This is a genomic window from Bradyrhizobium sp. CCBAU 21365 (assembly GCF_015291305.1).
Lineage (GTDB): Bacteria > Pseudomonadota > Alphaproteobacteria > Rhizobiales > Xanthobacteraceae > Bradyrhizobium > Bradyrhizobium elkanii.
Genome location: NZ_CP030036.1, coordinates 3,249,516 through 3,306,937, shown reverse-complemented (window position 1 = coordinate 3,306,937; position 57,422 = coordinate 3,249,516). Strand labels below are relative to the sequence as shown.

Genomic DNA, 57,422 nt, shown 5'->3' with positions numbered 1-57,422 from the left:
ACAAGCGGTATCGCCTGCAAGGATTCTGCCGTGAACCAGTCACTCTCCCCCGCCAAGGCCGCCGCCCTGTTCATCGTCGTGGTGCTGGCCTGGGGCATCAACTGGTCGGTCACGAAATCGCTGGTCGAGGCGGTGCCGCCGCTGTGGACCGCATCGATCCGCAGCTGGGTCGCGCTGGCCGCCCTGCTGGTGATCCTGCGCGCCAGCGGCAATTTGATCATTCCACGGATCGCCGATGTCCCGGTCGTGCTCAGCGTCGCCCTGCTGCACATGACGTTCTTCTCGACGCTGGTCGCCGCCGGCCTGCGCTATCTGCCGGCGAGCAAGGGCGTCGTGCTCGGCTACACCACGCCGCTCTGGGTCGCGCTCGCAGCGGGCGCCGCACGGACCGAACGGCTCGGAACGCTCAAGCTCGTCGGTGTCGCGTCGGGGCTCGCCGGCCTCTGCGTGATCCTCAACCCGGCATCGCTGGACTGGAGCAATCTGCATGTCATCGCCGGCGCCGGCATGATCATCATCGCGGCGATCTGCTGGGCCGCGAACATCATCTATATCCGCTCGCACCGCTGGATCGCGACGCCGCTGCAGCTGTTGCTGTGGCAGGTGCTGGTCGCGACGGTGGTGCTGACCATGACGGCGCTGGTCACAGAGGGCGTGCCCACGGTGACATGGTCGCCGCACCTCGTGCTGCTGTTCCTCTATTCCGGCTTCATCGGCACAGCGCTGGCCTATTGGGCGATGTCGATGGTCAACAAGAGCCTGCCGGCGCTGACGACCTCGCTCGGCACGACAGCGACGCCGATCGTCGGCATCGTGACTGCGGCATTGCTGCTCGGCGAGCCGATCGATCTGTCGCTGGCGATCGCCGCGGCGCTGATCGTCGGCGGCATCGCGTTGAGTTCGCTCGCGGACGCGCCGGCGCGGGCTTAGCCTAATTCTACTGTGTCATAACCGGTCTATCCCCTCATCCTGAGGAGCTTGCGCAGCAAGCGTCTCGAAGGACGAGGCCACTGGCCGGGCCTCATGGTTCGAGACGCGCTTCGCGCTCCTCACCATGAGGGATTCCTGACACAGTAGAACTAACTTCAAGCCGTGGCGAGCGGCCTGACCCGTAAGCTCCCGCGCAGGCCGGCGCCGGTGCCGAGCATGATGCCGGCGATCGCGATGAGCGACGACAGCGACAGCGTCGACAGTCCCGTCAGCCCCTGTCCGACCGAGCAGCCGAACGCCATCACGCCGCCCGCCCCCATCAGCGCGGCGCCGCTCGCCGAGCGCAGCATGTGCTGCGGCGACCGGTAGCCTTCGAGCTGGAAGCGCCCGGTGACAATGGCCGTGATCAGGCTGCCGGCGAACACGCCGAACACGGTGACGATGCCAAAATTCAGCGTCGAGCCGGTCGACAGCATCACATATTGCAGGGCATCGGCGATCGGCGCGATGAAAGTGAGCGAGGTCACCGGCACCGGATTGAAGTCATCCGCGCCGAGATAGCCGGTCGCGTACCAGCCGCCCGCCACCAGCAGGCCCACGATCAGGCCGGCCGCGATCTGTCCGAATGATTTCCGGAATGGCGCATGGGCGAAGGCGAAGATGATCAGGACGGCTGATAGCGCTGACGCCGCGACCATTCGCGCCGGCACCGCGCCGAGGCCGGTGCCCGCCAGCAGCGCCGGCACCGAACTGGCGGCAACCGTGGCCTGCGAGGCCTGCACCATCGCGATCCGCACCGGGGCGATCAGGCCCTTCAGCGTCATCTCGGCAAAAATGCCGAGCACGATCACGACCACGAAGGAGCGCAGATTGCCGCGCCCGAGCAGCACCAGCGCCCGCGAGCCGCAGCCGTTCGACAGCACCATGCCGTAGCCGAACAGCAGCCCGCCGAGGAACATCACCGGCGCCGAGAAGGACGGCTGCAGATAGATCGACTTGCCGAGATCGACGAGGCCTGCCGCCGCCAAAAGCTGCGAGGCCGCGATCGCGACGCCCATCGCCAGCGCATAGGTGCGCGCCAGGCGGCCGTCGCCCTCCGCCCACCAGCCGCGCAGGCCGCTCATCATGCAGAAGCCGCTGAGCAGCCCGACCGCGCCATAGATCAGGCCGATGATCAGGGCGGCGATGATGACGATCGTGGCGGGGTCCATAGTGGTCCTTCAATTACGTTCGTCATTGCGAGCCAACCGGTCGGCGCGAAGCGCCGCCGGATGACAGGCTCCGCGAAGCAATCCATACTATCACACTGGAGAGAATGGATTGCTTCGTCGCTTCGCTCCTCGCAATGACGGTGAACTAGGGTCGCAAAATCACGCGGTCGCGCGACGAGCCTGCCACGGCAACAAACGCCGCCTTGGCCTGTTCCAGCGGATAGATCGCGCTCGGCTTGATCGGGAATGGCTTCAGATGTCCGCCGGCAAAGCCCGGCGCAAGCTCGCGCAACACCTCGCCGGTCGCAACCGACGACAACGCAAGCGTGTCGATGCCGACATAGGTGTGCTGGCCGCGGTAGAATTCGAGGATGTTGAACTGCACGATACGGTCGACCGCCGCGATCAGGATCTGGCGGCCGCGCAGCGCCAGCGACTTGTGCGCGGCCTGGAAATAGGGATCGCCGACCGTGTTGTAGACGATGTCAGCGCCCTTGCCGCCGGTCAGCTCGCGCACGCGAGCGGCAACGTCGGTGGTCGAGGCGTCGATCACCTCGACCGGCGAATTGCTGTGGCCTTCATAGGGCTCGCTCTTGCGCACCACGCCGATCACGCGCGCACCGTGCCAGCTCGCGATCTGCACCGCGGCCTGCCCGACCTTGCCGTTGACGCCCATCACCAGCACGGTCTCCCGCGCCTTCGGCAGGCCGGCGCGGCGCAGCCCCTCCATCGCGGTGACGAAGGGCACGCCGATCCCGGCGGCTTCGTCCCAGGAGATGCCGGCGGGTTTCTCCACCACGGCACCGCGCTCGACCACCAGATGCGTGGCATGGGTGCCGTCGCGGCGGATGCCGAGATCGCCGGACGAGCCGAACACCTCACGCCCGATGAATTCAGCGGGACCATCGATTACGACACCGGCGTAGTCGCGGCCACTGGTGCGCGGGAACACGGCATAGGGCATCAGCCCGGTCGCGGCTTTTACGTCGGACGGATTGACCGCCGCAGCCTTCACCTCGATCAGGACGTCGTTGTCGCCGCGCGAAAGGGCATGAGTCTCGACCACCGGCGCCACCGCCGCAGCGTTCTCGGCCTTTGTCAGCAGGCGGACGCAGCGCGCGTCGACAGGATGACTGTCGGGTTTGGAAGCAGATTGCATCCATATCTCCGGCTGAGGGACGTGGTGCCGCGCGCTGAAGCCCTCACCGGCCGGCTCCACGGGACTTTCATCGTAACTAACGGACTCGTGGATTAGATCAAGAGGTAATATCCCAAGGAACGCCTCAGTCTACACCACCAGGCGGGGTTGAGGAGGGATACGGCGATCGACGCGCAGCGAGGTGTCGCAACGCGGCGAAGTCACCTCGCACAAAGGCCTCCTTTTTGGCGCGACTCCACTTCTTGAGCTTACGTTCGTTCTCGATGGCATCCGTGATGCGATCAAACCATTGGGAGAAAACCAGCGTGACGGGCCGGCGTGTCACCGTGTAGCCACCGAGTACGCCGGAGTTATGCTGAGCAATTCTGATTTCCAATGCTGTACGCGTTATTCCAATGTAAAAGCTGCCATCCGCGCACCGGAGAATATAGAGGAACGCTCCTTCGGCCATCTTTTCCACCACGTTTTCCGCTCTCACCCCTCATCCTGAGGAGCCGCGAAGCGGCGTCTCGAAGGATGCGGCCACAGACGGGCCTCATGGTTCGAGACGGCGCGGAGCGCCTCCTCACCATGAGGGATAAAGGCTGTTCTTTCGGCCGCTTGTCGTAAACACGTTTCGCCTTGCCGAGTGGCAGAGAAACGCGGCCTCGAACATTTCCGCTGCCCGATCATTCGCTCTCACTCCTCATCCCCGCGCAACGGCTTTGCCGTTGTCGCTCGAGGAGCCGCGAAGTGGCGTCTCGAAGGATGAGGCCACAGACGGGCCTCATGGTTCGAGACGGCGCTACGCGCCTCCTCACCATGAGGGGATAAAGCTATTGCTTCGGCCGCTTGTCGTAAACACGTTTCGCCTTGCCGAGCGAACGCTCCAGCGTCTCGGGCGCAACGACGCGGACGCGGGTCGAGATGCCGATCGTGTTCTTGATGAAGGCGGAGACCTTCTCGGCGTGAACAACCAGCCCTTCGCCGTCCCAGCTCTCGGGCCGGGCTTCGGCGAGCACCGTCATCTCGTCCATGCGGCCTTCGCGGGTCAGCTCGATGACAAAATGGCCGCCGCACCAGTCGGTCGCCAGCAGCGCTTCCTCGATCTGGGTCGGGAACACGTTGACGCCGCGCAGGATGATCATGTCGTCGGAGCGGCCGGTCACCTTCTCCATCCGCCGCATGCCGGGCCGCGCCGTACCGGGCAACAGCCGCGTCAGGTCGCGGGTGCGGTAGCGGATGATCGGAAAAGCTTCCTTGGTCAGCGAGGTGAACACCAGCTCGCCCTTCTCGCCGTCGGGCAGCACCTTGCCGGTCAGCGGATCGATCACCTCGGGGTAGAAGTGATCCTCCCAGATGTGCAGGCCGTCCTTGGTCTCCACGCATTCCTGCGCGACGCCGGGACCGATCACCTCCGACAAGCCATAGATGTCGGTGGCGTCCATGTCGAACGCCTGCTCGATCTCGACGCGCATCGCGTTGGTCCAGGGCTCGGCGCCGAAGATCCCGAACTTGAGCGACGATTTGCGCGGGTCGAGGCCCTGCCGCTTGAATTCGTCGAGGATCGCCAGCATGTAGCTCGGCGTCACCGTGATGATGTCGGGCCTGAAGTCGTTGATGAGCTGCACCTGCCGCTCGGTCATGCCGCCGGAGATCGGGATCACCGTGCAGCCCAGCCGCTCGGCGCCGTAATGCGCGCCGAGGCCGCCGGTGAACAGGCCGTAGCCATAGGCGTTGTGCATCAGCATGCCGGTGCGGCCGCCGGCGGCGCGGATCGAGCGCGCCATCACGTCCGCCCAGGTGTCGATGTCGGCCCTGGTGTAGCCGACCACGATCGGCTTGCCGGTCGTGCCCGAGGAGGCATGGACCCGCACCAGCTGCTCGCGCGGCACCGCGAACATGTCGAAGGGATAATTGTCGCGCAGATCGGTCTTCACCGTGAACGGGAATTTGGCGAGATCGGGCAGCTGCCTGAAATCGGACGGATGCACGCCCGCGGCATCGAACGCTTTCCTGTAATGCGCGACATTGTCATAGGCATGCTTGAGCGACCAGGCCAGCCGCCTGGTCTGCAGCGCCATGATCTCGTCGCGCGAGGCGCGTTCCGCCGCATCGAGCTCGGCGTGATAACCGCTGTCCTTGACCTTGAGCTTTGCCGTTGCCATCGACGTTTCCCCTGAAGCCTTTATCCCTTGATGTCCGTGTCGGGCAGCCAGGTGCCCGGTATCACGCGCGAATGCCCGCGGAATTCGGCGATCACGCTATCGCCGGAGGTCACGCTCACGTCGTAGATTCCCGAGCGGCCGCTGCGCGAGATCTCGCGCGCGGTCGCTACCAGACGATCCCCGAGCTTGCCGGGACGGATGAAAGTGACGTTGCCCTGCGCCGCCACCGCGCGATCGTTGCGGCTGTTGCACGCAAAGGCGAAGGCTGAATCGGCCAGCGTGAAGATGTAGCCGCCATGACAGATGCGCTGGCCGTTGACCATGTGCGGCTGCACCGTCATCGCCATCACCGCCTGCCCCGGCCTGATCTCGACGAGTTCCATGCCGAGGCCCTTGCTGGCGTCGTCTTCCTTCCACATCGCGTCGGCGCAGGCGCGGGCGATATCCTCGGGCGATAGCGTGGCCTTCACGTTCACATCGAACTCCCTGTGCGCGGGCCCGTTGCGGAGGGCCTCTTGGCGTTAAATCAGTGTTGGGCGCGACACCTTGGGTGTCAACGCGCGCGAGCAGAATTAGACGTGGTCGTAATCGACCACGACCTTCTCAGAGCACGGCTTGGCCTGGCAGGTGAGGATGAACCCCGCCTTCAGCTCCCACGGCTCCAGCGAATAGTTCAGATCCATCGGCGCCTCGCCTTCGACCAGCTTGGCGCGGCAGGTCGAGCACATGCCGCCCTTGCAGGCGAACGGCAGGTCCATGCCGGCGCGCAGCGCGGCGTCGAGGATCGACTCGCCGTCGGCCACCGGGACCTCGCGGCGCTTGCCGTCGATGATCAGCCCGGCGATCGCCTTCGGCGGCGCGCCGGCGGGAACGACGACCTTCGGCCGCGGCTTGCCGCCGAATTCCGAGACGAAGCGTTCGACATGGATGCGCTCGTCGGCGATGCCGATCTCGCGGCAGGTCGCCTCGATGGTCTCGCTCATCGCGGCCGGGCCGCAGACGAAGACGTGATCGACGGTTTCAGCCGGCACCAGCGAGCGCAGCAGCACCCGCACCTTCTCGCCGTCGAGCCGGCCGTGCAGGATCGGAATGTCCTGCTCCTCGCCCGAGATGACGTGGAATACCGAGAGCCGCTGCATGAAGCGGTCCTTCAGCTCCTCCAGCGCCTCGCGGAACATGACGCCCTCGGTCGAGCGATTGCCGTAGAACAGGAAGAAGCGGCTGTCCGGCTCGCGCGCCAGCACGCCCTTGATGATCGAGAGGATCGGCGTGATGCCGCTGCCGGCGGCGAAGCCGACATAGGTCCGCGCCTCACCCGGCGCGTGGGCGACGCCGAAACGCCCGGTCGGCGTCATCACGTCGAGCTCGTCGCCGGCCTTCAATTCCTCGGCGGCCCAGTTCGAGAATGCGCCGCCGTCGACCTTCTTCACCGCGATGCGCAGCTCGCCGTCGTCGGGACCGGAGCAGATCGAATAGGAACGGCGAACCTCCTCGCCGTCCATCGTGGTGCGCAGCGTCAAATACTGGCCGGGCGTGAAACGGTAGTCGCCTTGCAGATCGTCGGGGATCGCAAAGGTCATGGAGATCGCGTCCGACGCCTCGCGGCGCAGATCGCTGACGGACAGGCGGTGGAATCGGGGTGTCGACATGGTCAATGACACTTGAAGTAGTCGAAGGGTTCACGGCAGCTCTTGCAGCGCCACAGCGCCTTGCAGGAGGTCGAGCCGAATTCGGAGAGCAGCTCGGTCTCAACAGAGCCGCATTGCGGGCACGCGACCTGTTGCTCGCCGAACAGCGCGCGGCGCGAGGAACACGGCAGCGGCGGCGCGATGCCGTATTCCTTCAGCTTGCGGCGACCATCCTCGCTCATCCAGTCGGTGGTCCAGGCCGGCGACAGCACGGTGCGGACTTTCGGCCTATGAATGCCTTCCCGCTCCAGCGCGAGCTCGATCTCGAGCGCGATCATGTTCATGGCGGGACAGCCGGAATAGGTCGGCGTGATCGCGACCTCGACATGCCCGTCGTGGACCGCGACATCGCGCAGCACGCCGAGATCGGCGATGGTCAGCACCGGAATCTCGGGATCGACCACCTGCGCGGCCGCGCGCCAGGCGCGCCGGCGCAGGTCGGCATCGCTGAGCGCAACGGTCACCATGTGGCCCCCGGAAAGGTCCGCTGCATCGATTGCAGCTCGCTGAGGAGATGGCCGAGATGCTCGCTGTGGCTGCCGCTGCGGCCGCCCTGCTGCATCCAATCGCTCTTCGGCAGCGCCAGCGTCGCCTCGTTGATGATGCCGGTGACCGTCTTCAGCCAGCGCGGCTGCAGCGCCGCCGGGTCGATCGCAATGCCGGCGTCGATCAGGCCGCGCTCGCCGTCGTCGACCGCGAACATCTCGCCGGTGTAGGCCCAGAGATCGTCGATCGCGTTCTGCGCGCGGCGATGGCTCTCCTCGGTGCCGTCGCCGAGCCGGACGATCCATTCCGACGAATGCCTGACATGATAGGCGCTCTCCTTCTCCGACTTCGCCGCGATCGCGGCCAGCGTCGGATCGGACGAGGCCATCATCGCGCGCCAGCAGAGATCGGCGAATGCCGCATAGAAGAACTGCCGCACCATGGTGCGGGCAAAGTCGCCGTTCGGCTGCTCGACCAGCAGCAGATTGCGGTACTGCCTGACGTCGCGCAGATAGGCGAACTTGTCTTCGTCGTTGTCCTTGCCTTCGACCTTGGCAGCATAGGAGTAGAGCTCACGCGCCTGGCCGAGCAGGTCGAGGCCCATATTGGCGAGCGCCATGTCCTCTTCCAGGGCGGGCGCATGGCCGCACCATTCGGACAGCCGATGGCCGAGGATCAGCGCATCGTCGGCGCGGCGCAGCGCGTAGAGCACCAGCGGGGTTTCGGAGACTTCGATATTGGCGGTTGCCATGTTCTCTATTCCACCTGCATCCACTTGCTCGACGTCATCCTGAGGAGCCTGCGCAGCAGGCGTCTCGAAGGATGGCCGCGGTTACGATCGGGGCGTCATGGTTCGAGACGGCGCTGCGCGCTCCTCACCATGAGGGGAGCGAAATTCACATGTGCCCGACTTCGTCGGGGACGTCGTAGAAGGTCGGGTGGCGGTAGATCTTGGACTCCGCCGGCTCGAACATCATGCCCTTCTCGGACGGATCGGACGCGGTGATCGCGTTCGAGGGCACCACCCAGATCGACAACCCCTCGCCGCGGCGGGTGTAGATGTCGCGCGCGGCCTGCAGGGCGAGCGTCGCGTCGGCCGCATGCAGCGAGCCGACATGCTTGTGCGCGAGGCCATTGCGGCTGCGGATGAAGACTTCCCAGAGCGGAACGTTCGGCGTGGCCATCTCTAGCGCTCCCTTATTCTGCGGCTTGCGCGAGCTGGCGACGCTTGCGCTTCTCGGCATAGGCCATCGCGGCCTCGCGCACCCAGGCGCCCTCCTCATGCGCCTTGCGGCGCGCGGCGAGACGATCGCGGTTGCAGGGGCCGTTGCCGGCCAGCACCTGCTTGAATTCGTCCCAGTCGATCGGGCTGTGCTCCCAATTGCCGTTCGCGTTCCGCTTCATGCCGGGATCGGGGATCGTCAGGCCCAGGAATTCGGCCTGCGGCACGGTGGCGTCGATGAATTTCTGGCGCAGCTCGTCATTGGAGAAGCGCTTGATCTTCCATTTGGTCGAGGTGTCGCTGTGCTGGCTCACCTGGTCCGGCGGACCGAACATCATCAGCACCGGCCACCACCAGCGATCGAGCGCGTTCTGCGCCATCGCCTTCTGCTCCGCGGTGCCGCGGCACAGCGTCACCATGATCTCAAAGCCCTGGCGCTGGTGGAACGACTCTTCCTTGCAGACGCGGATCATCGCGCGCGCATAGGGGCCGTAGGAACAACGGCACAGCGGGATCTGGTTCATGATCGCCGCGCCGTCGACCAGCCAGCCGATGGTGCCGATGTCGGCCCAGGTCAGGGTCGGGTAATTGAAGATCGAGGAATATTTCGCCTTGCCCGACAGCATCGCGTCGACCAGCTCTTCGCGCGAGGTGCCGAGCGTCTCGGCGGCGGCGTAAAGATAGAGGCCGTGGCCGCATTCGTCCTGCACCTTGGCGAGCAGCGCAGCCTTGCGGCGCAGCGACGGCGCGCGGGTGATCCAGTTGCCCTCGGGGAGCATGCCGACGATTTCGGAATGGGCGTGCTGGGAAATCTGCCGGGTCAGCGTCTTGCGATAGGCGGCGGGCATCCAGTCGTTCGGCTCGATGCGCTCGTCGGCATCGATGCGGGCCTGGAACTGACTGGCACGGGCAACGTCCTCGACGCCGCGATCGTCGCCGTCGGATGAGTTGAGCGCCTGCGTGTACATGCCCGACCTCCCGGTGTGTTGTTTAGGCAGGTATATATAACATAAATTTCAACATGCAAGAAAGTTTTGTAATACGTTCAGATACCTTCGAAACGGCGCGCCACCGCCCCATTGGGCTTCGGCAGCGGCCCGTCCTCGTTGGTTGCGTGGTCGTCAAGCCATTGTTCCGACGGCGAAAGCAGCCCGCGATAGATCTCGCCGCAGAGTTTCCGCGCCGCCCTGCCCGGCCAATCCTTCGGAAGCAGAGGCGCCGGCAGCAGCGGATCGCGCAGCACGACGCGGCGGTAATGGTGGATCAAGAGAATGCGCGCGGTGAAGGCGTCGGCGTCGCTCAGCCGCTCGCCGCGGACGATTGCGCCGTGCAGCGGCTCGAACGTCTTCATGAACTTCAGATAGGCGTCCGCGGTGCGATCGAGCGGCCAGCTCTCGCTGAGCAACCGGCGTCCGCTGTCATCCTCCGCGGAGACTTCGAGCCGGATCGCGCGCGACGCCTCATCAGGGATCGGCACGCCCGACGGTGCGACCCACACGCCGGGCAGCGGGCTGCCGAAGCCGGCATTCTTCAATGCCTCGCGCGCGGCGTCGCGGTCCTCGGCATTGCCGATCAGCAGCAGCTCGAAGCGGCCGGTCCAGTCCGAGGGCGGCGGATCGTAGATGTGCCGCGTTGCAGTGTCGAAGGTCTGCCGGCCCCTGGCGTTCAGCCGATAGAAGCTGTTGCGGCCGACCTTGCTACGCTCGAGCCAGCCGTCGGCGGCGAGCCGCGACATCGCGGTGCGCACCACATTGCCGTCGATGTCGAGGGACTTGAAGAATTCCAGCAGCGTGCCGAGCCACACCGAGCCGCCGCGCGGCACGATGGAATCGCCGAATACGGTGATGACGATCGAGCCGGTGCGTGACGGCTCGCGCTTCAGCTGATCGACGATGCGGGCAAGCGGTTGTGGCATGCCCAACGCATAGCGCGTTTTGTCGATTCACGACAATGCGCGAGCCAGCAGCCGGGCTGCATCCTTCGAGACGCGGCCAAAAGGCCGCTCCTCAGGATGAGGTCTGGCTTTGGTCCTCATGGTGAGGAGCGCGGCAACGCCGCGCGTCTCGAGCCATGGACGTGGAGGCGATCTCAGCGATTGGGATCCGGATAAACGATGCTGCGCCAGCCGCTGCGATCGAACGGCGCCCACTCGCCTTCGTTCTGCGCGAGGCGATCGGCGACCGCGTAGACCACGGCCGGGTGATGACCCATGCCGCAATGGCTGCTCTCGACCTCGATGCTGTCGGTCATCGACGAGGACTGCTCGCGGCAGCCCTGCCAGGCGCAGACGCCGTCGGTGCGGCTGAAGATCGCGGTGGTCGGCACCGGCGGCGCGCTGGCGAGCGAGCCGCCGAAACGGGAATCCTCCTCGTCGGCGCGGCGGCCGCTGGCCATCTCATAGACGCGCCAGGCGTTGGTCGACTTCGGGCCGGCGGCAAACGGGCTGCCGAGCGTGATCACCTGGCGCACGCGCTCCGGCATCATCTTGGCGAGCTGGCGCGCGTAGAGGCCGCCGAGGCTCCAGCCGACCACCGAGACCTTGCGGCCGGTCGCTTCATTCATCTCCTGCAGCAGCTCGACCATCCCGTCCTGCACGCCGGCGCGAAGCCCGAGATTGCGGCCCTGGCGCCAGCCGCTGACGGCATAGCCCTTGCTCCTGAGAAAGTCGCGCAGCGGCCGGGTCGACATGTCGGAGGCAATCAGCCCCGGCAGCACCAGCACCGGATGCCCATCGCCGCGCGGCGCGAGGCTGAGCAGCGGCAACGCACCAAGAAAGGCGCCGAGCTCATGAATGGCGCGACCTTCCAGAAACATCAGCGTCCTGGACGGCGGGCGTAGCGTCTGCGCAGCAACGGACATTTCAGCTCCTCTTCCGGCAGGGCCGCCGGCAATGGGACCAACGGGATGGGTCAACGGAATTGACGCAAACCCGGCGGAATCGTTCCGCAAGCAACAATCTGTCCTGAAAAGCTAGGGAACCGGACACTTTCGTGCAAGCGGTCCAGGTCACACTTGCCACAACTAAAGTGACGTTCGTGCCCAATCGGTCACAGCAGCCGCAGCGCGTACTCCAGGGTGTAAAGCGCGAGGCCGGCAAGCCCGCCGATCAGCGCGCCGTTGAAGCGGATGTATTGCAGGTCCTTGCCGACATTGACCTCGATCAGGGAGATCAGCTGCTCCATGTCCCAGCTCTTCATCTGGTCGGCGATGAAGCCCGAGACGCCGCTCTTCTGCTCGGCGACGACGGTGCGCAGGATGGCCACCAGGCCCTGATTGATCTCGCCGCGCAGGTCGGCGTCGCCGTCGAGCGCGTCGCCGGCCTCGACCAGCATTCGCGCCAGCTGATGCTGCAGCACCTGCGACTCGCCCGAGGCGCTGCGTTCGATGAAGTCCTTGACGTTGGCCCAGACGGTGCGCCCGAGATTGGCGAGCTCCGGCCGTGCCATCAGATCGCGCTTGAGACCGTCGATGCGATCGGCGAATGCCTTGTCGCTGCCGAGCCGGTCGACAAAGGACAGCAGCATGCGGTCGAACTCGCCGCGGAACGGATGTTGCGGGTCGTTGCGCACTTCCTCGAAGAATTTCGTGGCGGACGCGATGATCCGGTTCACCACGAACTTGTCGGCGCGATAGAGCCTGAGCAGCGTCGGCATCTCGGCGCGGACCTTGTCGCGGATCACGGCCATGGTCTCCTGCTGCGTCAGCGTCTGGTGCAGCACGCGCAGGATGTCGTCGAGCAGGCCGCCATGCTTGCCCTCCTGCACGAAGCCGCGCAGCGCGCCGGCCGCTAGCGGCGCGAGGTCGATCGCGAGCACCTGCGTCGTCACGCGGCGGCTGATGAACTGCATCAACCCCGAGCTCTCGGTCGCCGCGAACGCCTCGGGCAGCATCCGCAGCACGAAGCGCGCGAGATCCTCCGAGCGTTTGCGGTCGCGCAGCCAGTCGGCGATGAACGAACCGAAATCGATCTCGCGCAGCTTGGCCTCGACCGGCCCCGACTCCAGGAAATTGTTCTCGATGAACTCGCCGAGCTTCTCGGCGATGCGCGCCTGATTGCTCTGGATGATCGCGGTGTGCGGAATCGGCAGGCCGAGCGGCCGCTTGAACAAAGCGACGACGGCATACCAGTCGGCGAGCCCGCCGATGGTCGCGGCCTCGGCAAATGCCGCGATGAAGCCGAACAGCGGATGCACCGGCAGCAGCGTCTTCGCTGCGATGAAGATGACGAAGGTTGCCGCCAGCACGCCGGTCGCCAGCCACTTGACGCGCCGCAGCTCGGCCGCGCGTTCGGCATCGACGGGCGTTGCGATGAGGGCGGCGGGAAGGGTCATGGGATTTCGAATGTACGCTAGTCTACCTGGACGCCACACACACCGGCGTCATCCTGAGGTGCGCGCACTTTGCGCGCCTCGAAGGATGGCCACAAGCACCGTCGCTCGCTCCCATCCTTCGAGGCTCGCTCCGCTCGCACCTCAGGATGACGTCCGACAAGGCAAAAAAGAAGGCCCGCAAAATGGCGGGCCTTCGAAAAGGGCAGTCGGTCAGTGCAAAACCCGATCAGGCGGTCTTGCCGTAGACCTTGGCGAAGTTGTCCTGCGCGGTCTTCGCACCGTCGGTGACGAGCTTGCCGAGATACTCGGTGGTGGCCTTCGCCCGCGAGACGAACAGCTCGCCACGCGCACGGGCCAGCTCCGACTGGATCTGGGCGGCTTCGCCCAGCGACTTGGCGGACGCGAGCTTGTCGATGCCGGCGAAGAACGCCTCGGCGTCCTGGTAGATCGCCTGCTGGATGTTGCGGCTGATCTTGGCGGCTTCGGTCACCGAACCGGCAACAGCGGACTCGATCACGTTGGTCACCTTCTCCGAGCCGGCATAGGCATCGGCAGCGCGGGTCTTGGCGGCCTCGGCCTGCTTCTTCACGAACTCACGGGCGGCTTCCGGAACTTCCAGGTTCTGAAGCTTGGTGAACGCCTCGGTGACGGGCGCGAAGGCTTCCTTGACGCTGTTCAGCACGGAATTGGTTTCGGTGGTCATTGGGGTCTCTCCATCCTCAGGTTTGAGCTATGGGCTCACCCCGTCCGGATTGGCCCGGGGCAATGGTGTTATGACACGCCTCATGGTGCATCGCAACATCGATGGTGCGATGCGATATCACAAATCTGTGAACAGCATGAATATCCGGCAGATTGCCTACTGAAGGGGCGGCAGAAGGTTTCTAATTACCTCCAACTGCCTCGGAGACCCCATACGCCTCCATTTGTGCCCGGACCTGCGCCACGTTGTGGCCCAGCACGACGATGTCGTGGGTCTTGCCCTCGACGTCGCGGACATGGTCGCGCAGCAGGGCCTCGGCCTTGAAGCCGAGGCTCTCGAACAACGCGATCGCCGCCCGCTGGTCGACTGTCATCTGCACCGAGAACTTCTCCAGCCCGGCACCGAGCGCGATGGCGAAGGTCTCCTGCGACAATGCCCGGCCGACGCCCTGCCCGCGCACGTCTGGTGACACCACCATCCGGATCTCGCCGACATGCGGCGACCAGGAATGCGGATCGCGCACCAGGGTGCCGCAGCCGACCACCTTGCCGTCCTTGATCGCGAGCAGGCTCGTGATGTCGCCGCGCTCGATCTCGTTGATCCAGGCCGACAGCACCTTCGGCTGGCTGATATTGCGCGGCAGGAACAAGAGATCATGCGTCGGCAACTTTTGCGCGAAGGCCAGCACCGCGGCCTCGTGGTCCCGAATCATCAGGCGAAACTCGATGTCGCCCGCTTCGGTCTTGATGCGGCGCGGATAGGAGCGTTGTTCGGTCATGTCGATCTCTCTCAAGTCGCCCTTCTCAGGTCGATCTCTTGCCCAGCCAGGAGTCCAGTTTCGGCCACAGCCGCTTGATTGCGTTGGCGCCGGCGACCAGCGAGACGTGACCGCCTTTCAGCATCACCTCCTCCTTGTCCGCGGAGCCGATCTTGGTGATCAGGTGCTTTGCCGCATCATACGGCACGATGTGGTCGTGCTCGGCGACCGCGTGCAGGATCGGCACCTTGATGTCGGCAAGCTTCGCCTCGCGGCCGCCGACGGTCATGGTGTCGTTGTAGAGCTTGTTGTCCCACATCAGGTCCTTGGTGATGGCGCGGAAATATTCGCCGGCGAGCGGCAGCGTGTCGGTCGCCCAGCGATCGAACATCCGGTACGACTTGACGAACTCGTCGTTCCAGATGTTGTCCCAGAGCTGGATCTGGCCGACGACACGCGCGGCCGGCCGCAACATGTCGAACGATTGCAGGATCAGTTCGGGCGGCATGTTGCCGGTGCTGTCGATCAGGCGGTCGACATCGAAATAGCGGCGGTCGGCAAAATTCGAGAACAGCTTCATCTCGCGGAAATCGATCGGCGTGGTGAAGCAGATCAGGTTCTTCATCGGCCCGTCGTTGAAGATCGAGCCATAGAGCAGCGACAACACGCCGCCGAAGCAATAGCCGATCACCGAGACGTCCTTTTCGCCGGAATCCTGCTGCACGCGGCGGACCGATTCCGGAATGAAGTCGAGGACGTAATCCTCCATGCGCAGCGATTTTTCCTCGGGCTTGGGCGCAGTCCAGTCCAGCATGTAGACGTCGAAGCCGCGCTTGAGCAGGAACTCGATGAAGCTCTGCCCCGGCACCAGGTCGAGGATGTAGCCGCGGTTGGTGGTCGCCATCACGATCAGCACCGGCACGCGATAGACTTCGTCGGCCATCGGCCGGTAGTGATAGAGGTTCATGGTGCCGCGCGAATACAGCACGTCCTTCGGCGTCGAGCCGAGCGACGGGCCGGAGCTCGAGAAATACTCGACGCCCTTGATGCTGCGCTGGATCGCACGCTGCACCTCGGATTGCACCCGCTCGGAGATCGAGGCGAAATCAAAGGGGGTGGGAGCATTCATTTGCTGCCTCCCTCCGCCGGCGGCTGCTTGGTGCGCGGTGGCCGTGGCGTTGCGCCGTGGCCGTCGTCCGGCGCCAGCGAATTGTGGTGCACCTGCTGCAGCAGCGTCTTGATCTCGTTGAGCTGGTTCTCCATCGACTGCAGGCGCTCGGCCATGCCGACGAGCTGGGCGCGGCTCGGCAGGTTCATCGCCAGCAGATATTTCTCCATCAGCTCGCCGAGCTGCTTCTGCGCGCCGGCCGCGACGCCGCCGGCCTGGTTCATCACCTTGGAAAATTCCGGCGAGCTCATGAGCTGGTTGCCGAAGGAGTTGAACCCCTTCTCCATCTCGCCAATCATCGTCTGCCAGATCACGGCAGGGTCGTTGCCCTTGTCGGCCATGCGGCGCTCCTCCACACCAATTTCGAGCGCTTGCCGCGCTTCGATTTGTTTCTGCCATACGACACTGTTGCTGCTGATCGGTCAACTGCGCGGCGCGACCAGCGACGCCGAGGCTCTTCTGCGCTGCGTCAATCCGTGGCATAGAGGTTCCTGACCGCGACACCAGCAGGGGACGCCCGTGACCACGCTCGCCCATCAGCCGCCGCAGATCATCCACGCCAATGGCATCGACATCTGCTACGAGATTTTTGGCGACGCGAATGCCGAGCCGCTGTTCCTGATCATGGGCCTCGGCGCCCAGATGATCCATTGGGACGACGAGTTCTGCCGCCAGCTCGCCGCACGCGGCTTTCGCGTCATCCGATTCGACAACAGGGATATCGGCAAATCCTCCCGCCTCAGCGGCAGCAAGCGGCTGACCGCGCTCGAACTGCTCAAGCTCCGCTTCCTGAAGATCCCGGTCGCAGCGCCCTACAAGCTGGCCGACATGGCGAGGGACACGATCGGGCTGATGGATGCGCTCGGCATCCGCACCCCGCATCTGGTCGGTGCCTCGATGGGTGGCATGATCGCGCAAGAGGTTGCGATCACCTTTCCCGAGCGCGTGCGCTCGCTGACCTCGATCATGTCGACCACGGGCAATCCAAAGATCCCGGGGCCGACCCGCGAGGCGACCGCGGTGCTGATGGCGCCACCGCCGAAGAGCAAGGAAGAGTATTTCGTCCGCTTCGGGCAGACCTGGAAAGTCCTGCGCAACGGCTCGTTCCCTGAAGACGAGGCGCTCGATCCCGAACGCGCGCGGCGCACCTTCGAGCGCGGCCTCAATCCGGAGGGCGTCGGCCGCCAGCTCCGCGCCATCCTCGCCTCCGGCAGCCGCAAGGAGCGCCTGCGCGGCGTCAAGGCGCCGACGCTGGTGATCCACGGCACCATCGATCCGCTGGTGCACCCCGAAGGCGGCAAGGACACCGCGGTCTCGATCCCGGGCGCGAAGCTCGTGATGATCGAAGGCATGGGCCACGCGCTGCCGATCCCGATGTGGCCGCAGATCATCGACGCCATCGACAAGCACGCGCATGGCGCGACGGCGAAGGCGGCGTGAGGCGAGAGCGTTTTCGAGCGAAGTGGATCCCGGTTCGCGTGAAGAAAACGCTCCAAAGCCAGATCGGGAGCCCCGTCCCGATTCGATCGGAACGGGGCTCTGGTATCTTCCGGTAACCATGTGAGCCAGGAGTGCGTTCTTCCGGGCGCGGCATGGACGCTGTAGAGAGCGCTATCCACCGCTCAGCCACCGGGAGCCACCAGATGAAAACCCTTCTCCGGCCACGGACAGCCGTCGCCGCTCTCCTCCTCGCGCTCGCGTCTTCATCGGCAATGGCGGCCGCCGGCGAGGCGCAGCAGGAGGCCAACCGCAAGGCGGTGCTGGCGTTCTACGAGAAGGGACTGAACCAGAAGGACGCCGACGCGGCGCTGGCCTATGTCGGCAACCGCTATGTGCAGCACAATCCCGGCGCGGCCGACGGCCCGGAAGGCTTCCGCAAGTTCATCGGCTTCCTGCGCGAAAAATTTCCGAACTCGCACAGCGAGATCAAGCGCTCATTCGTCGACGGCGACTACGTGATCCTGCACGTCCACGCCGTGCGCGAGCCCGGCACCCGCGGCAATGCGATCGTCGACATCTTCAAGCTCGAGGACGGCAAGATCGTCGAGCACTGGGACGTGGCGCAGCCAGTTCCGGAAAACCCGGCGAACGGCAACACGATGTTCTGAGACATCGTGACGGCTTGTGCTCGGCAGCTGGCATGATCAGGCTGGCGAGCGCGCCGGGACGCCGGCTAGTCCTTGACCGCGATCCAGATCACGTGGCGGACTCCGCGGCCTCGGCCGGTGGCGCGGACGGCAATTTCGTTGACCGCGAACCCGGCCCGGGTCAGCGATTTCGGAAACCTGGCATTCGGACCGGACGACCAGACCGCAAGCACGCCGCCGCGCCGCAATGCCGTGTGCGCGACCTTGAGCCCGGCGACATCATACAGCGCGTCATTGGCCTTGCGGGTCAGACCTTCAGGCCCGTTATCGACGTCGAGCAGGATGGCATCGAAGCTGAGCGGTTGGCGTTCGATCACGCCGGCAACATCCTCCTCCCGGATGCTCACGCGCGGATCGTTCAGGCTGTCGCCGAAGATCGCCGCCATCGGGCCTCGCGCCCAGGCAACGACCGCCGGCACCAGCTCGGCCACCGTGATCTGCGCCTCGGGCCCGAGTACGGCGAGTGCGGCCCGCAGCGTAAAGCCCATGCCGAGGCCGCCGATCAGAAAATGCGGCCGTGCGACCTTCTCGATCTTCTTCGCGGCAAGCGTCGCCAGCGCCTCTTCCGAGCCCGACAGGCGGCTGTTCATCAGCTCGTTGGTGCCGAGCATGATCGAGAATTCGCGGCCTCGCCGCATCAGACGCAATTCACCCTCGGTGCCGGGAATGCGCGCGGTATCGATCTTTTCCCATGGAATCATGCGGCGGCTTGTAACATGGCCGGCAGGGCGGGCGAAGCTAGCGCCCGGAGAATGCGAAATAGTGACTCACGAATGGCGCAACGAACTCAGTGTCGTCCCTGCCTAGTGCGCAATTGCGCACGGGAGCAGGGACCCATAACCACCGAAAGAGATAGTTGCGCGACGCTGGGGCCACAGCCCTCTTCAACGACTCAACCCTGTGGTTATGGGTTCCGGCTCCGTGCGCAATCGCGCACTCGGCCGGGACGACGACGGGGAAAGAAACTTGCACTCAACCACATCACCGTCGTCCCCAGCGCCGAGCCTACCCACCCGCCCAGACGTCGAGCACATAGCGGTTCCTGGTGCCCATTTCCTCGATCCAGCGCGCGGCGGCGTCAGCGTCGACACCGGTGCGCTCGCGATAGATCGACATCAAGGTCGCCTTGACGTCGGGCTCCATCCTGCCGCCGTCGCCGCAGACATAGACGATCGCACCCTTCTGGATCAGCTCCCAGACCCGGTCCTTCTGCGCGGCGACAAGGTGCTGCACATAGGTCTTCGGGCCGTCGGCACGCGAGAACGCGGTGTGGAGCTCACTGACGCCGTCGGCTGCGAACGCCTTCAGCTCATCCGCATAGATGAAGTCCTGCTCGGGGTGCCGACAGCCGAAAAACAGCATCGCCGGCCCCAGCGTCGCGCCCTGCGCCCTGCGCGCGGCGCGCTCCTGCAGGAAGCCGCGGAACGGTGCGAGCCCGGTGCCCGGCCCGATCATAATGATCGGCACGGCATTGTCGTCGGGCAGGCGGAAGCCTGCCTTGGTCTCCTTGATGGTGGCGTGGACGGTGTCGCCGGCGCGGCGGCGCGCCAGATAGTTCGAGCAGACGCCCTTGTAGATGCCGCGCCCGGAACTTGCCGGCGCCTCCACCACGCCCACGGTGACACTGCAGCGCTGCGCCTCGCCGGCCGGAGACGACGAGATCGAATAATAGCGCGGCGCCAGCAGCGACAGCATCTCGAGATAGAGGTGGAACGGCAGCTCGCAGGCCGGATATTCCTCGAGCAGGTCGAACACCGATTTACGCTTGGCCAGCACCTCGGTGCGATAGCGCGCGGCCGAGGCATCGTCGTCGCCGACATAGGCCATCAGCTTCGGCTTGGTCACCGGGCAGCGGGTGTGCTCGGCCATGATCTGGATCTGCTTGCGGGTCGCGACCTGCTGCAGCTCGACGAACTCGGTGAGCAGCCGCCCGACCGACACTGCGTTGCCGACCGGCAGTTGCGCGCGGCGGCCTTCGGAGACCTGCAGGCGGATCTGGTCGGCCGGCAGGAAGCCGAAGCGGCGCGCAACGGAATCGACCAATGTCGGATCGTTGCGCGGCACCACGCTGAGATGATCGCCGACACGGTATTTCAGACTGGCCGGCAGCTCGACCTCGATATGCCGGGTCGAACGCTCCGACGGGTGAGCGCCTGCCTTGGTCTGCAGCTCGCTGTTGGCGAGCACCTTCATCGGCACCGCGCCGCCCTGCGTCACGATGGTGTTGACCGCGCCCTGCGCCACCGGCTCGATCGCATAGAGCGGCTCGTCCTCGGCGGTGCGGGTGAAATTCCAGTCGATGCCGAATTCCTTGGTCGCGACCTTCGCGGCCTCCGGGAACCATTTCTGGAACTGGCCGTCGAGATCGCTGCGCGCATCGCCCTCGCCGCGCGGATAGACGGCGCGCGCGCCATGTTTGGTGAGCTGCTCGTCGATGAAGCGCGGCACCGACTGGTAGGTCGCTGCCCAATCGCTGTTGCCGCAACCGAACACCGCGTAGCGGACCTTGGCGAACGCATCCTTCGGCAGGTCGCTCTCGAGCCATTTGACGAACCGCGTCGCGTTGTCGGGCGCCGCGCCATTATAGGAGGCGCAGATGATCAGCACGCCGCCCTCCTCCGGCAGCTTGCCGACATAATCGTCCAGCGGACCCAGCCGCGTCGCGAAGCCGTTGATCTCCGACAGATCGGCCATGCGGGTTGCCAGCTCCTCGGCGGAGCCGAGATTGGAGCCGTACAGCACCAGCATCGGCGTGTTGTGGCCCGGGCGCGTGGCCGGCGCCCGCTGGGCCTTCGGCGCGGCTGCAACCGCGCCCGTGCTGCCGGCGAACGCGCCGCGGTCCTTGTCGTCGCGCGGCCGCACCTTGATCCTGAAACCATCCGGCTTGACGGTCAGCGTCTCCTTCAGATGCATCTGGTAGCGATGCACGTCGAGCAGCTTGAAGCGTTGCAGGATCATCCCGATCGCCAGCGCCGCCTCGTGCATGGCGAAGCCGCGGCCGATGCAGGCGCGCTGGCCGTTGCCGAACGGCTTCCAGGCATTGATCGGCCGCTTGGCCTCCGCCTCGCGGCTGAAATTCTCGGGATCGAACACGTCGGGGTTCGGGCCCCAGACGCTGGGATCGCGATGCAGCGCCATCACCAGGATGGTGATGAAGGTGTTCTTCTTCAGCTTGTACTTGCCGCCGATCGTCTCATCGGCCAAAGGCGCGATGCCGTAGGCCGGCGCCGGCGGCCACAGCCGCAGCGCCTCCTTCAGGCATTGCGTGATGTAGGTGAGCTGCGTCACCTGCTGATAGGTCGGCCGCGCATTGACGTCGGGCCCGAGGACGCGATCGACCTCCTCATACGCCTTCTTCAACACCTCCGGGTGCTTCAGCAGCGCGTAGATCGTGCACGACAACAGGCCGCTGGTGGTCTCGTGGCCGGCGATCAGGAAGGTGTTGATCTGGTAGCGGATGTTGACGTCGTCGAGCTGCTCGCCGGTGGCGCGGTCGACGCCGGTCATCATCGCCGCCAGCATGTCCTTCTTGTCGTCGGTCGCGGCGGTGTTGCCGCGCCGCTCGGCGATGATCTCGTCGACCATCTTGTTCATGAAGGCGACGTCGTCGGCCAGCGTCTTGCGCCGCTTCTGCATCCACAGACCCTCGAGCGGCAGGCCGCGGGTCATCATGATGGTTTCGAGCGAGCGCACCAGCGATTCCACGAACGGGTGGTAGTCGCGGCGGTAGAACGAATTGAAGCGGTAGTCGAAGCCGCAGAGGCCGATGGTGTCGAGGGTGAGCGCCGTCATGTCGTGGACGACCTCGATCTCCTCGTCGGCGTTGAGGCGCTCCCATTTCTTGACCAGCTGCTCGGCGATGTCGACCATGCTCGGGTGGTACGACTGCATGGCGCGGTTGCCGAACGGCTGCATCAGGATGTTGTGCGCCTTGCTCCAGTTCGGCTCCTTGGTGTCGGCGGTGAACAGGCCGTCGCCGCCGACCGCGCGCACCCGGCGCAGCGAGCCGCGCACCGCCTTGTCGAAGCGCTTCTCGTCGGAGAGCTCGTCGACGAGGTCGTGGCCGGACACGATCACCAGCGGCGCGCCCATCATGTCGAGCCAGAAGATCGGTCCGAGCTCCTTGGAGAGCTTGACGAGGTGCTGCACCGGCGCGGTCGAGTCCAGCGACAGCATGTTGCCGACCACCGGCTTCGTCGGCGGATGCGGAATCGGACTCAGTCTGTTGCCGGACGCCATTTTCGAAGTGCCCCCTTCGCTACGAGTCGTCATCCCTGCATAACGGCTTTGCCGTTATTGCCTGAGGAGCGCGCAACGCGCGCGTCTCGAAGGATGGCCGCTTGCTCCAGTCCCTCTCATCCTTCGAGGCGCGCCAAAGCTGGCGCGCACCTCAGGATGACGGCTATCCAAACCTTCGTTTACGCCATTCGATCAGCTTGGCGCTGACTTCGTCAGGCTTTTCCTGCTGCGTCCAATGGCCGCTGTCCTTGACCAGGTACTTCTCGAGATCCGGCACCAGCCGCTCCATGCCGTCGGCGGCCGAGGGCGGCAGCACCGCGTCGTTCTCGGCCATGATCATCAGCGACGGCACCCGGACGTGATGGTCCAGCCCGGCCGAGCGCTCCCAGTTGCGGGTGAAATTGCGATACCAGTTGATGCCGCCCGTAAAGCCGGTCTTGGTGAAGGTGTCGACGAACACCTTCTTCTCGTCCGCGGACAGGATCGGCGTGCGCGGATCATGCCTGGCGTCGTAATTCGCGATCATCTGCGGAAACGCCAGATTGAGCCGCGCCGAGGCGCCGACGCCGGCGATCGGCTGTTCGGGCGGCGCATCCGCCGGACGCGGCGCCGGCTTGCGCATGAAGGCGTCGAAGGTCTGCTCGACGCGGCTGCCGAAGATGCGGTCGGGCTCGCGTCCCGGATCCTGGAACTGGACGATGTACATGTGATCGCCGAAGCGCTGGCGGAACAGCGCGATCGGGTCCATCGGCGCACGGTCCCAATGCGGCGTGTTGACGCCGACGACGCCGGCGACCCGCGCAGGATGCCTGAGCGGCATCTGCCAGACGACAAAGCCGCCCCAGTCGTGACCGACGAAGATCGCCTTGTCGATCTTGAGATGGTCGAGCAGGCCGACGAGGTCGCCGGTCAGGTGCTCCATGTCGTAGGCCTCGACCGGCTCCGGCCGGTCGGTCGCGCCATAGCCGCGCTGATCCGGCGCAATCACCCGGATGCCGGCCTCGCCCAGCGCCTTGATCTGGTGGCGCCAGGAGAACGCCAGTTCAGGCCAGCCGTGGCACAGCACAACCGGCGGCGTGTCGGTCTTGGGGCCCGCTTCATAAAACCCCATGCGGATGCCGTTCGTCTCGGCGAACTGCAGCGGTGGCATCTCAATCATCGGCAGGGATCCTTATTCGGCTGCGCCCTTGATGTCCGCAGGCGGGGGAGCGAACGCCGCCTCGAGTACATCGAACTCGAGCGGCAGCATGTCGCACATCACCTGCACGTGGGGAATGATGTTGGCGCCCACGATGAAGCCGAAATCGAGCTGATCGCGGTAGCTCTGCACGGTGATATTGAGCGCCACGCCGTGGGTCGAGATCGAAACCGGGAAGATGTGCAGCAGCTCGGCACCCGCCGCATACAGCGTCTGCCGCGGCCCCGGCACATTCGAGACCGTGATGTTGGTGGCCGGCGGCAGCACGTTGGAGAGGTCGGAGCGGCTGTAGAGCAGCGCCAGGATCTGCACCAGGATCGGCGCGCCCAGCAGCGAGATGTTGGTCACCTGCGGCACCAAGGCGCGCAGCGGATGCGACATCTCCTTGGATTTGGTCGACTGCGCGATGATGGTTTCCAGCCGCTTCCTTGGGTCTTCGATGTCGGTCGCGATCGAGCAGATCATGCCGAACACCTGGTTGTTGGATTCGGCATTGCCCTCCTCGCGCAGCGAGATCGGCACGCCTGCGGTCAGCGACTTGTTCGGCAGCGCGCCCTGGCTGATCAGATAGCGCCGCACCACGCCGGAGGCGAGCGCCAGCACGACGTCGTTGAGCTTGCCGCCGGACGCCTTCGCCAGTGCCTTGGCACGCGACAGCGAGATCGAGGTGCCGGCGAAGCTGCGCTCGGACGAGATCGCCTTGTTGAGGATGGTCGGCGGCGAGGACATCGCCTGCAGGCTCTCGCGCGACCTCGGATCGGCGACCTTGGCGACGACGTCGGACAGGCTCTTCATGACCGTCGGCATCGAGCCGGCGAACTTCACCGCGCTCTCGATCTGGAACATGGCGTTGTCGAACAGGATCGAGCCAAGATCGCTCTTGCCGGAACGCGGCAGCTCCAGGCTCTTCTGCGCGGCGGCCGCCGCCTCGAACGGCTGGGTCCAGAGCTGCTGATAGGCATCGATCAGATTGGCCGCGATGTCGCGCGGTTCCTGCGCGACTTTCTTCGCGCTCGGCGGCTCGATCTCGCGCGGCACCGGCGTCAGGTCGTAGATCATGCTGGTCAGCGCCGCGCCGGCGCCGCCGTCGATGCAGGCATGGTGCATCTTGGAATACAGCCCGATCTCGTTGTCCTTCATGCCCTCGAAGACGTAGAACTCCCAGAGCGGGCGGGCGCGATTCAGAAGCTTGGCGTGCATCCAGCCGACGATGCGCTCCAGCGTCGCGCGATCGTGCGGTGCGGGCAGGCTGGCGCGGAAGATGTGACGGTCGATGTCGAACTGATCGTCCTCGACCCAGGACGGATGATCGATGTCGAGCGGCGCCTTCTGCAGCCGAGCCTTGAGGATCGGCGCGATGTGCAGCCGCGAGGCGATCATCGCCTTGAACTCCTCGAAGAAGTCGCCCTTGTAGCCGTCGGGCAGGCGGAAGATCGCCATGCTGCCGACATGCATCGGCATTTCCGGCGTTTCCAGATAGAGAAACGATGCGTCCAGCGAGGACAGCTTCTTGGCGTCGCTCATGATCTCCTCCCGAGAGCCTACTTACGCGGGCGCCTTGGGCGGCGCTTCTGGTCGTTTGGTCAGGATAGTGCCTGTTCTGCCGGCCCGTAGGCAATGGCAAAGGGGCCCGAGCGGTCAAAATGCCGGAATTCCCCTTCCGGCTGGGCCAGCCGGTCCGCAATCGCCCACAGCGCCGCGGGATTGACGCCGAGGCCGATATGGCTGGCGAAATGCACCTCGATGTTCTCGGCGGCGGCCGACGGCCGCACGCGCGAGGTCCGCCAGTTCACGATGCCATCGGTGCGGGAATAGATCGAGGTTGTCGGCACCGGCATGTCGCCGGCGATCGCGGCGCGGATTTCCGGGATGTCGTTCACAGCTTCGCCGGACAACAACTCATAGAGCCGCGTCGCATTGGTGGCGCGGATGTCGTCGGCGAACGGGCTGCCCAGCGTGATGATGGAGCGCACCAGCTCCGGCATCTGCGACGCCAGGTCGCGCGCATAGACGCCGCCGAGGCTCCAGCCGATGATCGAGACCTTGCGCCCCGACGCCTCATGGACCCGCTTCAGCAGGTCGCGCAGCGCAGCCCGCCTGCTGGAAATCCCGCCGAAATTGCGGCCCATGTTCCAGGCATAGGCATCATAGCCAAGCTCCTTCAGATAGCGCCGCATCGGCGCCATCGAAAGGTCGCTGGCGAGAAAGCCCGGCAACGCCAGCACCGGATGACCGTCGCCCCTCGGCGCCCGCATCAGCAAAGGCGACAGCAGCAGGCTCGAATTGAGCTCGAGCACGCCGCGCGCCTCCGCCAGCATCAGGAACAGGCTCGGCGGGCGCAACCGGCGTTCGGTCCCATCAACGCTCCTGTCCATGCCGATCACTATTTCTTCTTGGTCGCGCCGCCGAAGCCGGCCATGGCCACGAACATGTCCTGGAAGCGCTCGGCGAGCTTGGGATCGAAGGTGAACCAGCTCTGCATCAGCGATTCCGGCGAGATCTTCTCGATGTTCGACAGCATCTGCTGCTGCAGCTTGTCCATGACGGCGGTCTGCATTGGTGCCACATCCGGCAGGCCGAAGAATTGCCGCGCTTCGAGGGGCGTACAATCTATCTCGACGTTGACCTTCATATCCGCCTCCTCAAATGCGCCTTGGCCCGCCATAGTATCGCCGCGACGGGGCGAGTTGCGCAAGCGAGCCGTACCTGCCCCGGGGGGCAGTCGGCCTCAATCATCCGTTATGGTCAACCAAACCGTTTGGAGCGGTTGCTCCAAACCGTTTGGAGCGGCCGGCATGAACGCGGCGCGCCGGAGATCATTCCCGGGAGCGACGAGCGGCACTCCGAAAGTCGAATGTCACGCGTTCGCGCCAACAGCCTACTCTCTAATCCGGTTCATTGCGCTGCACCCGCGCGGACGGGTTAACCCTTTGGCAAATCGCGCTTGCGCGGCCGGTAAACTCTGGCAACATGGATCAATAATACCAGCCGGACACGGCAGCCGGCGGACAAAAACGGGGACGCGGGATCACATGTCGGTACGTTGGAGTTTTGCGGCGGCTGCCGTCGCATTCGTCGCCTTTGCTTTGCCGGCATCGGCCCAGACGCTGAAGTACGCCAACCAGGGCGAGCTGAAGTCGCTGGATCCCTACACGCTGAAGGAAACCACGACGATCGCGCACCACGCCCACGTCTACGAAGGCCTCACCGCGCGCGACAAGGACCTCAAGATCATTCCCGCCCTGGCGGAAAGCTGGGAGACGCTGAGCCCGACCAAATGGCGCTTCCATCTGCGCAAGGGCGTGAAATTCCACAATGGCGATCCCTTCACCGCCGACGACGTGCTGTTCTCGGCCGAGCGCGTCCGCGCCAAGGGCTCGAATTTCCTCAGCAACGTCCCGGCCGACGCCAAGTTCAGCAAGGTCGACGATTACACCGTCGACGTGACGCTGGACTCGCCCAATCCCATCCTGATCTCGCAGTGGGATAGCTGGTACATCATGGACAAGAAGTGGTGCGAGGAGAACAACTCGGTTGCACCGACGCCGGCCTCCGCGACCACGCCGAGCTACGCGGCGCTGCACGAGAACGGCACCGGCCCCTTCACGATCGAGAGCCACCAGCCCGGCGTGAAGACCGTGTTCAAGGCGTTTCCCGGCTATTGGCGCAAGCCCGAGCATAATCTCAAGGAGATCATCTTCACCCCGATCGGCTCCGACGCCACCCGCGTTGCCGCGCTGCTCTCGGGCGAAGTCGACGTGATCGAACCGGTTCCGCTCCAGGACATCCAGCGCGTCAATTCCAGTGGCGTCGCCACCGTCATGACCGCGCCGGAGATTCGCACCATCTTTATCGGCATGGATACGGCGCGCGACGAGCTGCTGTATTCCAACATCAAGGGCAAGAATCCGTTCAAGGACATCCGCGTCCGCGAAGCATTCTACAAGACCATCGACGTCGATCTGATCAAGACCCGCGTCATGCGCGGCATGTCGACCCCCTCGACGTTGATGATCGCCCCCGAGCTCTATCCGCTGTCGAAGGAATTCACCCGGCCGAAGCTCGATCCTGATGGTGCCAAGAAGCTGCTGGCCGACGCCGGCTATCCGAACGGCTTCGAAGTCACGATGGACTGCCCGAACGACCGCTATGTCAACGACGCCGCGATCTGCCAGGCGGTGGTCGGCATGCTGGCCCGCATCGGCGTCAAGGTGAACCTGCTGGCGCAGCCGAAGGCGCAGTATTTCGCCAAGGTGCTGAAGCCCGGCGGCTACCAGACCTCGTTCTTCATGCTGGGCTGGACGCCCGCGACCTCCGACTCGCACAACGTGCTGCACGACATCCTCGGCTGCCGCGACGATCCGAAGGATGCCACCCGGGGCGAGGCCAATCTCGGCGGCTATTGCAACAAGGAAGTCGACGCGCTCACCGACAAGGTCCTGATCGAGGGCGACACTGCCAAGCGCGACCAGTTGATCAAGCAGGCCTACGACATCGTCATCAAGGATTACGGCTACATTCCGCTGCATCAGCAACCGCTGGTGTGGGGCGTGTCGAAAAAGGTCAAATTGACCCAGCGCGCGGACAACCAGGTGCTGCTCTACTGGGCCACCAAACAGGGTGAATAGTGGCTTTGGCGAATTGGGTCCCGGAAGCGCAGGCTTCCGGGACCTCGCGTTTTCCGGCCGCGCAAGGCCGCGCGCCGAATGTCAAAAGCAGTGAAAGGTAGAGATGCTGGCTTTCACTCTTCGCCGCTTCCTGCAGGCGATCGGCGTGATGCTCGCCGTCGGCGTGATTGCGTTCGCGATGTTCCGCTTCGCCGGCGACCCGGTGAACCAGATCGTCTCGATCGACACCTCGGCCGCGCAGCGCGCTGAAATCCGGCAGTCGCTCGGCCTTGACGATCCCGTGCTGGTGCAGTTCGGCCGCTACTTCATCAATGCGCTGCAGTTCAAGTTCGGCGTATCCTACCAGTTCCGCCTGCCGGTCTCCTCGCTGCTGGCGGAGCGGCTGCCGGCGACATTGGAGCTTTCGATCTGCGCGACGCTGTTCGCGATGGTGGCCGGCATCCTGATGGGGGTCTATTCGGCGCTGCGCCGCGACACCGTGCTCGCCAAATTATTCCAGGCGGTATCGCTGATCGGCATTTCGCTGCCGACCTTCCTGATCGGCATCCTCCTGATCTATCTGTTCGCGGTGACGCTGGGCTGGCTGCCCTCGTTCGGCCGCGGCGAGGTGGTGAAGCTCGGCTGGTGGACCACCGGGCTGCTCACCGTCTCGGGCCTGAAGGCGCTGATCATGCCGGCGATCACGCTCGGGCTGTTCCAGATGACGCTGATCATGCGGCTGGTGCGCGCGGAAATGCTCGAAGTGTTGCGGACCGACTATATCCGCTTCGCCCGCGCCCGCGGGCTGACCACGCGCGCAATCCATTTCGGCCATGCGCTGAAGAACACCCTGGTTCCCGTGATCACGGTGGCCGGCCTGCAGTTTGGCTCGGTTATTGCTTTCTCGATCATCACCGAAACCGTGTTCCAATGGCCGGGCATGGGACTTCTGTTCGTGCAGGCCGTGCAAAATGTCGATATCCCGATCATGGCCGCATATCTGTTGATGGTCTCGCTGATCTTCGTCACCATCAATCTCGTGGTCGACATCCTCTACACCGTGGTCGATCCGCGCTTGCGGTCGACCGTCGGCCGCGCGGCGTGAGGGGCTGACCGATGTCCGATGCCGTCGTCTCCCATCGTTCCGAAGACCACCAGGCCCCTGCCGGCTGGTTCAGGCGCGCGCTCGACAGCGACATCTTCTATTCGTTCCGCCGCTCCAGGCTGACGATGGTCGCCGCCGTGATCACGCTGCTGTTCTTTCTGCTCGCAATCTTCGCGTCGTGGCTCGCGGTGCAGAACCCGTTCGACCCGGCACAGCTGCAGCTGATCAACTCGCGGATCGCGCCGCTGTGGACCGCCGACGGCCAAAGCCCGTTCCTGCTCGGCACCGACGAGCAGGGCCGCGACGTGCTCTCGGCGATCCTCTACGGCCTGCGCATCTCGCTTGCGGTCGGCCTGGCCGGCGTGGTCTTTGCCGGCGCGCTCGGCATCGCCCTCGGGCTGATCGCAGGCTATTTCGGCGGCGTGGTCGACACCGTGATCATGCGGATCGCCGACGTGCAGCTCACCTTCCCCGCGATCCTGATCGCACTGCTGGTCAACGGCGTTGCCAAATCGCTGCTCGGCAACCGGCTCGACGAGATAAGCACGCTCGGCGTCCTCATCATCGCGATCGGTCTCAGTTTCTGGGTGCAATATGCCCGCACCGTGCGCGGTTCGGTGATGGTCGAGAAGAACAAGGATTACGTCGCCGCGGCGCAGCTGATCGGCCTGCCGGCGCCGAAGATCATGCTGCGGCACGTGCTGCCCAACACGATGGGCCCGATCCTCGTCATCGCCACCATCAACCTCGCGCTCGCGATCATCACCGAGGCGACGCTGTCGTTCCTTGGCGCCGGCATGCCCGACACCATGCCCTCGCTCGGCACCCTGATCCGGATCGGCAACAACTATCTGTTCGCGGGCGAATGGTGGATCGTCGCCTTCCCCGGCATTGCGCTGGCCGGCCTGATCCTCTCCATCAACCTGCTCGGCGACTGGCTGCGCGACGCACTCAATCCGAAGCTCCGATGACCAAGCCTGTTCTTTCCGTGCGCAATCTCGAGGTGGAATTCGTCACCCGCCGTGCGACCTTGCGCGCCATCAACGGCGTGTCGTTCGACATCGCCAAGGGCGAGGTGCTCGGCGTGGTCGGCGAATCCGGCGCCGGCAAATCGGTCACGGGGCTCGCCGTGATCGGGCTGATCGATCCGCCCGGCCGCATCTCCGGCGGCGAGATCGAACTCTCGGGCACGCGGATCGACCATCTTCCGCCGGAAGAGATCCGCCGCATCAGGGGCAAGCGGATCGGCATGATCTTCCAGGATCCGCTGACCAGCCTCAATCCGCTCTACCGGATCGGCGACCAGATCATCGAGACCATTCGCACCCACAGCAATCTGAGCGAGAGCGCCGCGCGCAGGCGCGCCATCGATCTGTTGGCCGAGGTCGGCATTCCTGCGCCGGAAAAGCGCATCGACGGCTACCCGCACGAATTCTCCGGCGGCATGCGCCAGCGCGTCGTGATCGCGCTCGCGATCTGCGCCGAGCCCGAGCTGATCATCGCCGACGAGCCGACCACCGCGCTCGACGTGTCCGTGCAGGCGCAGATCATCGCGCTGATCAAGCGGCTCGGCCGCGACCACGGCACCGCCGTGATGCTGGTAACCCACGACATGGGCGTGATCGCCGAGACCTGTGACCGCGTGGCGGTGATGTATTCCGGCCGCATCGCCGAGATCGGCCCGGTGCAGGAGGTGGTGCGCAATCCGCTGCATCCCTACGCCAAGGGCCTGATGGGCGCGATCCCGACGCTCGCCGGCGAGGACAAGCGCCTGGTGCAGATCCCCGGCTCGATGCCGCGGCTGTCGGCGATCCCGCCGGGCTGCCCGTTCAATCCGCGCTGTGCATTCGTCTTTGACCGCTGCCGCGTCGAACGCCCCGAGCCGATCCGGCAGGGCACCCAATCCGTCGCCTGCCACCTGTTCGAGCCCGCGAAGGAGACGGCGACATGAGCGGGACATTGATCGAGGTCAGGAACCTGCGCCGCGTCTTCGACGTCTCCAAGCCGTGGCTCAACCGCGTGATCGAGGGCGGTCATCTCGAATTCCTGAAGGCAGTCGACGGCGTCTCTTTCGACATCAAGCGCGGCGAGACCTTCGCGCTGGTCGGCGAATCCGGCTCCGGCAAGACCACCGTCGCGCGCATGGTGGTCGGCCTGCTGCCGCCGAGCTCGGGCGAGGTCGTCATCGACGGGGTCTCGATGACCGATCCGCGGCAGGGCCAGGCGCGCCGCCGCCTGCGCCGGCGCATCCAGATGGTTTTTCAGGATCCCTATGCGAGCCTCAATCCGCGCTACCGGGTCGCCGCCATCGTCGCCGAGCCGATCCGCGCCTTCGACCTGATCCAGGGCGAGCGCGACATCAAGGCCCGGGTCGGCGAATTGCTCTCGCTGGTCGGCCTGCACCCCGACGACGGCCAAAAATTCCCGCATGAATTTTCCGGCGGCCAGCGCCAGCGCATCGCGATCGCCCGCGCGCTGGCGTCGGAAGCCGAGTTCATCGTCTGCGACGAGCCGACCTCGGCGCTCGACGTTTCCGTGCAGGCGCAGATCCTCAATCTGATGCGGGACCTGCAGGACAAGTTCGGCCTCACCTATCTCTTCATCAGCCACAATCTCGCGGTGGTCCGCCACATGGCGAGCCGGATCGGCGTGATGTATCTCGGCCGCATCGTCGAGATCGCCGAGGGCCGGGAATTGTTCGAGAACCCGCGGATGCCCTACACGAAGATGCTGCTCGGCGCGGTTCCGGACCTTGCGATGTCGGGCCGCCAGCGCATCCCGGTGAAGGGCGAGATTCCGAACCCGATCGATCCGCCGCAGGGCTGCTCGTTCAATCCGCGCTGTCCCCTCGCCTTCGATCTCTGCCGCCAGAAGACGCCGGAACTGATCGACGGCGTCGCCTGCCATGCCGTCAACAGTCCCGCCGCCGTTCCGGCATGATCACGCGGATGGGAGCGGCCATGTCCACCAAGCGGTTGGCATACCAGCCGGCCTGTGATCAAGTGCGCCCGCCGAGAAGGCCCAACAACAAACTGACGAACGGTCAATCGCCATGAGCAACATCAACCCCGATCCGTTCACAACCCGGCCCGAGATCGAAGGCACCTTCGGCGTCGTCACCTCGACGCACTGGATCGCCACCGCGGTCGGCATGGCAACGCTGGAGAAAGGCGGCAACGCCTTTGACGCCGGAGTGGCCACCGCCTTCACGCTGCAGGTGGTCGAGCCGCATCTGAACGGCCCTGGCGGCGACGTGCCGATCATCGTGCACGACGTCAAGCGCGGCAAAAGCGAGGTGATCTGCGGACAGGGCCCGGCGCCGGCGAAGGCAACCATCGCGCATTACCGCAGCGAGGGCCTCGAGATGGTGCCCGGCACCGGCCTGCTTGCCGCCTGCGTGCCCGGCACATTCGAATCCTGGATGCTGCTGCTGCGCGACTACGGCACCATGAAGCTGCGCGACGTGCTGGAGCCCGCGATCGCTTACGCCCGCGACGGCTATCCGCTGGTCGAGCGTGCATCGGCCACCATCAAGACCGTCGAGCAGCTGTTCCGGAAATACTGGACCACATCGGCGGACGTCTATTTGCCAAACGGCGAGGTGCCGAAGCCCGGCACCATCTTCACCAACAAGAAGCTCGCGGAGACCTACGCACGCATCCTGAGCGAGGCGGAGAGCGCAGGCCACGACCGCGTGGCGCAGATCGAGCGCGCGCGGCAGGCCTGGTCGAAGGGCTTCGTCGCCGAGGCGATCGACAAGTTCTGCCGCACCCAGGAGGTGATGGACGTCTCCGGCTCGCCGCATCGCGGCGTGTTGTCGGCCGACGACATGGCGCGCTGGCAGCCGACCATCGAGGCGCCGCTCACCTACGATTACGGCCGCTACACCGTGCAGAAGGCCGGGGTCTGGAGCCAGGGTCCGGTGATGCTGCAGCAGCTCGCGCTGCTGAAGGGTTTCGAGCTCGACGGGCTCGATCCCGCAGGCCCCGACTTCATCCATCTGCAGATCGAAGCCGCCAAGCTCGCCTATGCCGATCGCGAGACGTTCTACGGCGATCCCAAGTTCACCGACATCCCGATCGAGACGCTGCTGTCCGATGCCTATAACAACGAACGGCGCAAGCTGATCTCGAAAGACAAGGCTTCGCTCGACTTCCGCCCCGGCTCGGTCGAGGGTTTTGGCGGCGTCGTGAAGTTGCGACATGCCGAAGGGCATCGCGAAGCGGTCGGCGCCATGGGCGCGGGCGAGCCGACCGTCGGCCGGTTCGGCGAGGTGCGCGGCGACACCGTGCATTTCGACATCATCGACAAGGCCGGCAACATGATCTCGGCGACGCCGTCCGGCGGCTGGCTGCAGTCCTCGCCGGTGATTCCCGAGATCGGCTTCTGCCTCGGCAGCCGCGCCCAGATGTTCTGGCTCGAGCAGAACCACCCTGCCTCGCTCGCGCCGGGCAAGCGGCCGCGCACCACGCTCTCGCCGACCATGGCGCTGCGTGACGGCGAGCCGTATCTCTCCTGGGGCTCGCCGGGCGGCGACCAGCAGGATCAGTGGATCACGCAGTTCTTCCTGCGTCATGTCCACGCCAAGCTCAATCTGCAGGAGGCGATCGACGCGCCGGCCTGGCACTCCGAGCATTTCCCGATCTCGTTCTGGCCGCGCACCTCGCGGCCCGGCGTGCTGGTGCTGGAAAACCGCGTGCCGAAATCGACCATCGACGAATTGAAGCGCCGCGGCCATGTGGTTGAGATTGGTCCGGATTGGTCGGAAGGCCGCCTCACCGCGGCCTCGAAGGTCGGTGCCCGCCGCCGCGCCGCCGCCAATCCGCGCGGCATGCAGGGTTACGCCGCAGGCCGCTAAGCACGAAGGTTTGAGATGACCTGGTCGATCATCGCCCGCGACAGCGCCACCGGCCAGCTCGGCATCGCCGTCGCGACGCGGTTCTTCGCGGTCGGCGCGCTGGTGCCACACATCGCACCCGGCATCGGCGCGGTGGCGACGCAGGCGCTGGTCAATCCCTATTACGGCATCGACGGCATCGCGCTGCTGCGCAGCGGCAACAGCCCGCATGAGGTGATCGCAGCGCTGATTGCGCCCGACAGCGGCCGCGAAAGCCGGCAGCTCCATGTCATGGACGCCAGCGGCCGCATCGCGGCGCATTCCGGCAAGGACTGTATCGACTGGTTCGGCCATATCGCCGGCGACGGGTTCTCGATCGCCGGCAACATGCTGGCGGGACCCGCGGTGCTCGACGAGACCGCGCGCGTCTATGCCGCGAACGAGAAGCTGCCGTTCGCGGAGCGGCTGATCAAGGCGATGTTCGCCGGTGAAGCGGCCGGCGGCGACAAGCGCGGCAAGCAATCCGCCGCTCTCTTAATTCACGGCGCGGAGGAATGGCCATTGCTCGACCTGCGCGTCGACGACCACGCTGATCCCCTGCGCGAGCTTGAGCGGCTGGAAGCCGTCAGCCGCGAGCACTGGGTGCCGTTCCGGAGCTTCATGCCGACCCGCGGCAACCCGGCCGGAACCAGCGATCGCGCCACAATCGACGCCGGCATCGCAGCGGCAACAACGAGCCGCGAATGACGGCAGGCCCGCTGATCGAGATCGAAGGCCTGCGCGTCACCTTCCAGGGCGATGACGGCCGCAAGACGCATGCCGTCGACAGCGTCGATCTTTCCGTCGCCAACGGCGCCACGCTCGGCCTCGTCGGCGAGTCCGGCTGCGGCAAGAGCGTGACTTCGCTCGCGATCATGGGGCTGTTGCCGAAGCAATCCGCGGCGGTCTCCGGCGCGATCCGCTTCGATGGTTTCGACCTGCTCGATGTGCCGGATGCGACGCTGCGCGACCTGCGCGGCAATCGCCTCGCGATGATCTTCCAGGAGCCGATGACCTCGCTCAACCCGAGTTTCACCATCGGCGACCAGATCACGGAGACGATCTTGCGCCACCGCGGCGGCTCCCGGCGCGCGGCGCGCGAACGCGCCATCGAGCTGCTGCGCCGCGTCCACATTCCCTCGCCCGAGAAACGCATCGACGAGTTTCCGCACAAGCTGTCCGGCGGCATGCGCCAGCGCGTGATGATCGCGATGGCGCTGGCCTGCGATCCGCAGCTTCTGATTGCCGACGAGCCGACCACCGCGCTCGACGTCACCCTGCAGGCGCAGATCCTCGATCTGATGCGGGAGCTGAAGGCCGCGAGCGGCGCCGCGATCATCCTGATCACCCACGATCTCGGCGTCGTCGCCGAAGTCTGCGACGAGGTCGCAGTGATGTATGCCGGCGAAATCGTCGAGCGCGCGCCGGTCGACGAGCTGTTTGCCAATCCGCAGCATCCCTACACGGTCGGCCTGCTCGGCTCGATCCCGCGGCTCGACCGCCGCACCAGCCATCTCGCCACCATCGAGGGCATGGTGCCGAACATGGCCAACCCGCCCGCCGGCTGCCGCTTTGCCGCGCGCTGTCCGTTCGTGGAACTTGCCTGCACCCAATCGCCGCCGCCGCTCGCGATGCTGAGCGCGACCCACGCCTCGCGCTGTATCCGCGCGCCGCTGGAGCGGCTGGTGTCATGACCGCGCTGCTCGAGGTCGAAGGGCTGGTGAAGCATTTCGTCGCCGAACGCTCGCTGTTCGGCCGGCCGACCGCCCATGTGAAGGCGGTCGACGGCGTCAGCTTCACGGTGGAGGCCGGCAAGACGCTGGCGCTGGTCGGCGAATCCGGCTGCGGCAAATCCACCGTCAGCCGACTGGTGCTGCAGCTGATCGAGCCGGACGCCGGACGGATCCGCTTCGAGGGCCGCGACCTCGGCACGCTCAACGCCGCGCAGCTGCGCGCCTTCCGCCGCGACGCGCAGCTGATCTTCCAGGACCCCTACGCCTCGCTCAACCCGCGCATGACGGTGAGCCAGATCCTGACCGAGCCGCTGGCGCTGCATAATCTCGTCCCGGCCGCGGACCGCCGCGAACGGGTCGAGGAGCTGTTGCGCCTGGTCGGGCTCGAGCCGCGCTTTGCGCGGCGCTATCCGCACGAATTCTCCGGTGGCCAGCGCCAGCGCATCGCGATTGCCCGCGCGCTTGCGGTCGAACCGAAGCTGATCATCTGCGACGAGCCGGTGTCGGCGCTCGACGTCTCGATCCGTTCCCAGATCCTGAATTTGCTGCGCGACCTGCAGGACCGCCTGAAGCTTGCCTATATCTTCGTCTCGCACGATCTGGCCGTGGTGAAGCACATCGCCGACCGCGTCGCGGTGATGAATCTCGGCACCATCGTCGAGACCGCGGATGCACAGGCGCTGTTCGCGGCCCCGCGCCATCCCTATAGCCGCGCGCTGCTGTCGGCGATCCCGGTGCCGAAGCCGCGCGCCAGGCGCAGCCGCATCGTGCTGGAGGGCGAGCTGCCGAGCGCGCTCAATCCGCCGTCCGGCTGCCGCTTCCATACCCGCTGTCCCTATGTGATCGCGCGCTGCCGCAGCGAGGTTCCGCAATTGCGCGAAGATGGCACCGGATATGCAACGGCCTGTCACCGGACGGGCGAGCTGCCCGGCGCGGAGGCGATCGTGCCCTCCGATGGCGGGTTCTCGCCGACACTGGAAAAGCTGGTGGCGGCGTTCAATGCGACGGAAGCCCCGGGGCGGCCCGGGGTTATTTCACAGGGAACAAAGGCGTAGGGAATAAGGGGTTGGCGATGAGATTCTGGCGCTTGGCGGTCCTGATGGCGGCCCTCGTGACCTGGTGCGGAACGAGCGCGCGTGCCGAGACGACACTTCGCATCGGGCTCGCCGAGGACCCCGACATCCTCGATCCTTCAATCGGACGCACCTATGTCGGCCGCATCGTCTTTTCAGCCTTCTGCGACAAGCTGTTCGACATTGACGAGAAACTGAACATCGTTCCGCAGCTCGCGCTGTCCTACGAGAACTCGGCCGACGGCAAGGAGATGACGATCAAGCTCCGGCCGGGCGTCAAGTTCCACGACGGTGAGCCGTTCGACGCCGAAGCCGCCAAATTCTCGCTGGAGCGCCATCTGACGCTGCCGACCTCGTTTCGCAAACCGGAATTGGCTGCGCTCGACCACGTCGACGTCGTTGATCCCCTGACCATCAAGCTGGTGCTCAAGACGCCCTACTCGCCGCTGATCGCCCAGTTGACCGACCGCGCCGGCATGATGGTCTCACCGAAGGCGGTGAAGGAAGCGGGCGACAAATTCGGCCTGCATCCAGTCTGCGCCGGACCCTACAAGTTCGTCGAACGCGTGCAGCAGGACCGCATGGTGTTCGAGAAATTCGGGGATTACTGGAACAAGGACAACGTCTTCATCGATCGCATCGTGTTCCTTCCTATCGTCGATGCCACGGTGCGGCTCGCCAATCTGAAATCCGGCGGGCTCGACCTGATCGAGCGCGTGCTCGCCACCGATATCAAGGACGTCCGAGCGGACAAGCGGCTCGTGCTGTCGACCGCACCTGAACTCGGCTATCTCGGCCTCACCATCAACATCGGCAACGACAAGAGCAAGGGGCCGCTCAGCCAGTCGGAAAAGGTGCGCCAGGCGCTCGATCTGTCGATTGACCGCGAGGCGCTCAACCAGGTCGTCTTCAACGGCGAGTTCACGCCGGGCAATCAGTGGGTCAGCCCGACGCACCCTTACTATCAGAAGGCGTTTCCGGTTCGCGGACGCGACATTCCCAAGGCCAAGGCGCTGCTGAAGGAGGCGGGCGTCACGCTGCCCGTCGCCATCGACTACATGGTCCCCAAAGGCGCCGAGAACGAAGCCGTGGCCCAGGTCGTGCAGTCGATGGCGGCCGAAGCAGGCTTTGACATCAAGATCCGCGTGGTCGAATTTGCGACGACTTTCAAGCAGGCCCAGGCCGGCGAATTTCAGGTGTTTCAGATCAACTGGAGCGGCCGGATCGATCCTGACGGCAATTCCTATGTCTTCCTGCACACCAAGGCGCCGCAGAACGACGGCGGCTATTCCAACTCGGAAGCCGACAAGCTGATGGAAGATGCGCGGCTGATCAACGATCCCGTCCAGCGCAAGGCGATCTACGAGAAGATGACCAGAATCGTGCTCAATGACGAGCCGATCATCTACATCTATCACCGCACACTCCTGATCGCGCACTCCACCAAGGTCGAGGGTTACCGGCAGATGCCGGACGGATTGGTGCGCGTGGTCGGGCTGAAATTGAAATGATCGCCACAGCGCAGGACACGCGGGGCCGACAATGCTGAACTTCCTCGCCAAGCGGCTGGTTCAGCTGGTCCCGACGCTGTTCTTCGTCTCGCTCCTGATCTTCTCGCTGCAACATTTGCTGCCCGGCGATCCGGCACTCGTCATGGCCGGCGAGGAGCGGGACCCGGCCGTCATCGAACAGATCCGTCAGCAATACCATTTGGATCAGCCGATCCCGGTGCAATATGCCTATTGGGTCAAGGGCGTGCTCATGGGCGACCTCGGCGAGTCGCTGCGCAACAAGATGCCGGTTTCGAGCCTGATCGCGCAGAAGCTGCCGGTTACGATGCAAATCGCCGGCATGGCGATCGTGGTCGCCTTCCTGATCGGCATTCCCGCCGGCATCATCTCGGCGGTGAAGATCGGCACGGCGTGGGACTATGGCGCCAATTTGTTCGCGCTGTGGGGCATCTCGACGCCAAATTTCTGGCTCGGCATCATGCTGATCTTCCTGTTCTCCGTCGAACTTGGCTGGCTGCCGGCCTCCGGCTACGTGCCGCTCAGCGAAAACTGGCGCGCGAGCCTCGCCGCTTCCGTCATGCCCGCCTTCGTGCTCGGCAACGCGATCGCGGCGATCCTGATGCGGCATACGCGAAGCGCGATGCTGCAGGTGCTGGAGAGCGACTATGTCCGCACCGCGCGGGCGAAGGGCCTGTCCGAGCGCACGGTGATCCTCAAGCATGCGATGCGCAACGCGCTGACGCCGATCATCACGCTCGGCGCGCTCGAGCTCGGCACGCTGCTGTCGGGCGCGGTGCTCACCGAGCAGATCTTCTCGATCCCGGGCTTCGGCAAGCTGATCGTCGATGCCGTGTTCAACCGCGACTATGCCGTCGTGCAGGGCGTGGTGCTGACCACGGCGACGATCTACATCACGCTCAATCTGATCGCCGACATCGCCTACATCCTCGTCAACCCGCGGCTGAGGGGCTGATCGGATGACCGACGCTGCACTCGGCCCCCTCGCTCCGATTGCCGCCACTGAGGCGCTCGAGAGCCCCGCGCGGCGCGCCTGGCGGCGGCTGATCCGGCGCAAGGGTGCCGTGCTCGGGCTCACCGTGATCGCGCTCTTTATCCTGCTCGCCGGGTTCGCGCCGCTGATCGTGCCCTATGATCCGGTCGCGACGAGCTGGTCGCTGGTACGCAAGGCGCCGTCGGCGCAGCACTGGTTCGGCACCGACGAACTCGGCCGCGACGTGTTCGCCCGCGTCGTGTTCGGCGCCCGCGCCTCGCTGCTTGCCGGCGTCATCTCGGTCGGCATCGCGCTTGCGATCGGCGTGCCGCTCGGCCTCGTCGCCGGCTATCGCGGCGGCTTCATCGACGCGCTGATCAGCCGCATCACCGATGCCATGCTGGCCTGCCCGTTCCTGATCCTGGCGATCGCGCTCGCAGCGTTCCTCGGCCCGAGTCTCAGCAATGCCATGATCGCGATCGGTGTCTCGGCGACCCCGATCTTCATCCGCCTGACCCGCGGCCAGGTGATGAGCGTCAAGGTCGAGGATTATGTCGAGGCGGCGCGCGCCATGGGCAATCCGCGCTGGCGCGTTGCGCTGGTCCATATCCTGCCGAACATCCTGCCGGCGCTGCTGGTGCAGGCGACGCTGTCGATTGCGGCCGCGATCATCGCCGAGGCCGCGCTGTCGTTCCTCGGCCTCGGCCAGCAGCCGCCGGCGCCGTCCTGGGGCAGCATGCTCAACGCCGCGCAACGCTTCCTGACCAGCGCGCCCTGGATGGCGGTCTGGCCGGGACTTGCGATCTTCCTGGTCGTGCTGTCATTCAACCTGGTCGGCGACGGCCTGCGCGACGCACTGGATCCGAAGGCGCGGTAGAGGGTCATGCCACAGCGAGCGCCTGTCCTCTCCCCGTCACCCTGAGGAGCGCGGAACGCGCGTCTCGAAGGGTCGACGGCCACCGACCGGGCCGTTCATCCTTCGAGACGCGCTACGCGCTCCTCAGGATGACGGGATTAGCAGTGCGCGCCTCAGATTATCCGCTTAAATCACGACTTCCCTTAGCACCCTCCTGCAATCCATCTCGTATTCCAGATCGACCACCGGCGGGCGGCAGAAGTGCCAGGTCAGGCCGGAGCGGGTGGCGCCGCGGCGGACCAGCTCGTCGACGAGCACCGGATGGATGTCGTGCACGGTGTAGGCCTGCACCGCCGTCGTCTCCTGCCAGCCGAAGCTGAACTCCGCCAGACGGCGCTCCATCTCGCTGGCGGTGAAGCGGACCTTCTCCCGCCACGCGCCGGGACTGAGATCGCGATAGCAAACGATGCGGTCCGGATAGCTGGCGGTTCCGCCGCGTGCCTCGGCGCCGCCGGCGATCACGAAGGACGGCGACGTCGTCGTGCTCGGCCGCGTGAACGAGAACGCATGAACGACGGCTCGGCCGGCGGATCGATCTCGGGACAGACATTGCTGCGCGCCACCGGATTGATGCTGCCGTCGAACAGGCCCCATTCGGCGAGCGTCTTGACGTAGTGCTGGTTGAAGGCCCGGAAGCCGTCCTCGGTGAAGGCGGCCGGCGAACGCAATTCGCAGGCGCAGAACGCGGTCAGCGGCCGGCCGGCGTCCTTGATGTAGGCCGCGATCCGCGCAAAGCCTTCCGTAAGCGGCAGCAGGCGATCGAAGCGCACCCGCTCGATCTCATAGCCGGCGTTCGCCTGCGCGCCGCTTGAATATTGGAACACGGCCGGAATGAACCGGTAGTTGCCCGCCGCAAACTCGCTCGCCATGCCTGTTCCCTCCGGATTTCCTCAAGGCGAGTACTTTCTGCCCGCCGTCGGCAAAAGCCTATCACGAGACAAAGAAAAGGCGGCAGTGGCTTTCGCCAGTGCCGCCTTCTCTGCGAGCATGAGCTTGGAGGGCTCAGGTCGGTTTCAGCGCGCCGCCACGCTGGTCGAGCTCGTAGTCGGCGATCTGCTTGGCGCGGTCGGAACGGGCCGCGGCCTGGTGGTCGGTCGCGATCACCGTGTAGACCATCGGCAGCACGAACAGCGTGAACAGCGTGCCGATCGTCATGCCGGCCACGACCACAAGCCCGATCGAGAAGCGGCTGGCAGCGCCCGCGCCCGAGGCCGTGAGCAGCGGCAGCAGGCCGGTGACCATGGCCGCCGTCGTCATCAGGATCGGACGCAGGCGGATCCGGGCGGCCATCTCGATCGCCGCGCGGCGGTCCAGTCCCTCGTTGAGCTGCAACTCGTTGGCGAACTCCACCATCAGGATGCCGTGCTTGGTGATCAGTCCGACCAGCGTCAACAGGCCCACCTGGGTGTAGATGTTCATGGTGGCGACGCCGAAGAACAGCGGGATCAAGGCGCCGACGATCGCCATCGGCACCGAGATCATGATCACGAACGGATCGCGCAGGCTCTCGAACTGCGCCGCCAGCACCAGGAAGATGATGATGATGGCGAACGCGAAGGTGACCAGCAGCTGGTTGCCTTCGTGGACGTATTGCCGGGAGTCGGCCAGGAAGTCGTAGCTGAAGCCTGACGGCAGCTTCTTGGCTTCACCCTGCAGAAACTCGACCGCCTGGCCCATCGAGACGCCGGGCATCGGCACGGCCTGGAAGGTCGACGAGTTGAGCTGGTTGTAGTGGGTCAGCGCGTTGGGATCGACGCCGGTCTCGACCGAAACCACGGTCGACAGCCGCACCAGCTGCCCGGTCGCGGTGGGAACGTAGTAATCGTTGAATGCCTCGGGCGCGAGCCGGCTGGCGCGCGGCACCTGCGGGATCACCTGGTAGGAGCGTCCTTCCAGATTGAAGCGGTTGACATAGTTGCCGCCGAGCAGCGTCGCCAAGGCGCCACCGATCGACTGCATCGTGATGCCGAGATCGCTCGCCTTGGAGCGATCGACCTTCACCCGGACCACCGGCTGGTTGAAGTCGAGGTCGCTGTCGGTGACGATGAACAGGCCGCTCTTGCGCGCCGCATCCTTCAACTTGCTCATCTGGTCGAACACCTGCTGGAATCCGGCCGTCGAAGAGATCACCATCTGCACCGGCAGACCGCCGGGGCCGCCGGGCAGCGGCGGCAGGCTGAACGCGAACGCGCTGATGCCCTCGATCTTGGACAGCTCGGCCTGAACCAGCGGCTGCAGCGCCTGCGCGCTGCGCTTGCGCTCATCCCACGGCTTGAGCAGCATGCCGGCGAAGCCGCCCTGCGGACCGGTGATGCCGTTCAGGATGAACCGCAGGTCGGTCTCGGGAAACTTCTGGAACTCCTTGTCCATCTTGTCGCCGTAGAAATCGATGTAGTCGATGTTGGCGTATTTCGGCGCCTTGGTCACCGCGAACACGATGCCCTGGTCCTCCTGCGGCGCCAGCTCCTTCTGGATGTGCATATAGAGGAAGCCGACCAGACCGAGGATGGTCACGGCGAAGAGCGCCGTGATCGGGCGGTAGTCGAGCGAACGGTCGAGCTGACGGCCATAGGCGCGCGTCAACCCGCCGAACACGCGATTGACCAGCCTGGCGAAACGCCCCTCCTCCGCGCTCTTGAGGAACACCGAGCACATCATCGGCGACAGCGTCAGCGCGATCACGCCCGACACGATCACCGAGCCGGCCAGCGTGAAGGCGAATTCGCGGAACAGCGTGCCGGTCACGCCGCCGAGGAAGCCGATCGGCGCGTACACCGCCGCCAGCGTGATCGTCATCGAGACGACGGGACCGACGATCTCGCGGGCACCCTTCAGCGATGCCTGCACCGGTGGCAGGCCCTCCTCGAGATGTCGATGGATGTTCTCCACGACAACGATCGCGTCGTCGACCACGAGGCCGATCGCCAGCACCATCGCCAGCAGCGTCAGCAGGTTGAAGCTGAAGCCGGCGGCCAGCATCAGGATGCAGACGCCGATCAGCGACAGCGGGATGGTGACGACGGGAATGATCACCGACCGCAGCGAGGCCAGGAACAGGAAGATGACGACGACGACGATCAGGACCGCTTCGGTAAGCGTCTTCTCGACCTCGTCGATCGACGATTGAATGAACTTGGTGGAATCGTAGGCCACCTTCATCTTCATCGACGGCGGCAGGTTGCGCTCGAGGTCGGGGAACAGCGCGCGCACGCCCTTCACCAGGGTCAGCGGGTTGCCCTGCGGCGTCGCCTTGATGCCGATGAAGATCGCATGCTCGCCGTTGAAGGCGACGCTGGCGTCCGTGCTCTGCGCCGCGAGCTCCACCGCCGCGATGTCCTCGATGCGCACGAAGCCGCCGTCCTTCGCCTTCACGATCATCCGCTTGAACTGATCGATGTTCTGAAGGTCGGTATTGGCCGAGACGTTGGAGACGATGAAGAAACCCTTGGTCTGGCCGGCGGCCGCCTGGAAGTTGTTGGCGGCGATCGCGGCGGCGACGTCGTTCGGCGACACGCCGCGTCCGGCCATGCGGGTCGGATCGAGCCAGACGCGCATCGCAAAGGTCTGGCCGCCGAGGATGTCGGCCGACGCGACGCCATCGACCGTCGAGAGCACCGGCTGCACGACGCGGGTCAGGTAGTCGGAGATCGACGATCCGGTGAGCTCCTCGCTGGAGAAGCCGAGATACATCACGGCGATGGTGTCACCGGTCGCCTTGGTCACGACGGGATCGAACGCTTCCTTCGGGATCAGGTATTTGACCGAGTTGACCTTGGCGAGCACCTCGGTCAGCGCCTGGTTCGGATCGTGATTGAGCTTGACGTAAACCTGAATCGTCGAGGTGCCGAGCACCGAGTTCGACGTCATGTAGTCGACGCCTTCGGCCGACGCGACGGCCTGCTCGATCGGCGTGGTGATGAAGCCGTTGATCAGCTCGGGCGACGCACCGGGGTATGACGTGGTGATCGTCACGACGGTGTTCGAAAGATTCGGATATTGCCGGATTGGCAAAACCATCGCCGCGCGCAGGCCGATCAGCAGGATCAGCAGGCTGACGACGACCGACAGCACCGGGCGCTTGATGAAAATATCAGTGAAGGCCATCGCCAACTCGATTCGTGTTCTGCCGGCTTGCGGCAAGATGGGGCGGAGGGCCAATGGCCCTCCGAGTTCGATGAATGAAGATCAGTAGCGCGGCGGTTCGGCCGGAACCGGCGGCGGCGGATCGGTCGAGATCGCAACCGCCATGCCCGACTGCAGCTTGATCTGGCCGACGGCGACGACCTTGTCGCCCGCCTTCAGGCCCTTGAGAATCTCGACCCGGCCCTCGACGCGGTTGCCCGTCTTCACGAAGGTGCGGTCCGCGGTCAGGGTGGTCTTGCCGTCGTCGCCCTTCTTCTCGGTGATCAGGAACACCGAGTCGCCGTACAGCGTGTAGTCGACCGCGGTTTCGGGGATCGTCACAACCGGCGGCTTCCCGGGCAGCACGATCGTGGTGGTCGCGAACATGCCGGGCTTGAGGATGCTGTCCGGATTCTGGATCGTGGCCTGAACCCGGATGTTGCGGGTGTCGGTCGCGATCTGCGGCTCGATGGTCGTGATCTTGCCCTCGAAGGTGCGGCCCGGATAGGCGTCGACCGAGACACGTACGGCCTGGCCGACCTTGATCTGCGAGCTCTGCTTCTCGGTGACGGTCAGGTTGGCGTACAGCACCGACAGATCGGTCAGCGACACGATCTGGGTGCCGGCCGTCAGGTACTGGCCGACTTCGACCTGGCGCACGCCGAGATCGCCTTCGAACGGTGCGCGCACCAGCTTCTGCGAGATCAGCGCTTCGGTCTTGGCAATGCCCGCCTTGGCCTGGTCGTAGGCAGCCTGCGCGGTGTCGACGGTCGATTGCGGACCGAACTGACGCGACGCGAGCTGCTTGGCGCGGTCGAGCTGCAGCTCGCCGACGGTCGCCTGCGCCTTGTAGTTGGCGAGGTCGCCCTGCTCCGGTGCGTCGAACAACTGCACCAGCGGCGTGCCGGCCTTTACATGGCTGCCGGCGGTGAACAGGATCTCGGTGATGCGGCCCGGCACGTCGGTCGTGACGTTGACCTGGTGCACGGCGACGAGATCGCCGACGGCGGTCAGCAGGTTCGGAATCACCTCGGTCTTCGCCTCGACGGCCGACACGTTCGCCGGCGGCGGCTTATTGTTGGCAAAGAACTGCGCGATCATGTGGCTGCGGAAGGCATTGAAGCCGACCAGCGCACCGACGAGCAGGGCCAGCAACAGGCCTACGATGATGAACCAGCGCACCATGCGGACGGGACGCTTGGCTTGCTTCTCCTTGATCGGTTGCCCCGAGATGTGGCTTTCGGTCTGAATATTCATGTCATGCACTTTCTGCAGTTACCGACGGTCCTGCGATCGGCGACGGCTGGCGGCCCAAATGAGTTGAAATTGCGGCTTCGGTAAGTCCGATGCCGCGAAGGATGAATTGGCAAAGCTGCCGCTCGGCCGCGGCGGCATCACCGTAGGGGAGGCATGGTGTCGCAGGCAGCTGCGTCAGCGCACCCATCAGCACGGTATGGTGCGCAAACCAGAACAGGTTGAGCGGCTCGTCGCCGATCTTCGTGGCCTCGCCGGCGGCGATCGCCCGCTCGAGCGAGGCGGCGAAGGTCGGACCGATCAGCTTGCCGACCTTGTCGTAGAGCAGGCGCGCAAACTCGCCGTCGTCCAGATGGCTCGTCACCATCAGCCGCATCCGCTGCGCCTCTTCCTGGTCCGGCGCATCACGCAACTGCATGAAGTGACCGACCATGCCTTGCACCAGCTCGACCAGCGTCGCGGTCGAGGGCTCCTGGCCGAGCAGATGCGCGAGATCGGGATCCGCCTCGCACTCTTCGGCAAGGATCTCGGCATAGAGCGCCGCCTTGGACGGAAAGTGCTTGAACAGCAGCCCTTCCGAAATGGCAGCCGCGGCCGCCACGCTCTTTGTCGTGGTGCCGGCAAAGCCGTTGCGGGCGAAACACCGCTTGGCGGCGCTCAGGATCAACTGACGCCGCAAGTCACTCGTCATGCGTAAGGTAGACATTTGGGTCGTGAGTAATCACTCACTTTACCAAAAGTCAAGGTTCTATTGCACCGCGAAAGCCACTTTAAATAGGAGTGTGGCCGATCGACCCTCTGATGCGGTTCACGAGGTAGGTGCCGTCGCGGCTGGACAGCACGCGCTCCAGATTGGCCCCGTCGATCTTCGCGCTGGCGAACCGCGGCCCCGCCGTAACATCTTGCAAAGACGAGGCAAAAGCTTCGACCTCCGCCATCGTGCTGATCGCCCGGCTATCCCCGATTCCGCAGGCTTTGGCAACACCCACCAAGTCGGCGGTTCCGCCGGTGTGGCTGGCCTGGCCGCCGGTCTCGCCATAGGCCTCATTGTCCAGCACGATGATCGAGAGATTTTTGGGCTGCTGCAGGCCGACGGTGGCGAGGCTTCCCATCCCCATCAGCATCTCGCCGTCACCGGTGATCACGACGACCGGCAGCGTCGGCTGGGCCAGCGCAAGGCCGAGCCCGATCATCACGGCGCCGCCCATGCCGCCCCAGAGATAGAAGTTGCGGTCGTGGTCGCCGGCGGCGGCGATGTCATAGGTCGAGGCGCCGAGGCCGCCGACGGCAAAGGCGCCCTTGCGATCCTTCAGCAGTTCGGCAACGACGGCACGGCGGTCGAGGAGATTGGCTTTGCTCATTTGGTGAAGACCTTTGCCCCGATCAGGCGCTGCGACAGCAGGACGGCGGTCGGCGTGCAGGCGTTATAGGCCTGCGCTGCGCCGGCCTCGACGACTTCGCGGACCTCTTCAGGGTGCGAGGCGCGCAGCACCTTGATCCCGGACAGTTCGAGAATCCCCTGCGTGTTCGAGCCCATCGGCACCTGCCAGGGATTGAACTCGCCCCATTCGCCGCGCATCGTCACCAGCGTGAGGAACGGCAAGCGGAAGATCTGCACCAGCGACAGCATGTTGATGCAATTGCCGACCCCGCTCGACTGCATCAGCAGCACGCCGCGCTGGCCGCCGGCCCAGGCGCCCGCGAGCAGCGCCACGCCCTCCTCCTCGGTGGTCAGCGCGATGCCGCGCATCGAGGGCGACCCCAGCACCCGCTCGATCAGCTCTGAATGCCCGGCGTCCGGCACGTAGGGCACCTGACGCACCTCAAAGCGCTGCAATATCGAGAAGATCTCCTCCGGCCAGGAGGCCGCAGTGTCGGCACGGGCATGCATTGGCGTTTCCGGTCTTGTTGCTTGGTCGCGACTGTAGAGGGGCGCGCGCGCTTCATCAAAGCGCAAAACCGCATATGGCTCTGCGATTTGCTCGCACCACGCAACGCCCGGCGCGCTGTTCCCGGCGCCTGGCAAATTGTGTTGCGCGGCAGCGGCCCGCGGCTTACGATAGTTGCAAATGAAACTAATTGGGTTGGATGCGCCATGAACGGACACGCGCGCGAGCTGGCTGACGGCTTCGACCTCGAGAAGCTGACGCCGGAATTCTACGCCGACCCCTACCCGACCTATCGCGCGTTGCGCGAGAACGCGCCGGTCAAGCGGCTGCCGAACGGCTGCTATTTTCTCACCCGCTACGACGACCTCGTCGCCGCCTACAAGAACACCAAGGTATTCTCCTCCGACAAGAAGAAGGAGTTCTTGCCGAAATACGGCAACTCGCTGCTCTACGAGCATCACACGACCAGCCTCGTCTTCAACGATCCGCCGGCCCACACCCGCGTGCGGCGGCTGATCATGGGCGCATTGTCGCCGCGGGCGATCGCCGGCATGGAGCCTGACCTGATCGCGCTGGTCGACAGCCTGCTCGACCGGATCGAGACCCGCGACCGCTTCGAGCTGATCGGCGACTTCGCCTCGGCGATCCCGGTCGAGGTGATAGGCAATCTGCTCGACGTGCCGCACGACGAACGCGAGCCGCTGCGCGACTGGTCGCTGGCGATCCTGGGCGCGCTGGAGCCGGTGATCGGCAAGGACGCGTTCGACCGCGGCAATAATGCGGTAAAGGATTTTCTCGCCTATCTCGAAACGCTGGTTGAACGCCGCCGCGCCAGACCGGGCAATCCCGAACGCGACGTGCTGACCCGGCTGATCCAGGGTGAGGATAGTGGCGAGCGGCTGACCGCAAAGGAATTGCTGCACAATTGCATCTTCCTGCTCAACGCCGGCCATGAGACCACGACCAATCTGATCGGCAACGGGCTGGTGACGCTCACCCAAAATCCGGATCAGAAGCAACGGCTGATCGCGCACCCCGAGCTCATCAAGACCGCGGTCGAGGAGATGCTGCGCTACGAAAGCTCGAACCAGCTCGGCAACCGCATGATCGTGGAAGAAACCGAGCTCGGCGGCATCAAGATGCCGGCCGGCACGCTAGTCACGCTGTGCATCGGCGCGGCCAACCGCGACCCCGCGCAATTCCCCAATCCCGAAGGCTTCGACGTCGCGCGTACGCCGAACCGCCACCTCGCCTTCGGCACCGGCGCGCATCAGTGCGCCGGCATGGCGCTGGCGCGCCTCGAAGGCGCCATCGCGATCTCGCGGTTCCTCGAACGCTTCCCGAACTACGCGCTCGACGGCGAGCCGGTGCGCGGCGGGCGGGTGCGCTTCCGCGGCTTCCTCAGCGTGCCCTGCAGCAACAGCGCCTAAGACGACACATTGTCGCCTGCGAATTTGGCCGGCGACACACTTCCCTGTGGAGGAACTGATGCCCAAATCAACTGCAGGCACGATTTGATGTAATCTCTCGTGCGCTGCAGCGGGAGTGACGCATGATGAATGCATCGGTCACTGATTTCCTCGCAACCGAAGCGCAGTTCGGCACCTACAATTATGAGCCGATCGGGGTCGTGCTGTCCCGCGGCGAAGGCGTCTGGGTCTGGGATACCGATGGCAACCGGTATCTCGATTGTCTCTCCGCCTATTCGGCGGTGAGCCAGGGCCACTGCCATCCGAAGATACTCGCCGCCATGATCGAACAGGCGCGTCGGCTGACGCTGACCTCGCGCGCCTTCCACAACGACCAGCTCGCTCCCTTCTACCGCGAGCTCGCGGAACTGACCGGCTCGCACAAGGTGCTGCCGATGAACAGCGGCGCCGAGGCGGTGGAGAGTGCGATCAAGTCGGTGCGCAAATGGGCCTATGAGGTCAAGGGCGTGCCGGACGGGCAGGCCGAGATCATCGTCTGCGCCAATAATTTCCACGGACGCACGCTCGGCATCGTCGGCTTCTCGACCGACCCCGGTTCGCGCGACCATTTCGGACCGTTCGCGCCGGGCTTCAAGATCATCCCGTTCGGCGACGCCGCCGCGCTCGAGCAGGCAATCACGCCGAACACCGCGACCTTCCTGGTCGAGCCGATCCAGGGCGAAGCCGGCGTCGTGATTCCTCCGCCAGGCTATTTCACACGCGTGCGCGAGCTGTGCACCGCGCATAATGTGATGCTCGTGCTCGACGAGATTCAGACCGGGCTCGGCCGCACCGGCAAGCTGCTCGCCGAACAGCACGAAGGGATCGAGGCCGACGTGACGCTGCTCGGCAAGGCGCTGTCGGGCGGCTTCTATCCGGTATCGGCGGTGCTTTCCAACAACGCCGTGCTCGGCACGCTGCGGCCCGGCCAGCACGGCTCGACCTTCGGCGGCAATCCGCTGGCCTGCGCGGTGGCGCGGGCGGCGCTGCGCGTGCTGATCGACGAGGGAATGATCGAGAACGCTGCGCAACAGGGCGCGCGCTTTCTCGCCGGATTGCAGGACATCCGCGCCAACGTGATCCGCGAGGTGCGCGGGCGCGGGCTGATGCTGGCGATCGAGCTGCACCCGGAAGCCGGCGGCGCCCGCCGCTACTGTCTGGCGCTGCAGGCGCGCGGCATCCTCGCCAAGGACACCCATGAACACACCATCCGGATCGCTCCGCCGCTGGTGATCACGGCCGATCAGGTCGACTGGGCGACGGAGCGGATCGCGGCCACCCTCACGCAGGACGTCTCCTGACAGTTCCCCTCGCCGGAAGACCGTAACGCCGGCCGTAGCCACAACGAACGAATCCGACGTCGGTGCGTTAAAGCACTGCGGGCGACTGTTGAACGGAGAGCTAAGCTCATGCTTTCCCGCAGCGCTTTGTTTGTTGTCTTTTCGATTGGCAGTTCGATGCTCGTGGCGCACGGCGGCGCGTCCGCCCAGCCACACGGAAAGGGTGCACCGGCGGCAAGGCCGGCTGCACCGGCCGCGATGGCGCGTCCCGCCCCGATGGTACACGCCGCCCCTCCCGCAATGGCCAGGCCGCCCGCAATGGCGAGACCGCCTGCAATGGCACGGCCACCCGCGATGGCACGGCCGGCGGCACCCGCGTTCCACGCCCCGCAGCGACCGGCGATGGCGCCGCGCCCGGCCCCGCATTTCGCCGCCCCGTCGGTACGCCAGGCCCCCCGTATCGCCGCGCCGCGTGTCGCAGCGCCACGCCCCGAATTCCGTCGCGGAGCACCGCAGCGTCAGGCTCCGCATATCGCGGCACCGTCACGTCCGAGCCCACCTTCGCGCTTGAGCGAGCGGCCGTCGCCGACGGAGCGCGTTCAACAGCGCGCGCAGCAGCAACAGCAAATGATCCAGCAACGCCAGCAGGCGGCGCAGCAGCGGCAGCGTGACGCGCTCTCGCGCCAGACCACCGAGCGGCAGACCCGGATCGATCGCCTGCAGCAACGCGTGCAGCAACTGCAGTCGCAAAAGGTCCAAGGCGCACGCGCGCAACGCGTCCATGACCGCGCCCTGCAGGCGCAGAACCGCCTGTTGCAGCGCGAGCAGCGTGCGCAGCAGGCCGAATTTGCCCGTCAGCAGCGATTGGCGCCGGCAGCGACGGTTGGGGCTGCCGTTGGCGCCGCGGTCGCGACCACGGCCGCGACGCAGGCGGCTCAGCGCGAGCGATTTGCCGCGCGCTTCCGCGAGCAGGCAGGTGCGCAGGGCCAGGCAGGGCTTGCGGCGCGCCAAGGCGGCTGGGCGCCCCGGCATGCCTGGCGACGCGGCAGCCACGCTGCCTTCGTGGCGTGGCTTGGGCCGGTGTTCTGGCCTTACGCCTATTCGGACATCTTTGACTACACGTTCTGGTCCTATGCCTACGAGCCCGGCTATTGGGCCTACGCCTATGACGACTTCGTCGACACCGTGTTCTGGGACACCAACACTCCCTACTCCGCCTATGCCAGCACCAACCCTGGCGACTATCGGGCGACCGCGGGTCGCGATCGGTCCCGTCAGCGCACCGACACGAGCCCGCAGGCACTCAAGCAGCTCTGCGGCGAGCCAGACAAGGGCGTCACGGCCTGGCCGCTTGCCGACATCGCGCGGGCGGTACGGCCGGACCAGCAGCAGCGGGCGTTGCTCGACGAGTTGAAGACATCAGCGGCAAAGGCCGCCGACATCTTCAAGGACTCCTGCACGGACAGCTATGCCATGACGCCCACCGGCCGCCTGCGGTCGATGGAGAACCGCATCAGCGCGACGCTCGAGGCGATCAAGATCGTGCGGCCGGCGCTGGAGAATTTCTACAGCTCGCTCAGCGACGAGCAGCAGGCCCGCTTCAATGCGCTTGGTCCACATGTCGGCGAGCGTTCGCCGCAACAGCAGGAGGCGACCGCGCAAGCCGGCAATTGCGGCGATTCGAAATCCGACCTGGCCCACCTGCCGATCAACCGGATCGCGGCCTCGCTTCATCCGGCGGGCAAGCAAAAGGAAGCGCTCGACCGCCTGAGCGATGCGACCACAAAAGCCATCGCGGACCTGCAGGCGGCCTGTCCGAACGACGTGCCGCTGACGCCGGTCGGCCGGCTGGAGGCGATGCAGCACCGGCTCGAGGCCATGCAAAAGGCCGCGAAGCTGATCGAGCCTGCACTGGATGAGTTCTATACGATGCTGAGCAGCGAGCAGAAAGCTCGCTTCAACACGCTGCAGCGGGTTGCGAGCCCCTGAGACGGCCGGCCGGCGATCCGGATCGCCGGGTGCGCCACGGAATGCCAGTCCCCCATCTTGCCTTTGCGGCCGGCGCGCAGCAATGTCTGCTACCGGCGTCCTGATGCAATGCCGAATGACGGGGCGGGAATGAAGCGCGGCTGGATGAGCACTGGCGAGCTACGCGAGCGCTGGGGCGATTCCTTATTGACAGTGCTCACTGTCCTGCTCGTGGTCATGATTTTCGTGGTGGCGCCGTTACAGGCGTTGGGCCTGTTCGAATTCCAGATTTTTGAACTCCTGCTCGCGCTGGTCCTGGTCGGCGGCGTCTTCCTGATGTCAGGCAGCGCGCTGGCGGTCGTCACGATGCTGGTCGCGCTCGTCATGATCGTCACGGGCGGAATCCTGAGACTACGCTCACCTTCAATTTTCGATCTCAACCTGTTCGCCGGATCCTGGCTGCTCGTCGGCCTCACCATGGCCGTGACGGTGGCGCGCGCGACGTTCGCGCCAGGCCGCGTCACCTATCACCGTGTGATCGGCGCGGTCCTGCTCTATCTTACGGTCGCCGTGATCTTCGCGGCGCTCTACACCTTTGTCGGCACGCTGAGGCCTGACGCATTTCCCGGCATGAAGGTGGAAGACAGCCCGACGCTGGCGAGCCGCGTCCTCTATTTCAGCTTCGCCACGCTCACGACGACAGGTTATGGCGACGTCGCCCCGCTGCATCCGATCGCGCGGAGCCTGTGCAATCTCGAGGCGATCTTCGGCCAGCTCTATCCGGCAACGCTGCTGGCGCGCCTCGTCACGCTGGAGATCGAGCACCGCAACGAAGAGTCCTGATGAGGCACGAGGCGCGCATGAAGCGCCGTGCCCACCTGACGGCGTCCTAAACCACCGTCCGGTGCCGCTCGATGCAGGTTCGCAGCACTTCGTCCAGCGGACGGCCCCACCAGTCGTTCGAGAAAATCTCGATCTCCGAATACCCGGCAAAGCCCTGCGCCTCGACGGCGGCGCGCACCGATCTGATGTCGATGACGCCGTCACCCATCATGCCGCGGTCGTTGAGGATGTCCTTGGTCGGCACCAGCCAGTCGCAGACGTGGAACGCAAGCAGGCGATCCTGGCCGGCGCGCGCGATCTGGCCCATCAGCTCCGGATCCCACCAGATGTGATAGACGTCGAGCGCGACGCCGATCGCGCCGGTTCTGCCGGGATCGAGCGCGTCGCAGATATCGAGCGCATGCTTCGTGGTGTTCACGCAGGCGCGGTCGGCGGCATAGGCCGGATGCAGCGGCTCGATCGCTAGCGGCAGCTTTGCCAGCTTCGCATAATCCAGCATCTCGGCGATGCCGTCGTGCACCTGATGGCGCGCGGCCGCGATGTCCTTCGAATCCGCGCTGCCCGGCCGAGAATATTGCGGCAGGCCGCCGACCACCAGCACGATGCAGGAGGCGCCGAGTGCCGCCGCCTCGTCGACCGCGCGGCGATTGTCGTCGCGCGCCTCGCCGCGATGCGCGCCATCTGCCGTGAACATGCCGCCGCGGCAATAGCCCGACAGATCGAGCCCGGCATCCCTGACCGCGCGGACGGCGCGATCGAGGCCGACGGCTGCGACCTGGTCGCGCCAGGGATCGATGGCGCGGATGCCATGGCGCGCGCAGGCCTCGACGATGGCGATGAGATCGCCCTGCTTGCGAACGGTCGCCGTGTTCAGCGACAGCCAGCGGTGGTCATTGGAGAAATCGCGCATCAGGCGTCGATGCCACGGGTGGCCAGGATCGTCGCCATCCGCCGCGTCGCGGCTTCCGGATTGGCGAGCAGCCCGGCCTTGTCGGCGAGCCGGAACAGCTCGGCAAGATGCAAGATCGAGCGTGCGCTCTCCTGCCCGCCGACCATGGTGAAGTGATCCTGGTGCCCGTTGAGATAGGCCATGAACACGATGCCTGTCTTGTAGAAGCGCGTCGGCGCCTTGAAGATATGGCGCGACAACGGCACCGTAGGTCCAAGCACATCGTGGAAGCCGGCCTCATCGCCCGCGGCGAGCCGCGACAGCGCATAGGACGCTGCCGGGGCGATGGCATCGAAGATGCCGAGCAGCGCGTGAGAAAATCCCTTGTCGTCGCCGGCGATCAGCTCCGCATAGTTGAAGTCGTCGCCGGTATACATCTTCACGCGCGAATCGAGCCGGCGCCGCATGTCGATCTCGCGCTGCTTGTCGAGCAGCGAGACCTTGACGCCATCGACCTTGGACGGATTGGCGTTGATGATCGCAACCGCCGTATCCATCGCCTTGTCGAGATCGGCCGTGCCCCAGTAACCCGATAGCGCGGGATCGAACATGTCGCCGAGCCAGTGGATGATCACGGGCTCACGAACCTGCGACAGCACGCGGTCGTAGACCCTGGCGTAGTCGTCAGCGCTCTTGCCGAGCTTTGCCAAAGCGCGCGAGGCCATCAGGATGATGCGACCGCCGGCCTTCTCCACTGCCGCGATCTGCTCCTCATAGGCACGGATCACATCGTCGATCGACCTGGCGTCCTCGACCGCGAGATGGTCGGTGCCGGCGCCGGAGAACACCAGTGCATTGCCTTTGGCCTTCGCCGCCTGCACCGAGCGCTGGATCAGTTCGAGCGAGGTCGCCCAGTCCAGCCCCATGCCGCGCTGCGCCGTGTCCATGGCTTCAGCGACGCCGAGGCCGAGGTCCCAGACGTGCTCGCGAAACGCGATCGTCTTGTCCCAGTCGATCGCCGCGGCCAACCAGGGATCGACGTCGGCGCGCGGATCGGCCACCACATGCGCGGCCGAGAACGCCACGCGGTTCAGCGTACCCTCGAGCTTCGCCGGAAAGGTCCGCGACGCCGCGAGGCGATAGGTCTCGAGGCCGCCATCGGCGGTCGGCAGTTTCAGCGACAGGGATGACTCTGTCAGGGCAGGCTTGGGCAGGACGGGCTTGTTCATGGCAAGGTCCTTTCTCAGACCGATATCGGGGCGACGTCGATCCAGCGCCGCTCCTTCCAGCTCTTCAGCGCGCATTCGGCGAGTTGCACGCCCTTGGCGCCTTCGAGCAGGGTGTATTTGTAGGGCGCATCCTCGCAGACATGGCGGATGAACATCTCCCACTGCTCCTTGAAGCCGTTGTCGTAAACGACGTTCTCAGGCAGCTTCTGCCAGTCGGCATAGAAATCGTGCATCCGCTTCTCGTCCGGATTCCATACCGGCCGCGGGGTCGCCTGACGTGCCTGGATCGCGCAGTCGGTGAGGCCCGCCACCGCCGAGCCATGGGTGCCGTCGACCTGGAAGGTGACGAGGTCGTCGCGGTAGACGCGCGTCACCCAGCTCATGTTGATGTGCGCGATGACGCCGCCCTTCAGGCGGAAGGTGGCGTAGGCGGAATCATCGGCGGTCGCCTGGTATTTCTTGCCCTTCTCGTCATAGCGCTCGGGGATGTCAGTCGTGCCGAGGCAGGTCACGCTCTCGACTTCGCCGAACAGATTGTCGAGCACGTAGCGCCAGTGGCAGACCATGTCGAGGATGATGCCGCCGCCGTCCTCGGCGCGGTAATTCCACGACGGCCGCTGCGCTTCCTGCCAGCCGCCCTCGAACACCCAGTAGCCGAACTCGCCGCGCACCGAGAGCATGCGGCCGAAGAAACCGGAGTCGCGCAGGAAAGCGAGCTTCTTCAGGCCCGGCAGGAACAGCTTGTCCTGCACCGTGCCGTGCTTGAGGCCCTTGGCATTGGCGAGCTTCACGACCGCAACAGCCTCTTCGAGATTGGTCGCGATCGGCTTCTCGCAATAGACATGCTTGCCGGCATTGATCGCCTTGGTCAGCAACGAGGGCCGCGCCTGCGTGGTGGCGGCGTCGAAGAACACGGTGTCGCCCTTGTCGGCGAGTGCACGATCGAGATCGGTGGTGTGACGTTCGATGTTGTAGCGCTTTGCCAACGCGCCGACCTTCTCGGCATCGCGGCCGACCAGGATCGGATCGGGCATGACGCGGTCGCCGTTCGCGAGCTGCACGCCGCCCTGCTCGCGGATCGCGACGATCGAGCGGATCAGATGCTGGTTGAGCCCCATCCGGCCGGTGACGCCGTTCATGATCAGGCCGAGGCGCTTGGTCGTCATACTGTCTGCTCCTGCGAAACGCGTGGTGTTGGCCGCTTGAGCGGCTGCATGGTGGACCAGTCCGGATGGACCGAACTGGCAAAGCCCGGCGCGGCGGCGATCGATCCGGTCAGCAGATCGCCGTCATGGATCGCGAGGCGGACCTTGCCGCCCGCGCGCGTGTAGAGATCGGGATGCGCGGTGAGGAAGGCGTCGGCCTCGTCAGCCGGCGTATCGGCAAAGCCATCGACATAATGGTGCCCGTTGCGCTCGGCATGGGTGACGCCGATCAGCGCACCGAGCGCGAGGTCCTGCTGCACGCCGAGCCCGGCCTGGCAGGTCAGGTCCTCGCCGCTGATGAAATAGCCGCCGCTCTCAGCGCTCCACGCCGCCGCGCGGGTGGCGTTGACGATCGACTTATAGATGCCCTTGCACGATTTGGAGGAGATGCCGCGATAGCCGAGCGCGCGCGCCTGCGGGAATGCATCATAGCAATCGTCGGCCTCGTCGATGATGAAGCCGTGCGCCGCCAGTTTCCCGAGCGGCGAGGCTCTTGTGATATCGCGCGGCATCGGCTGCTCGATATAGAGCAGGTTTGCCCTGATCGGCTGCAACGCCGCGTCATGGTCGAGCCGGTCGACCAGCGTGTTCAGCGCGGCAAGATCGGCATATTGCTCGTTGGCGTCGAGCGTGATCCTGGTTGCGTAAGGCAGCTTCGCGAGCTCGCTGCCGATCCGCGCCAGCCGCGCCGCGTCATGCGCAGGATCGCCGTTCAGCTTGAGCTTGAAATAGCGCGCACCGGCATTCTCGTTGCGGTCGGCGACGCCGCCCTCGCCTTCAACCTTGTCGTCCATTCCGACCGTGTGCCTGACGGCGACCCGCTCGAGCCGTTTGCGTGTAGAAAGGAACCGCGCAATCGCGGCATCGTCGACATCCGGCGTCAGCCGCGCGTCGATGCCGGCAATATTGCCGGCCATGCCGTCGAAGAAATTCGCGCCGGCGGCGCGGAGCAGCGCATCCAGGATCGCCTTGTCGATCTCGGCCGGGCCGAAGCCGGCGGCGAGCGGCGGAATGTCTTCGGCAGCGCAGGCCGCAACCTGCGGGCCGATACGTTCGGCATGGAGGCCGAACGCGGT

General features: G+C 65.4%; 52 protein-coding genes and 1 pseudogene (2 of these 53 cut by a window edge). 19 read left to right on the top strand and 34 right to left on the bottom strand.

The features are described 5' to 3' along the window. Positions 1 to 930: the 3' portion of a DMT family transporter gene (locus XI02_RS15100; RefSeq protein WP_172648218.1), read on the top strand. Its footprint begins 12 nt before the window's first position; 930 of the gene's 942 nt are visible here — the last part of the coding sequence; its start codon lies beyond the left edge, outside the window; its stop codon occupies positions 928 to 930. 155 nt (positions 931 to 1,085) lie between these two features. Here the strand turns inward: XI02_RS15100 and XI02_RS15095 are convergent, their stop codons facing one another. The 17 genes from XI02_RS15095 to XI02_RS15015 form a co-directional block, all read right to left on the bottom strand. Beyond that, entirely contained in the window at positions 1,086 to 2,141 is a 1,056-nt protein-coding gene (locus XI02_RS15095) for a YeeE/YedE family protein (RefSeq protein WP_172648219.1), read from the bottom strand. Between the two features lie 145 nt (positions 2,142 to 2,286). Continuing rightward, a complete protein-coding gene (locus XI02_RS15090; RefSeq protein WP_172648220.1) occupies positions 2,287 to 3,300 on the bottom strand; it encodes a zinc-binding alcohol dehydrogenase family protein in 1,014 nt (337 codons plus the stop codon). Positions 3,301 to 3,424: 124 nt separating this feature from the next. After that, the gene (locus XI02_RS15085; protein WP_172649200.1) at positions 3,425 to 3,751 is read right to left on the bottom strand and encodes a GIY-YIG nuclease family protein; all 327 of its coding nucleotides are present in this window, start codon (positions 3,749 to 3,751) and stop codon (positions 3,425 to 3,427) included. 364 nt (positions 3,752 to 4,115) lie between these two features. After that, a complete protein-coding gene (paaK, locus tag XI02_RS15080) occupies positions 4,116 to 5,447 on the bottom strand; it encodes a phenylacetate--CoA ligase PaaK (RefSeq protein WP_018270509.1) in 1,332 nt (443 codons plus the stop codon). 20 nt (positions 5,448 to 5,467) lie between these two features. Next, positions 5,468 to 5,923 (bottom strand): hydroxyphenylacetyl-CoA thioesterase PaaI, encoded by a 456-nt coding sequence (gene paaI, locus XI02_RS15075; protein WP_069276182.1) that lies wholly within the window; start codon positions 5,921 to 5,923, stop codon positions 5,468 to 5,470. 96 nt (positions 5,924 to 6,019) lie between these two features. After that, positions 6,020 to 7,096, bottom strand: coding sequence for a 1,2-phenylacetyl-CoA epoxidase subunit PaaE (paaE, locus tag XI02_RS15070; RefSeq protein WP_172648221.1), 1,077 nt, complete (start codon positions 7,094 to 7,096; stop codon positions 6,020 to 6,022). 2 nt (positions 7,097 to 7,098) lie between these two features. After that, positions 7,099 to 7,602, bottom strand: a complete 504-nt coding sequence (gene paaD, locus XI02_RS15065) for a 1,2-phenylacetyl-CoA epoxidase subunit PaaD (RefSeq protein WP_172648222.1) — start codon at positions 7,600 to 7,602, stop codon at positions 7,099 to 7,101. Then, positions 7,596 to 8,372, bottom strand: a complete 777-nt coding sequence (gene paaC / locus XI02_RS15060) for a 1,2-phenylacetyl-CoA epoxidase subunit PaaC (protein WP_172648223.1) — start codon at positions 8,370 to 8,372, stop codon at positions 7,596 to 7,598. Before paaC ends, paaD begins: the two co-directional genes overlap by 7 nt. A gap of 145 nt (positions 8,373 to 8,517) precedes the next feature. Further along, a complete protein-coding gene (gene paaB, locus XI02_RS15055; RefSeq protein WP_016842890.1) occupies positions 8,518 to 8,805 on the bottom strand; it encodes a 1,2-phenylacetyl-CoA epoxidase subunit PaaB in 288 nt (95 codons plus the stop codon). Positions 8,806 to 8,818: 13 nt separating this feature from the next. Further along, positions 8,819 to 9,811: a 1,2-phenylacetyl-CoA epoxidase subunit PaaA gene (gene paaA, locus XI02_RS15050; RefSeq protein ID WP_069276179.1), complete on the bottom strand. Its 993-nt coding sequence runs from the start codon at positions 9,809 to 9,811 to the stop codon at positions 8,819 to 8,821. A gap of 77 nt (positions 9,812 to 9,888) precedes the next feature. Further along, positions 9,889 to 10,758 carry a phenylacetic acid degradation operon negative regulatory protein PaaX gene (paaX, locus tag XI02_RS15045; RefSeq protein ID WP_172648224.1) on the bottom strand — a complete coding sequence of 290 codons (870 nt, stop codon included), beginning with the start codon at positions 10,756 to 10,758 and terminating at the stop codon, positions 9,889 to 9,891. A 173-nt stretch (positions 10,759 to 10,931) separates the two neighbouring features. Then, the gene (locus tag XI02_RS15040) at positions 10,932 to 11,702 is read right to left on the bottom strand and encodes a triacylglycerol lipase (RefSeq protein ID WP_172648225.1); all 771 of its coding nucleotides are present in this window, start codon (positions 11,700 to 11,702) and stop codon (positions 10,932 to 10,934) included. 188 nt (positions 11,703 to 11,890) lie between these two features. Further along, positions 11,891 to 13,174: a DUF445 domain-containing protein gene (locus tag XI02_RS15035; RefSeq protein WP_069276176.1), complete on the bottom strand. Its 1,284-nt coding sequence runs from the start codon at positions 13,172 to 13,174 to the stop codon at positions 11,891 to 11,893. Between the two features lie 226 nt (positions 13,175 to 13,400). Next, complete coding sequence (locus tag XI02_RS15030; RefSeq protein ID WP_018270500.1) at positions 13,401 to 13,877, bottom strand: phasin; 477 nt, start codon at positions 13,875 to 13,877, stop codon at positions 13,401 to 13,403. A 181-nt stretch (positions 13,878 to 14,058) separates the two neighbouring features. After that, complete coding sequence (locus tag XI02_RS15025) at positions 14,059 to 14,655, bottom strand: GNAT family N-acetyltransferase (protein WP_016842896.1); 597 nt, start codon at positions 14,653 to 14,655, stop codon at positions 14,059 to 14,061. A 25-nt stretch (positions 14,656 to 14,680) separates the two neighbouring features. Further along, positions 14,681 to 15,763, bottom strand: coding sequence for an alpha/beta hydrolase (locus XI02_RS15020; protein WP_172648226.1), 1,083 nt, complete (start codon positions 15,761 to 15,763; stop codon positions 14,681 to 14,683). Further along, positions 15,760 to 16,143, bottom strand: coding sequence for a hypothetical protein (locus tag XI02_RS15015; protein WP_016842898.1), 384 nt, complete (start codon positions 16,141 to 16,143; stop codon positions 15,760 to 15,762). Before XI02_RS15015 ends, XI02_RS15020 begins: the two co-directional genes overlap by 4 nt. 178 nt (positions 16,144 to 16,321) lie before the next feature. On the opposite strand from XI02_RS15015, the gene XI02_RS15010 reads away from it, so the two are divergent. Together XI02_RS15010 and XI02_RS15005 are read left to right on the top strand one after the other, a co-directional pair. Continuing rightward, the gene (locus XI02_RS15010; RefSeq protein ID WP_016842899.1) at positions 16,322 to 17,242 is read left to right on the top strand and encodes an alpha/beta fold hydrolase; all 921 of its coding nucleotides are present in this window, start codon (positions 16,322 to 16,324) and stop codon (positions 17,240 to 17,242) included. A gap of 272 nt (positions 17,243 to 17,514) precedes the next feature. Further along, a complete protein-coding gene (locus XI02_RS15005; RefSeq protein ID WP_370143912.1) occupies positions 17,515 to 17,910 on the top strand; it encodes a nuclear transport factor 2 family protein in 396 nt (131 codons plus the stop codon). Between the two features lie 65 nt (positions 17,911 to 17,975). Here XI02_RS15005 and XI02_RS15000 read toward each other — a convergent pair whose 3' ends face one another. From XI02_RS15000 to XI02_RS14975, 6 genes are all read right to left on the bottom strand, one after another. Then, the gene (locus XI02_RS15000) at positions 17,976 to 18,650 is read right to left on the bottom strand and encodes a spermidine synthase (RefSeq protein ID WP_016842901.1); all 675 of its coding nucleotides are present in this window, start codon (positions 18,648 to 18,650) and stop codon (positions 17,976 to 17,978) included. Positions 18,651 to 18,954: 304 nt separating this feature from the next. Further along, positions 18,955 to 22,188 (bottom strand): bifunctional cytochrome P450/NADPH--P450 reductase, encoded by a 3,234-nt coding sequence (locus tag XI02_RS14995; protein ID WP_172648228.1) that lies wholly within the window; start codon positions 22,186 to 22,188, stop codon positions 18,955 to 18,957. A gap of 163 nt (positions 22,189 to 22,351) precedes the next feature. Then, positions 22,352 to 23,347, bottom strand: coding sequence for an alpha/beta fold hydrolase (locus XI02_RS14990; protein ID WP_172648229.1), 996 nt, complete (start codon positions 23,345 to 23,347; stop codon positions 22,352 to 22,354). A gap of 12 nt (positions 23,348 to 23,359) precedes the next feature. Further along, positions 23,360 to 24,910 (bottom strand): wax ester/triacylglycerol synthase family O-acyltransferase, encoded by a 1,551-nt coding sequence (locus XI02_RS14985; RefSeq protein ID WP_018270496.1) that lies wholly within the window; start codon positions 24,908 to 24,910, stop codon positions 23,360 to 23,362. A 59-nt stretch (positions 24,911 to 24,969) separates the two neighbouring features. After that, positions 24,970 to 25,761 (bottom strand): alpha/beta fold hydrolase, encoded by a 792-nt coding sequence (locus tag XI02_RS14980; RefSeq protein ID WP_172648230.1) that lies wholly within the window; start codon positions 25,759 to 25,761, stop codon positions 24,970 to 24,972. A gap of 8 nt (positions 25,762 to 25,769) precedes the next feature. Then, positions 25,770 to 26,018 (bottom strand): DUF6489 family protein, encoded by a 249-nt coding sequence (locus XI02_RS14975; protein ID WP_172648231.1) that lies wholly within the window; start codon positions 26,016 to 26,018, stop codon positions 25,770 to 25,772. A 400-nt stretch (positions 26,019 to 26,418) separates the two neighbouring features. Here XI02_RS14975 and XI02_RS14970 point away from each other — a divergent pair, with 400 nt between their 5' ends. From XI02_RS14970 to XI02_RS14915, 12 genes are all read left to right on the top strand, one after another. Beyond that, positions 26,419 to 28,014: an ABC transporter substrate-binding protein gene (locus XI02_RS14970; RefSeq protein WP_137477031.1), complete on the top strand. Its 1,596-nt coding sequence runs from the start codon at positions 26,419 to 26,421 to the stop codon at positions 28,012 to 28,014. Positions 28,015 to 28,117: 103 nt separating this feature from the next. After that, complete coding sequence (locus tag XI02_RS14965; RefSeq protein WP_038383837.1) at positions 28,118 to 29,098, top strand: ABC transporter permease; 981 nt, start codon at positions 28,118 to 28,120, stop codon at positions 29,096 to 29,098. Positions 29,099 to 29,109: 11 nt separating this feature from the next. After that, positions 29,110 to 30,069 (top strand): ABC transporter permease, encoded by a 960-nt coding sequence (locus XI02_RS14960; protein WP_172648232.1) that lies wholly within the window; start codon positions 29,110 to 29,112, stop codon positions 30,067 to 30,069. Then, positions 30,066 to 31,049: an ABC transporter ATP-binding protein gene (locus XI02_RS14955; protein WP_172648233.1), complete on the top strand. Its 984-nt coding sequence runs from the start codon at positions 30,066 to 30,068 to the stop codon at positions 31,047 to 31,049. The genes XI02_RS14960 and XI02_RS14955 overlap by 4 nt, the downstream gene beginning before the upstream one ends. Then, positions 31,046 to 32,038: an ABC transporter ATP-binding protein gene (locus XI02_RS14950; RefSeq protein WP_069276165.1), complete on the top strand. Its 993-nt coding sequence runs from the start codon at positions 31,046 to 31,048 to the stop codon at positions 32,036 to 32,038. Before XI02_RS14955 ends, XI02_RS14950 begins: the two co-directional genes overlap by 4 nt. 112 nt (positions 32,039 to 32,150) lie before the next feature. Beyond that, complete coding sequence (locus tag XI02_RS14945) at positions 32,151 to 33,956, top strand: gamma-glutamyltransferase family protein (RefSeq protein WP_069276164.1); 1,806 nt, start codon at positions 32,151 to 32,153, stop codon at positions 33,954 to 33,956. Positions 33,957 to 33,971: 15 nt separating this feature from the next. Continuing rightward, on the top strand, positions 33,972 to 34,682 hold the full coding sequence (locus tag XI02_RS14940; protein WP_069276163.1) for a DUF1028 domain-containing protein: 711 nt from the start codon (positions 33,972 to 33,974) through the stop codon (positions 34,680 to 34,682). After that, on the top strand, positions 34,679 to 35,668 hold the full coding sequence (locus XI02_RS14935; protein WP_069276162.1) for an ABC transporter ATP-binding protein: 990 nt from the start codon (positions 34,679 to 34,681) through the stop codon (positions 35,666 to 35,668). The genes XI02_RS14940 and XI02_RS14935 overlap by 4 nt, the downstream gene beginning before the upstream one ends. After that, the gene (locus XI02_RS14930) at positions 35,665 to 36,762 is read left to right on the top strand and encodes an ABC transporter ATP-binding protein (protein WP_069276161.1); all 1,098 of its coding nucleotides are present in this window, start codon (positions 35,665 to 35,667) and stop codon (positions 36,760 to 36,762) included. The genes XI02_RS14935 and XI02_RS14930 overlap by 4 nt, the downstream gene beginning before the upstream one ends. A gap of 17 nt (positions 36,763 to 36,779) precedes the next feature. Then, positions 36,780 to 38,291 carry an ABC transporter substrate-binding protein gene (locus XI02_RS14925; RefSeq protein ID WP_172648234.1) on the top strand — a complete coding sequence of 504 codons (1,512 nt, stop codon included), beginning with the start codon at positions 36,780 to 36,782 and terminating at the stop codon, positions 38,289 to 38,291. 31 nt (positions 38,292 to 38,322) lie between these two features. Further along, complete coding sequence (locus tag XI02_RS14920) at positions 38,323 to 39,264, top strand: ABC transporter permease (protein ID WP_038383844.1); 942 nt, start codon at positions 38,323 to 38,325, stop codon at positions 39,262 to 39,264. Positions 39,265 to 39,268: 4 nt separating this feature from the next. After that, positions 39,269 to 40,159 carry an ABC transporter permease gene (locus XI02_RS14915; protein WP_172648235.1) on the top strand — a complete coding sequence of 297 codons (891 nt, stop codon included), beginning with the start codon at positions 39,269 to 39,271 and terminating at the stop codon, positions 40,157 to 40,159. Between the two features lie 165 nt (positions 40,160 to 40,324). On the opposite strand, the pseudogene XI02_RS14910 reads toward XI02_RS14915, so the two are convergent. The 6 genes and pseudogenes from XI02_RS14910 to XI02_RS14885 all read right to left on the bottom strand — a co-directional run bounded on the left by XI02_RS14910 (position 40,325) and on the right by XI02_RS14885 (position 47,465). Beyond that, positions 40,325 to 41,067 (bottom strand): annotated as a pseudogene (locus XI02_RS14910) (hypothetical protein). Between the two features lie 133 nt (positions 41,068 to 41,200). Next, complete coding sequence (locus tag XI02_RS14905; RefSeq protein ID WP_172648237.1) at positions 41,201 to 44,302, bottom strand: multidrug efflux RND transporter permease subunit; 3,102 nt, start codon at positions 44,300 to 44,302, stop codon at positions 41,201 to 41,203. An 81-nt stretch (positions 44,303 to 44,383) separates the two neighbouring features. After that, positions 44,384 to 45,577, bottom strand: a complete 1,194-nt coding sequence (locus XI02_RS14900; RefSeq protein ID WP_016842923.1) for an efflux RND transporter periplasmic adaptor subunit — start codon at positions 45,575 to 45,577, stop codon at positions 44,384 to 44,386. A 1-nt stretch (position 45,578) separates the two neighbouring features. After that, positions 45,579 to 46,280, bottom strand: a complete 702-nt coding sequence (locus tag XI02_RS14895; protein ID WP_026192475.1) for a TetR/AcrR family transcriptional regulator — start codon at positions 46,278 to 46,280, stop codon at positions 45,579 to 45,581. Positions 46,281 to 46,344: 64 nt separating this feature from the next. Next, entirely contained in the window at positions 46,345 to 46,935 is a 591-nt protein-coding gene (locus XI02_RS14890) for a thiamine pyrophosphate-dependent enzyme (RefSeq protein ID WP_016842925.1), read from the bottom strand. Further along, on the bottom strand, positions 46,932 to 47,465 hold the full coding sequence (locus tag XI02_RS14885; RefSeq protein ID WP_172648238.1) for a thiamine pyrophosphate-binding protein: 534 nt from the start codon (positions 47,463 to 47,465) through the stop codon (positions 46,932 to 46,934). The genes XI02_RS14890 and XI02_RS14885 overlap by 4 nt, the downstream gene beginning before the upstream one ends. 204 nt (positions 47,466 to 47,669) lie before the next feature. On the opposite strand from XI02_RS14885, the gene XI02_RS14880 reads away from it, so the two are divergent. After that, positions 47,670 to 48,893, top strand: a complete 1,224-nt coding sequence (locus tag XI02_RS14880; protein ID WP_172648239.1) for a cytochrome P450 — start codon at positions 47,670 to 47,672, stop codon at positions 48,891 to 48,893. Between the two features lie 125 nt (positions 48,894 to 49,018). After that, entirely contained in the window at positions 49,019 to 50,233 is a 1,215-nt protein-coding gene (rocD, locus tag XI02_RS14875; protein ID WP_172649201.1) for an ornithine--oxo-acid transaminase, read from the top strand. Between the two features lie 522 nt (positions 50,234 to 50,755). Here the strand turns inward: rocD and XI02_RS45380 are convergent. Then, complete coding sequence (locus tag XI02_RS45380) at positions 50,756 to 51,223, bottom strand: hypothetical protein (RefSeq protein ID WP_244980714.1); 468 nt, start codon at positions 51,221 to 51,223, stop codon at positions 50,756 to 50,758. Between the two features lie 51 nt (positions 51,224 to 51,274). Here XI02_RS45380 and XI02_RS45375 point away from each other — a divergent pair, with 51 nt between their 5' ends. Both XI02_RS45375 and XI02_RS14865 read left to right on the top strand, forming a co-directional pair. Beyond that, entirely contained in the window at positions 51,275 to 52,201 is a 927-nt protein-coding gene (locus tag XI02_RS45375) for a Spy/CpxP family protein refolding chaperone (RefSeq protein ID WP_244980715.1), read from the top strand. Positions 52,202 to 52,393: 192 nt separating this feature from the next. Beyond that, entirely contained in the window at positions 52,394 to 53,023 is a 630-nt protein-coding gene (locus XI02_RS14865; RefSeq protein ID WP_240537048.1) for a potassium channel family protein, read from the top strand. 46 nt (positions 53,024 to 53,069) lie between these two features. On the opposite strand, the gene XI02_RS14860 is transcribed toward XI02_RS14865, so the two are convergent. The 4 genes in view from XI02_RS14860 to XI02_RS14845 are tightly spaced (at most 14 nt apart) and all read right to left on the bottom strand, a layout consistent with a single transcriptional unit that may run on beyond the window. Continuing rightward, a complete protein-coding gene (locus tag XI02_RS14860; protein ID WP_172648241.1) occupies positions 53,070 to 53,933 on the bottom strand; it encodes a sugar phosphate isomerase/epimerase in 864 nt (287 codons plus the stop codon). Further along, complete coding sequence (locus XI02_RS14855; RefSeq protein ID WP_172648242.1) at positions 53,933 to 55,141, bottom strand: dihydrodipicolinate synthase family protein; 1,209 nt, start codon at positions 55,139 to 55,141, stop codon at positions 53,933 to 53,935. Before XI02_RS14855 ends, XI02_RS14860 begins: the two co-directional genes overlap by 1 nt. 14 nt (positions 55,142 to 55,155) lie before the next feature. Next, entirely contained in the window at positions 55,156 to 56,307 is a 1,152-nt protein-coding gene (locus tag XI02_RS14850; RefSeq protein ID WP_172648243.1) for a Gfo/Idh/MocA family protein, read from the bottom strand. Further along, positions 56,304 to 57,422 carry the 3' portion of a hypothetical protein gene (locus XI02_RS14845; RefSeq protein WP_172648244.1) on the bottom strand. Its footprint extends 288 nt past the window's final position, so 1,119 of the gene's 1,407 nt are visible here — the last part of the coding sequence; the start codon falls outside the window, past its right edge; the stop codon is at positions 56,304 to 56,306. Before XI02_RS14845 ends, XI02_RS14850 begins: the two co-directional genes overlap by 4 nt.

Coding starts and splice junctions, on each gene's coding strand:
- XI02_RS14935 (WP_069276162.1), top strand. CDS start 34,679: ATGACGGCAGGCCCGCTGATCGAGATCGAAGGCCTGCGCGTCACCTTC.
- XI02_RS14915 (WP_172648235.1), top strand. CDS start 39,269: ATGACCGACGCTGCACTCGGCCCCCTCGCTCCGATTGCCGCCACTGAG.
- XI02_RS14970 (WP_137477031.1), top strand. CDS start 26,419: ATGTCGGTACGTTGGAGTTTTGCGGCGGCTGCCGTCGCATTCGTCGCC.
- XI02_RS14975 (WP_172648231.1), bottom strand. CDS start 26,018: ATGAAGGTCAACGTCGAGATAGATTGTACGCCCCTCGAAGCGCGGCAA.
- XI02_RS14985 (WP_018270496.1), bottom strand. CDS start 24,910: ATGAGCGACGCCAAGAAGCTGTCCTCGCTGGACGCATCGTTTCTCTAT.
- XI02_RS14950 (WP_069276165.1), top strand. CDS start 31,046: ATGAGCGGGACATTGATCGAGGTCAGGAACCTGCGCCGCGTCTTCGAC.
- XI02_RS14880 (WP_172648239.1), top strand. CDS start 47,670: ATGAACGGACACGCGCGCGAGCTGGCTGACGGCTTCGACCTCGAGAAG.
- XI02_RS14960 (WP_172648232.1), top strand. CDS start 29,110: ATGTCCGATGCCGTCGTCTCCCATCGTTCCGAAGACCACCAGGCCCCT.
- XI02_RS14855 (WP_172648242.1), bottom strand. CDS start 55,141: ATGAACAAGCCCGTCCTGCCCAAGCCTGCCCTGACAGAGTCATCCCTG.
- XI02_RS15035 (WP_069276176.1), bottom strand. CDS start 13,174: ATGACCCTTCCCGCCGCCCTCATCGCAACGCCCGTCGATGCCGAACGC.
- XI02_RS15030 (WP_018270500.1), bottom strand. CDS start 13,877: ATGACCACCGAAACCAATTCCGTGCTGAACAGCGTCAAGGAAGCCTTC.
- paaD (WP_172648222.1), bottom strand. CDS start 7,602: ATGGTGACCGTTGCGCTCAGCGATGCCGACCTGCGCCGGCGCGCCTGG.
- XI02_RS15095 (WP_172648219.1), bottom strand. CDS start 2,141: ATGGACCCCGCCACGATCGTCATCATCGCCGCCCTGATCATCGGCCTG.
- paaC (WP_172648223.1), bottom strand. CDS start 8,372: ATGGCAACCGCCAATATCGAAGTCTCCGAAACCCCGCTGGTGCTCTAC.
- XI02_RS14990 (WP_172648229.1), bottom strand. CDS start 23,347: ATGATTGAGATGCCACCGCTGCAGTTCGCCGAGACGAACGGCATCCGC.
- paaK (WP_018270509.1), bottom strand. CDS start 5,447: ATGGCAACGGCAAAGCTCAAGGTCAAGGACAGCGGTTATCACGCCGAG.
- XI02_RS15025 (WP_016842896.1), bottom strand. CDS start 14,655: ATGACCGAACAACGCTCCTATCCGCGCCGCATCAAGACCGAAGCGGGC.
- XI02_RS14945 (WP_069276164.1), top strand. CDS start 32,151: ATGAGCAACATCAACCCCGATCCGTTCACAACCCGGCCCGAGATCGAA.
- XI02_RS14895 (WP_026192475.1), bottom strand. CDS start 46,280: ATGTCTACCTTACGCATGACGAGTGACTTGCGGCGTCAGTTGATCCTG.
- XI02_RS14860 (WP_172648241.1), bottom strand. CDS start 53,933: ATGCGCGATTTCTCCAATGACCACCGCTGGCTGTCGCTGAACACGGCG.
- XI02_RS14995 (WP_172648228.1), bottom strand. CDS start 22,188: ATGGCGTCCGGCAACAGACTGAGTCCGATTCCGCATCCGCCGACGAAG.
- paaB (WP_016842890.1), bottom strand. CDS start 8,805: ATGGCCACGCCGAACGTTCCGCTCTGGGAAGTCTTCATCCGCAGCCGC.
- XI02_RS15005 (WP_370143912.1), top strand. CDS start 17,515: ATGGCGGCCGCCGGCGAGGCGCAGCAGGAGGCCAACCGCAAGGCGGTG.
- XI02_RS14900 (WP_016842923.1), bottom strand. CDS start 45,577: ATGAATATTCAGACCGAAAGCCACATCTCGGGGCAACCGATCAAGGAG.
- XI02_RS15020 (WP_172648226.1), bottom strand. CDS start 15,763: ATGAATGCTCCCACCCCCTTTGATTTCGCCTCGATCTCCGAGCGGGTG.
- XI02_RS14925 (WP_172648234.1), top strand. CDS start 36,780: ATGAGATTCTGGCGCTTGGCGGTCCTGATGGCGGCCCTCGTGACCTGG.
- XI02_RS14965 (WP_038383837.1), top strand. CDS start 28,118: ATGCTGGCTTTCACTCTTCGCCGCTTCCTGCAGGCGATCGGCGTGATG.
- XI02_RS14920 (WP_038383844.1), top strand. CDS start 38,323: ATGCTGAACTTCCTCGCCAAGCGGCTGGTTCAGCTGGTCCCGACGCTG.
- XI02_RS14955 (WP_172648233.1), top strand. CDS start 30,066: ATGACCAAGCCTGTTCTTTCCGTGCGCAATCTCGAGGTGGAATTCGTC.
- XI02_RS15015 (WP_016842898.1), bottom strand. CDS start 16,143: ATGGCCGACAAGGGCAACGACCCTGCCGTGATCTGGCAGACGATGATT.
- XI02_RS14930 (WP_069276161.1), top strand. CDS start 35,665: ATGACCGCGCTGCTCGAGGTCGAAGGGCTGGTGAAGCATTTCGTCGCC.
- XI02_RS14890 (WP_016842925.1), bottom strand. CDS start 46,935: ATGAGCAAAGCCAATCTCCTCGACCGCCGTGCCGTCGTTGCCGAACTG.
- XI02_RS14940 (WP_069276163.1), top strand. CDS start 33,972: ATGACCTGGTCGATCATCGCCCGCGACAGCGCCACCGGCCAGCTCGGC.
- XI02_RS14885 (WP_172648238.1), bottom strand. CDS start 47,465: ATGCATGCCCGTGCCGACACTGCGGCCTCCTGGCCGGAGGAGATCTTC.
- paaX (WP_172648224.1), bottom strand. CDS start 10,758: ATGCCACAACCGCTTGCCCGCATCGTCGATCAGCTGAAGCGCGAGCCG.
- XI02_RS15085 (WP_172649200.1), bottom strand. CDS start 3,751: ATGGCCGAAGGAGCGTTCCTCTATATTCTCCGGTGCGCGGATGGCAGC.
- XI02_RS14850 (WP_172648243.1), bottom strand. CDS start 56,307: ATGACGACCAAGCGCCTCGGCCTGATCATGAACGGCGTCACCGGCCGG.
- rocD (WP_172649201.1), top strand. CDS start 49,019: ATGAATGCATCGGTCACTGATTTCCTCGCAACCGAAGCGCAGTTCGGC.
- paaA (WP_069276179.1), bottom strand. CDS start 9,811: ATGTACACGCAGGCGCTCAACTCATCCGACGGCGACGATCGCGGCGTC.
- XI02_RS15040 (WP_172648225.1), bottom strand. CDS start 11,702: ATGTCCGTTGCTGCGCAGACGCTACGCCCGCCGTCCAGGACGCTGATG.
- XI02_RS15090 (WP_172648220.1), bottom strand. CDS start 3,300: ATGCAATCTGCTTCCAAACCCGACAGTCATCCTGTCGACGCGCGCTGC.
- XI02_RS14980 (WP_172648230.1), bottom strand. CDS start 25,761: ATGGACAGGAGCGTTGATGGGACCGAACGCCGGTTGCGCCCGCCGAGC.
- paaE (WP_172648221.1), bottom strand. CDS start 7,096: ATGTCGACACCCCGATTCCACCGCCTGTCCGTCAGCGATCTGCGCCGC.
- XI02_RS14905 (WP_172648237.1), bottom strand. CDS start 44,302: ATGGCCTTCACTGATATTTTCATCAAGCGCCCGGTGCTGTCGGTCGTC.
- XI02_RS15000 (WP_016842901.1), bottom strand. CDS start 18,650: ATGATTCCATGGGAAAAGATCGATACCGCGCGCATTCCCGGCACCGAG.